We start from the raw sequence: 56943 nt of genomic DNA, 5'->3' as shown, positions 1-56943 counted from the left end.
GCCTGGGCCTTGAAGATGGACCCCATCGAGCTGCGGCTTAAAAACGAGCCCGATCATGACGAAGGCAAGAATTTGCCTTTCTCTTCGCGGCATCTGCACGAATGTCTGGAGCAAGGCGCTGAGCGTTTCGGCTGGCACCGTCGCCAGGCCGAAGTCGGCGCGATGCGTCAGGGCGACGAAGTACTGGGCTGGGGCATGGCGGCCTGTACGTGGCCTGCGATGCGCATGCCTAGCGAAGTCCGCGTGACGTTACACGCTGACGGCACGGCGCGAATACTCTGCGCCACACAGGATATCGGCACGGGCACATACACCATCCTTGCCCAGCTACTCAGTGCCGAGACCGGCATCCCTCTTGATCGTATTGAAGTGGGGTTGGGCGATACGAGATTGCCACCCGGTCCCGTGTCTGGCGGTTCCGCGGCCACGGCGTCTATTGTGCCGGCAGCGCTTTCGGCCACCCGTAAAGCCGTGCGGGCCGCCATCAAACTGGCCACTAAAAAGGACGCACCGTACGCAGGGAAATCTGCTGACGATCTGGTCATGCGTGACGGACGTCTCGCGCTAAAGCACGATCAGAACGACCCCGGTGTCCCTGTGACAGAGATATTGACAGCTTCCGGCGTAGTCAGTGTCGCGGGCGAGGGGCAGGCCGATACCGGCGCGGACGCGAAGAAAAAATACTCCATCGCCACATACGGGGCTCACTTCGTCGAAGTCGCTTGGCATGCCGCGACGGCACGCCTGCGCGTCAAGCGGGTTGTGACCGTCATCGATGGCGGTCGAATCCTGAATCCTCGCACTGGTCGTAATCAGATCGAGGGCGCGATCATCATGGGCATAGGCATGGCGATGCTTGAGCAAACCCATTACGACCATCGCTCTGGTGCGCCGGTAAACAGCAACCTCGCGGATTACCTGGTCGCCACGCATGCCGACGCACCGCAGATCGACGTGTCATTTCTCGACTACCCGGATGTCGTCTGGAACGAGGTTGGTGCACGCGGTATCGGCGAAATTGGCTTAGCCGGGTTTGCCGCGGCCGTGATGAACGCCGTCTATCACGCAACGGGCGTACGCGTCAGAGAATTGCCCGTGAAGATCGAAGACTTGATAGGGGCCGCAGTCCAGGCGTAGAGTGTCATTCGACCGTTATATCTCGATAGCCTGTTTTGTCGTCACGTTTGCCGGGAGAGGGAAGTTCGGCAACTACTGGGAGAGGGGCAATGCGTAGGTTGAATAAAAAGGTCTCTACATGGCTGGCATGTGGACTGGTGGCGCTGTTGGGAGGCTGCGCCTCGACGGGAGGCGACAAACACGCCACCCTTGATATGCCGGGGTTATCGCAGTCAGTCGAAATACTGCGAGATAAATACGGTGTCTCGCATATCTATGCGCAGAATCAAAACGATCTCTTCTTTGCGCAAGGATTCAGCGCGGCACGCGACCGGCTGTGGCAGCTCGACCTCTGGCGCCGTCAAGGTGAAGGCAAGATGGCCGAGCAGTTCGGCCCGCGCTTTATCGAACAGGACCGTGCAGCGCGACTGTTTTTGTATCGTGGTGACTTGCAGACCGAGTTCGCCAGTTATCACCCCGACGGTCAGGCGATCCTGACCGCGTTCGCGCAAGGGATCAACGCCTATGTCGATTGGGTGAAAGCCAACCCCGATCAAATGCCGCCAGAGTTCAAGCTCACAGGCACCGAGCCCGGCTACTGGAGCCCCGAAACTTCGTTGATCCGTCTCTACGGCCTGACCCGGAACCTGACCGCGGAGGTGAAGCTGGCTCAGCAAATCGCGGCGCTGGGTGTGAACAATGTGCAGGCGCTTGGGGTCTATGAGCCGCCCATTGCGTTGCAAGTGCCCGCCGGTTTGAACGTGGCCCAGATCAGCGACGCCGTACTGGCAAACTACAAGCTCGCCCGCGATGGGCAGAAGTTCGAGGCATCGGATTTCCCGCGCAGCCCCTTGGCTGCGGAAGAACGCGAAATCCTGGCCAATACACTGTCCGCGAATCTGATGGCATCGCTGGATCCGGATTTCGATGCCATGGCCCCGCGATATGAAAGCAATAACTGGACGATCTCCGGGCAGCGCACCGCGTCTGGACGGCCTATCCTGGCGGGCGATCCCCATCGATCCATCGCCATGCCTTCATTGCGCTACATGGTCCATTTGAATGCCCCCGGTTGGAATGTGATCGGCGCTGGCGAGCCCGCGCTGCCCGGCGTATCGATGGGCCATAATGAACGCATCGCGTTCGGCTTGACGATTTTCGCGTTCGCGGACGAAGAAGACCTCTACGTTTACGAAACCAATCCCGCCAATCCCAACCAGTATCGCTATCGCGGCGGCTGGGAGGATATGCGTACACTTAACGAAACCATCGACGTGCGCGGTCAGCAACCCGTCACGCGTCAATTGAAGTTCACCCGTCACGGTCCGGTGATCCATGAGGATGCCGCAACTCATAAAGCGTATGCGCTACGCGCTGCCTATCTCGAGTATCCGGGGACTGCGGCTTATCTCGCCAGCCTGCGCTTGAATCAAGCCCAGAACTGGGATGAATTCGTCGCCGGTATGGAACGCCACTACACGCCTAGCGAAAACATGGTCTATGCCGACGTGGATGGCAACATCGGCTGGTTCGGTGGCAGTATTGCCCCGATTCGCCCGCGCGCGGACTGGTCGGGAATGCTGCCGGTGCCGGGCAATGGTGAATTCGAATGGAGCGGGTTCCTCGATCCCAAGGCGCTGCCCAGGGCATTCAATCCACCGGAAGGCTATATCGCCACGGCCAATGAATACAACCTGCCGGCCGACTATCCCTACAAGGATATTTCGAACCGCACCTGGGCCGAACCGTATCGCGTGCAGCGTATCCGCGAAGTTCTGGCCGATGCGCAAGGCCTGGACCTCGAGACCTCGCAAAAGCTGCAGTTCGATAACCTCTCCATCCCCGCGCGCACGCTCACGGGCTATGCCAAATCGCTTAACTCCACCGACCCGTTGGTGGGCGAGGGGCTGCGTCTGCTGAAAGACTGGGACGCACGCACCGAGGTCGATTCCGAGGCCGCTACCGTGTATGAGTTCTGGCTGCCGGAGGTGGTCAAGCGTGTCACCGAGCTATACGTGCCCGCGCAAGGGCACAAGGCCTATGGGGAACTGAAGACCATCAAGGTGTTGGAGAAGCTCGCCACGCCGGATGCGGCCTTTGGTCCGCGCCCCGAACAAGGTCGCGATGCCCTGTTGTTGGCTGCGTTGGGCGACGGTATGCAGAAGCTGACCGCGATGTTGGGCAACGACTCGAGCAAGTGGGAATGGGGCCGTCTGCACCATATTCAGTTCGAGCATAGCTTGGCAAAGATGCTGCCGCCGGACACGGCCAAGGCCTGGAGCACGCCACGTTACGCGGTCAGCGGCGACAATGACACCGTTCACCGCGCAACGTTCCGCAAGTCGGATTTCCGTCAGATCAGCGGCGCGTCCTACCGTCAGGTGATCGACGTGGGCAATTGGGATAATTCGCGTATTCAAAATACCCCGGGCCAATCAGCCGACCCGCGTAGTCCGTACTACCAGAACCTCTTGGAAGGCTGGGCAACTGGCAAGTACGTGCCGATGGCCTATAGCCGCGAAAAGGTCGAGAGCGAGTTGGGAGATAGCCTCGTGCTACGCCCTGGCGCGGCCCGGCAATAAGCGTGTGTAGGGCCTCGCCCTCGCGCGCGTGCCGTGGCAAACCGGTGTCGAGAGCTGTCATCTCTCGGCATCGGCGCACTCAGATGCGCCCGGAGGCTGGTGTTCACCTCGACGCGTCGCCCAGGCGGCGCGTTTTTCGTTGGTCTCTAGATCCATCATGCAAAGGCGGCCGTTCATGCCTGCGTGCGGCGACCCGATTATCATCGCGTTTTCCCAACAAGTTAACGTCACGATGCAACAGTCCCATCTCTCTCCGGTTCCTCTGCCTAAATCGCATCGGCTGCTCAATCATGGCCCCACGGTGCTGGTGTCGGCGTCGCATGAGGGCGTATCCAACGTGATGGCGGCGGCATGGGCGTGCGCGCTGGATCTCGATCCTCCGAAGTTAACCGTGGTGATCGACAAGGCCACCGCCACGCGGCCATTGATCGAGCAAAGCGGTCGTTTCGTCATTCAGATTCCCACGGTGGCCTTATTGTCTGCAACCAGTGCGGTGGGCTCGCGTAGTCTGATTTCTGATCCCAACAAGCTGCAACATTGCGGGATAAGCCTGTTCGATATCGACGGGCGTGATATGCCGTTTGTGCAAGGGTGTGCCGCTTGGCTTGAATGCAAGCTGATCCCGGAGCCGCACAACCAGCAGGTCTACGATTTATTCATCGGGGAGATCGTGGGCGCCTGGTCGGATACCCGGGTGTTTCGTGACGGCCACTGGGCTTTCGAATCGGCGGATTCCTCGCTACGCAGCCTGCACTACGTGGCCGGCGGGCACTATTACGCCATCGGCGAGGCGCTCCCTGTCCAGAAAGACCTGTCCTAGCCGCAGTGCAGAATCGCTCACGAATGTTACTTCTTGCGGATTCTCGGAGTCAGCCATTCCGCACGACCTCGGGTATGATCAAACTATCGTTTCAACCCCACTCAGGAGTATTTCATGACGACACCCGATGCAGGAAAGAAAGCTGAAGAGTTGATCGACGAGGGCGCGGCCAGGGCCAAAGAGGTCGTGAGCACCGTGTCCCAAAAAGCCGCCTCCACCCGCGCGAAAGCCGAGGAAGCGCTGAGCGACGGGCAAGATATTGTCGAGAACGCGTTGGTCTGCGCCAAGGACATGGTGCGAGCCAATCCGATCGCCAGTCTGGCGGTGGTCGCCGCGGTAGCGTACTTATGCGGGCGCCTGCGTTCCTGACATCGATCGGGACACGGTGATCGAAAGGTGGCCTGCTAATTCGGCAAGCCGCCTTTTTTATGGCCGCTTACCGCCGCGGACGATCCGGCGGCATTACGCTTTGATGGTGCAGCGCGAGCGTTTGCCGGTCTTCGATGCTTGATAGCGCCAGCGCCACCACCATCCCAATGATCGCGCCCAGCATCGTATCCACGACACGCTCTGGCGCGAGCGTCGTGATCGCGGCGTTTGGTGCGGCCAAGTGGGTCATCAATAAGGCCATCGGCGTCACCAGCGCCTGAGCCAGCCCATAGTTAAATCCGATGACGACTTCCGTGCAGAACTGAAACATCATCAGCGCTGCGATCAGAATCCAGATCGAAGGATCCTGCTCGAGCAAGAGCCACGCGATCAGCGCGCCGAACACGGTGCCCACCATCCGTTGCAGCGCGCGGTGCATGCTGATGTGCAGATGTCTGCCTTGCATGACGGCCACCGTGCCCATAGCCGCCCACGCGGGAAATTGCAGCCCCAGATGGTCCGCGATGAACACCACTGCCAGCGCCGCCAATGCCATGCGCAGCGTCATACGCCACAGATGACTCATGGGCACATCGGGTTCCACTGGCAGGCCAGGGCGGTCATTGGGCGTATGGCGCAGCCGCTCGCTCAGTATGCACACGAGCCATGCAAACGCCACGGCAATAGCGGTCGCCGCGGTACGCTGTGCGACCTGTTCGAGCGTCAGCGTGTCAGTCATCGACGCGCCTACCGCAAATATGAAAATCAACGGGCCCGGCGCGCCGAACTTGCCTTTGAAACAGATAAAGAGATAGGCGCCGCAACTCACTGCCAGCAACATTAATTGCGCGCTGTGCGACCAGCCCGCCCATGCTGTCGCCGACATTGCCGCGACGGCCACGGTTTGCCAACACGCGCATTGCAGCACGATCGCAATGCGGCTGCGCGTAGGGGCAAATCGCCCGAACAAGGCGACCAGCGCCCCTAACGACGCAAAGCCCATCAAATGCGACCAGGGCGAAAGCTGAAACGCCGCCAACGCAATGCCCGCGGCGATCGCGGCCTGCAGGCCGGCGAGGGCCGAGTTGCGCAGCGAGGCTTGCTTGCCAAGACGCACGCTTTCGGCGATGCGGGAGGCATGCAGCAGTTGTCGCGCCGCGTCGCGTCGCGACGGTGCAGAGGGAGTCGATATCGGTGGTTTATCTTGCATGGAATCGATGATCGACCTGACAACGACTGTGCTAAACGCACGCGGGCACAGACGCCGCGTCAAAGTGTTAGCCGAACCGAAAGGCCGATAGCTGTGTTTCTAGAACCACTTCAGAATACACCTTGGATCCGCGGTCTGTCCCCGCAGCGCCTGCGACCACCATCAGCGGCATCAGATGTTCTTCCTGCCCGGCGGGATGGCAATGGTAGGCGTGGGGCGCCTGGCTCCAATCGCACAATGCGCGGGTACGCTGTTCCGGCTCGGCCTGCACCGCTTGCGTCAGCCACGCATCGAAAGCTTGCGACGGGCCCGTATATCGCGGGTCGCCATAGCCGCGCATGTTATGAAAACTCATGCCGCTGCCCACGATCAATACGCCTTCGTCGCGCAGCGTAGCCAGTGCTTCACCCGCGCGAATGTGCGCGGCAGGGTCCAGATCGCGACGCAGCGACAGTTGCACAACGGGGATATCCGCATTTGGGAACATCAGCTTCAGCGGTATGAACATGCCGTGGTCAAAGCCGCGTTCGGCATTTTGCTCAGCCTCCAAGCCGGCTGCCGACAGGAGTACCGCGATGCGCTCCGCCAGTGCAGGCGATCCCGCAGCGGGATACTGCAGCTCGTAGGTGGACGGGGGGAAACCGGAGTAGTCGTAAATCAGGTCGGGGTGCGCCCCGGCCGTCACGCTGAAATCCTTGGTGCGCCAGTGTCCTGATACCAACACAATCGCGCTGGGGCGCGCGGGCAGCGTAGCGGCAATTCCCCGCAAATACGCGGCCATACGGTCCCACGTATTGGGAGGGTTCCAGTCCATGAAGAAGCAGGGCCCGGCGCCATGCGGGATGAACAGTGTGGGTTGCGCGGTGCGCCCGGGCGCAAGGGTCGGGGTGGTCATGATGAATCGCTGATCGGTTAATGTGATATCACTATATATTTACCCTTTCGAAGAAGGAATATGCCTTTTCGGAACAAGACTTCCAATCCTTGGTGTTAACTGATGCTCGACCGATTCACCAGCATGCGGGTATTTATCCACGCTGCCGAGCAGGGCAGTCTGTCTGCAGCCGCTCGCGCTCTGGCAATGTCGCCCGCGATGGCGACCAAGCATCTGGATGCGCTGGAGGCACGTCTCGGCGTCAGGCTCATGCACCGCAGCACCCGCCGGCTGACGCTGACCGACGTGGGGGTCGACTATCTCGAAACGTGCCGGCACATTGTCCAGGCGCTGGAGGAGGCCGAGCTCGGCGTCTCTGCTCAGCGCACCGAGGCCGTTGGCAAGTTACGCATGAATGTGCCGCTGTCCTTCGGCTTGCGGTTCATCGCGCCGCGTCTGCCGGCGTTTAGTCAGCGCTATCCCCAGGTCGAAGTGGAACTGGGTTTGAGCGATGCGCAACAGGATCTGCGCGAAGGTGGTTGGGACCTGGCTATTCGTATTGGTCATCTGGCCGACAGTTCATTGAAGGCGCGGCGGCTCGGCGATTGTCCGATGCGCGTGTGCGCTGCGCCGGAGTACCTGGCACGGCATGGCACGCCCAAGCGCGCCAGCGATTTGTCGGGGCACAACTGTCTGAGCTATACCTTGTCGTCCGCGCAAGGACGTGGCACTTGGTCTTTTGGGCGGCAGGGCGAGCTACGTGTGCCGGTAAAGGGCACGCTGGTTGCAAACAACGGCGACGCACTGCTGGCCGCCGCGATCGGCGGGCTGGGCATTATCTATCAGCCTGATTTCATCGTCGCGGATGCACTGGCCGAGGGCAAGCTGGTGCCGCTCGATCTCGATCAACCGCCGTTGGATCTGGGTGGTCTGTATGTTCTCTTTCCGCACGATCGCCGCGCACCCGTGAAAGTGCGCGCCATGATCGATTATCTGGTGGAGATTTTCACGCATGGCACGAGCCGTTGACGGCGGGCAGGCGATGCTATGTCAGAGGCAGAGAGACCAGTAAACTGCGGCTTTAAATACTGGATTGGAGCTCGTGATGAAACGGCTGGGTATCGCGGCAAGCCTTTTGCTGCTTGGGGGATGTAGGACGGGCGACAAACAAGCGCCAGCGTCAGTCGGGATGGCCAACCCCGCGTCGGTGTACTGTGCTGAGCAGGGCGGCAAGCTGTCCATCGAGAATCGACCGGCCGGCCAAGTTGGCATCTGCACGCTACCCGACGGTACACAAATGGAAGAGTGGGCTCTTTATCGCCGCGATCATCCGCAGAAATAACGCCGCTCGCACGGGCTTGCGCGCTCGAACGCAGCCGCAGCGCGCAACAGTTCGGCATCCTGACGGAATCGACCGACCAGTTGCAGGCCAACCGGCAAACCGTCGCTCGCCGTGCCGCAGGGCACGCTGATCGCCGGGTGTCCGGTCATGTTGAACACCATCGTCCACGGAAACCAATTCGCCCGCAAATCCTCGTACGGTTTACCATCGATGTCGATAGGCTGAAACAGATCCTGATCTATCGGCAGCGCGGTGCGCGAAAGCGTGGGCGTGACCAGAAAATCCGCACGTTGCAACAGGCCTTGCACGTGATGAAACAGCGCCGATCGCGCGAACATGGCTCGCTGATAGTCCACGCTGCTAAACGCCTGCGCCGATTCCACCTGACGGCGGAATGTCTCGCTAAATAGTGCGGGCTCGCGCGTCACCATATCGATGAACCGTGTTCGCCACACCGTGTGATTCACCGTGCGCCAGACGGGCTCGATATTAAAGGCCGTGGCGTCAAAGGATTCAAGCTGCGCGCCCAGCGCTTGCAGGCGCTGTAATGCCGCGTCGAAGGCGCGTTGGACATCGGCGGCAATCGGGCGTCCTGGCGGCACGGCGCAATACAGCACGCGTTTGCCTTTCAAGTCGTCCGCCGTGCGTACCGCGTCGACATAGTCGGGTTGGTTCACCCCGATGGACCACGGATCGATGGGGTCTTCACCGGCCATGACCTGCAACATCATCGCGGTGTCTTCCACCGTGCGTGTCGTGGGCGTCACGTAAGTCTGGTTGCCGTACACATCCTGGGCCTGGCTATGCGGAATTACACCCAGGCTTTGTTTTAGTCCGACAACGCCATTGCACGCTGCTGGAATACGGGTCGAACCGCCGCCATCGGATGCCACGGCCAACGGCGTGATCATTTGCGCGGTCGCCACCGCCGCGCCGCCACTGGAGCCGCCGCTTGTGCGCTCTGCGCTCCAGGCGTTACGGGTCTGACCGAATAGCGGACTGCGCGTCAGTGACTGGCAACCGAATTCAGGCGTGGTCGTTTTACCGATCAAAATCGCCCCGGCCGCACGCAGCCGCGCCACACTGACCGCGTCATGATCGGGAATGTTGTCTTTGTAGGCCAACGTGCCGAACGTCGTGCGGACATCGGCGGTGTTCACCAGATCCTTGACCGTGAACGGGATGCCATGCAGCGGCCCCAGCTCGCGGCCCGACATCACATCGGCTTCGGCGTGACGCGCCTGCTGCATGGCGCGTTCGCCACAGATCGTGATGAAGCAGTTGAACTCGGGTTGCAGCCGATGCGCCCGCTCGAGCGCAGCGCTGACGATTTCGACGGGGGATAGCGATTTACGCTGGATGGCGCGAGCTAATTGCGCGGCGGTCATCGCGCAGATCGAATCGTTCGTGGTGGATATCGTCATGTTCAATCCATCTTGATGCCGGATTCTTCGACCACGGGGCGCACGGCTTCGCGCTCTTGCACGATGCGTTGCGAGACGGCTTTGGCCGGCATGGGCGAGACCACCAGTCCATTGTCCAGCAAGCGTTGACGCAGAGTGGGGTCTTCAGACGCCTGGATAAAAGCCTTTTCCAGCGCGGCGACGGTCGCATCGGGTGTGGCGGCCGGCACATAGATACCGTACCAACTGGTCGCGGTGCGATAGTCGGGGATGCCTTGTTCGGCAATGGTCGGCACGTCGGGCAACGTGGACAAGCGTTTGGTGCCGCTGATGCCCAGGAACTTGATCTTGCCGCCCTGATACAGCGGCATCATGCTTGCCACAGCATCCCAGCCGATCGAGACCTCTTGGCTTGCCACATCGATCAGCATGGGGGCGGCACCCCGATATGCGACGGGCTCGATGCGCAAACCGTGATTTTTATTCAAGGACAGGGCGCCCAGGTGCCCGGAACTGCCCAAGGTCGCGAGCCCCAGCGTTGTGGGCTTCGGCTGCCGTTTGGCCCATTCCACATATTCGACGATATTGTTGTAGGGCGCGTCGGCCGCCGCCACCACGGCAGTGGGGATCTCGACTAATGCCGCCACGGGCCGCAAATCGCGGTCCGCGTCGTAATTCAGATTCTGATACGTCAGCGGCAACAGGGTGAAGAGCGGAGATCCACCCAGGTACATGGTCAGGCCGTCCGGGGCAGCGGTTTTCACGGCGTTCAGCGCGATACGCCCCGAGGCGCCCGGCTTGTTATCCACCAGCACTTTTTCGAAACCCTGATCCTGCAGCGCCTGCGCGTAAAGTCGCGCGGTGGTGTCGGCCGCACCGCCCGGGGCGAATCCCACGGTGATGGTCGGCACGCCTGCAATAGCCGCAGCCGATTGCGCATGGCCCGAGGCGCTTGCGATGGCACAGGCTATGGCAGCGCCAGTCAAGATAGTGCGTGTGAGGTGGGAAATAGACATTGAAGTATCCTGAGTGTGGACCGAGAAGTCCGACCCGCAGCGGCCACCGTGGCCCATCGCTCGTCGGCGAATAGCGTCCATATTAATGGACGCCAGGGCAGGTCAAGCGCAGAACCAGACGAGCACGCGCGCTGATATAGCGGCGTTCAACCTGGCATAGAGGAGTCGAACCCCTGCGGAGGAACGTTCAACTCCTGACGCAGAGGAGTTCAATCCAGAAAGGCGAGTACGCCTTCGGCAGCCGTGACGCCGCTAGCCAGGCAGGCAGTCAGCAAGTAACCGCCCGTTGGCGCTTCCCAGTCCAACATCTCGCCTGCGCAGAATACGCCCGACAGGGCGGACAGCATGAGTACATCGGCGGTGGCTTCGAGCTTGACGCCACCGGCGCTGCTGATCGCTTCGTCAATGGGCCGCGTGCGCGTCAGCTGCAATGGCAACGCCTTGATGCGGCGCGCCAGCAGCGCCATGTCAGCCCAGGCAGCGGCCTCGGCGCACTCGCGCAGCAACAGGCTTTTTGCGCCCTTCAGCCCTAATCGGCTTTGCAAATGGCTGGATATCGAGCGTGCGCCGCGTGAGTGGGTGACCTGTTGCAGCACCTTCTCGATAGAAAAGTCCGGCAGGAGGTCCACCCAAACACGGGCTTGTCCCTGTGCGTCTATGGCATCGCGCAAGGGGGCGGAAAGGGCGTAGACCAGGCTGCCCTCGACGCCGGATTCGGTCAAGACAAACTCACCACGCCGCCAAGGGCCCGGCGCGCCGGCGACGTCCAGCGCCATCGCCACGGATTTCAACGGCTGGCCGGCGCCGCGCTGACGTAGATGCTCGCTCCAGTTCACCTCGAATCCGCAGTTTGCCGGCCGCAGTGGCGCGACATCCACGCCTTGTTGTTGCAGACGAGGCACCCAGGCCCCATCAGAACCCAGTCGTGCCCAGCTCGCGCCGCCCAGGGCGAGTATGGCTGCGTCCGCACAGACTTTCAGCTCGCCCTGCGGCGTGTCGAAACGCAGTGTCGCCGGGCTAGCGGACTCGTCATCGGCCCAACCGATCCAGCGGTGTCGCATATGAAACCGCACGCCGGCTGCGCGCAGACGCGAGATCCAAGCGCGTAACAGCGGAGCGGCCTTCATTTCACGCGGGAACACGCGCCCCGAGGTTCCGATGAAGGTGTCGATCCCCAATCCATGTGCCCAGCCACGTACTGCTTGAGCGTCCATGCGCCGCAGCCAGTCTGCCACCTTGGCTTGCCGTTCCCCAAACCGGCTTTCGAAAGCCTCAGCGGCTTCGCTATGCGTCAAGTTCAGCCCGCCACGGCCCGCCAGCAAAAATTTGCGTCCCACTGACGGCATACGGTCGTAAATGTCAGCGAGCACGCCATGACGTGCAAGCGTTTCGGCAGCCATCAGGCCAGCGGGGCCGCCGCCGATAATGGCGACACGGACGGAGGGCTGAGCGGGGGCGAGTGAGTCAGACATAAAGGCGAGGATGGAATATGCCTACCGACCCTAGGGCAGGGGCGTGGCCGGAGGCACATGATTTTCGCATGGCCGAGCCGTAAGATTTACTCTGTGGGCTTTGCCGCCAGACGCGACTGACGCGCGAGCAAGGTGTCGAGCTGGTTCGCGAACGATTTGCGGTCGGCCTGACTGAATGCCGAGAATCCGCCCGTGTCGATGCCGTTGGCGCGCAACTCTTCCATCATGTCGCGCATCGTCAGGCGTTCGCTGATCGTCTCTGGCGTATAGCGTTCACCGCGCGGATTGAGCGCCATGGCGCCTTTTTGCAGAACCTCGGCGGCCAGGGGGATATCTCCGGTAATGACCAGATCGCCCGCCGCAGCGTGTTGGACGATGTATGCGTCAGCCACATCGAAACCGCGCGGCACCTGCACCGCACGTATCAGCGCCGAGGGCGGCGTACGCAGCATCTGGTTCGCCACCAGCGTCAACGGAATCTGCCAGCGCTGCGCGGCGCGATACAGGATGTCCTTAATCACGGCCGGGCAGGCGTCGGCGTCAACCCAGATGTGCATGGTCAGGCGTCCAACGCCTTTTGCAGCAGTTCAGCCACCAGCTCGTTGGTTGAAATGCCACGCTCCTGCGCCAGTGCGCGCACGCGGTCGCATTGCGCCTGTGTCAGTTTCAACGGAAACGGCACCAGACCGGCGGCCTGATCTTGTTTGCGTTGCTCACGGCGATCGATCGCGCCACCGGCATTCAGTCGTCCGGACGCGCCGGACTGCTTTAACTGACCGGCCAGCTTAAAGGCCTTGTTTCTTTCAAGTTCGAATTTGTTCATGGGGGTCTCTGGTGCAATACGTGATCATAAGCGGAAAGGGATTGCCCCGCTTGGCCACGAGCCCTGACACGCGTGACGGCCCCGTTAAGAAAACTAAAGCGCGTTGTTTGTTTTTAAAAATGGCGGCGGCTGCCCACATCCCCGACACTGTGACGATCACGAATCAAGCGGAGGTGTGCGTGGCGCGGACGTGCCCATTAATCTCACTGGCGGGCCTGACATTGCCGGCGGTTTCGCCGTTGTTGTTGGCGCAGGTCGCCGCCGACGTGGGCTTTGATGCCGTGGGCGTCAATCTGCTGCGCGTGTGGTATACCGCGTCCGCGCAAGCCGGGCCGTTTACGCAAGAAGTGGCGCGACTGGGTGACGCATTGACCGCAAGCGGTCTGACTCTGATACACGGCGGGCACCTATTGCTCGGTGCATTGGACAGGCCAAGCGCCAAGTCGGTCCTGGCGGCAATGCGTGAGTTGAGAGCCCAATATGTTGTCCTCATTGCAGCGCCTCATGCGCCGCGGGCAATCATCGACGAAGACTTCGCGTTCGTAGCCGCCGAAGCCGCGGATCTGCCCATGCTGGTCGAATTCGCGCCGTACACGGGTTGGCGCACGTTGGCCGATGCGATGCAATTCATCGATGCTCACCAATCGGTGCCGTTGCGGTTGCTGGTCGATGTCCTGCATTTGATGCGTTCGGAGAGCCTTTCGCTATGGACACGCGAACGAGACTGGCCGGTAGGTCTTGTACAAGTCTGTGATGCGCCAATCGCGCTGCCCACACAAGAATCCCTGCAGTTGGAGGCACGTGGCCAACGCTTAGATGTGGGCGAGGGTTCTCTGCCGCTGCAAGAAATTTTTGCGCGCGTGCCACGCCATGTGCCCATTGAAGTCGAAGCTCCCTGCCTGGCCTTACGCAACTTGACCCCACACGCCCGGGCCCGGCGCAGTCTGGCGTGCCTACTTCCCTTTCTGGCCGAGCAGGGCTATCGCCCGCGTGCCGCGCCAGATAGTCCTTCCGATCAATCAAAGGAGAGCATAAGATGAAGTTCGATATCAGCAAACGTCTGCCCGAAGTCGATGAGGCCATAGCCAAAACCGACAACCCCAGGCACCTGGCGATCCTGAACAACTATGTGCGGCATGCGCATCTGGAGGTGATGGGTCTGTGGCATGGCATCGTCGCGCCGGACATGATGGTGCCGCATCCCGTGTACCGCTTTCATTCGCAGGCCGGTCTGCGCGTCATCGACGGCATGCAAGCCGTGCAGAATGAGTACGCCAGCTATGCCGAGCAAGGCAGTTCAGTCATCTATCACACCGAGGGCCAAATCGCGGTCAAAGACGATGGGTTTCTGACGGAATATGTGTCGCATCGGTTCTGGCCCGGTTGGATACTGCGTAATGCCGGCGACGATATCGACGACCCCGATGCCACCTATCTCGTGAGCAATACGCAAGCTATGTGGTGGCCCTACGATGAATTGGGGCGCGTGAAAGAGGAACGCGTCTACCGCGGTGCCGACCGCAGCATACGCAAATGCGACCCGGCCGAAGTCATCACCGCCGCGGAAGCACGCGAAAAACTCTTGCCCCTGACACCACCTGTTTGGGTTATCGGCCAACCCAAACCCGATTGGCAGCCCGGCCAGATCGTTCCCTATGCCACATCGCTCGAAGAAGCGCATGCCATGGCGCTGTATCGCTGAACGCCGCGGGAGGAGACAATGAAAATCAAACGTTTTGCTAATGTCATTCTGGGCACGGTCATCGCTGGCGTGGCTTGCTATGCAAGCCCGACCTTTAGCGCGCAGACGCTGCGATACGCCCATGGCAACCCGCCCGCCGCGCCGTCGGTCAAGGCGGCCGAGCGCTATAAGGAGCTGGTAGAGCAATACTCCAATGGCACGTTGAAAGTCCGCGTGTTCCCCAACTCGCTATTAGCCAATCAAGAAATCTCTGCCGGTCTGCAAGACGGGCTGGCCGATGTCGGGCTGCTGCTCACCTCGTATCATCCCTCCGAATATCCGAAGTTCTCCATGGTCGCGGATCTATCGATGATGGCGACCAGCAGCGATAAGGGATGGAAAGTCGGACTCTATGCGTTCGTCGGCGCGCTTATGGATTATGTGTTCTTCGACTGTCCTCAGTGCCACACCGAGTTCGCGCAGCATAACCAGGTCTATCTGGGTGGGTTCTCGTCGACGCCCTATGGGTTGGCCTGTACAAAACCCGTCGTGACACTCGGCGAAATCAAGGGTCTGTCGATCCGCGCCGTAGGCGCAAGCTGGGCCAGGTGGACAGAGTTCGTCGGCGCCAGGCCCATTACGATGCCGGGTTCCGAAATGCTTCAGGCGCTCGCGCAAGGTGTCGTGGGGTGCGTAGAGACCAATCTCGTCGATCTGATCAATTGGGGTCTGTATGACGTGACCACGGACTTCACCACGGATGTACCAGGAGGCGCCTTCGCGCAAGTCGCGGGCATGCAGGTCAATGCCAATGTGTGGAAGCGGCTCACGCCCCAAGAGCGCACGGCCTTGATGCGAGGTTCGGCTGCTCAGGCCGCCGGGACACTGGCGCTTTACATCGCTCAGGAAGAGGCCGCTATCGCCCGTATCAAGAAGGACGGACGAATGAAGCTGCACAAGCCTGCCGAGGACTTGATGGCCAGGACCCGGGAGTTCGTGGTCCAGGATCGCAACACAATCGTCGCCTATTACGAGAAAAATTTCGGCGTCAAAGACGGAGCCGCCGAAGTCGACAAGCTGGTTCAGAAGTTCGACAAGTGGCTCAATCTGATGCAGAACGTGGAGACCGGCCAGCAGGCGGAATCCCTTTATTGGGATCATCTCTATAGCAAGCTGGATGCGGCGTCATACGGCCTCTGATACGAGCGGCGTGCGAAGAGCGCGGCGTCGCGCTCTTCGTCTTCCAGAGGATTGTCCATGACTCGCGCATCCATCACCAAAATCTTTGATCGTGTCATCGAAGTCACCACCTTGGCGGGCGGTATCGCCGTGGTGCTGATGATGATCCACATCACCGCGGATATCGTCCTGCGGTTCTTCTCGTCGGCCCCGCCCGGAACCATCAGTATCGTGTCGTACTACTACATGCTGATCGTGACCTTTATCTCGTTGGCATTCGCCGAGCGCCGCAATGCGCATATCGCCGTCGATATCGTCTATGACCATCTGCCTCGGGCGTTGCAAGCCTGCTGCCGCGTCGTGAGTCGGCTGCTGTGTATCGCGATCTTCGGCCTGATGACGGTGAAGTCCTGGGATATCGCGATGGAAAAACTCAGAATCGGCTCGCGGTTCATCCAGGGCAGTTCTGTCATCATTACCTGGCCGGGCTATTTCCTTCTGCCTTTGGGCTTAGGGCTGCTGTGTCTGACCTACGTAATGAAGCTGCTGCGTGTTTTGACCGAGGCCCCGCCGTCCGACCTCGAGGAGGAGATGGGTCATGAGTGAGGTACAGATCGGCCTTGGCGCGATATGCTCGCTGATGGTGTTGCTGGCCATGCGCGCTCCAATCGGGGCCTCGCTGATCGCCGTGTCGTTCGCAGGCATTTGGGCCATTGTGGGCTGGCGCAGCGCGTATGGCGCGATAGGCAATATTCCTTATGACTTTGCCGCGAGCTGGTCGATGAGTTCGATTCCGATGTTCCTGTTGATGGGTTATCTCGCCTATCACTGTCGGCTGACATCGGGCCTGTTCGAGGCGGCGCGCGTATGGACGTCGCGTATTCCCGGCGGACTTGCCGTGGGGGCGGTGTTCGGCTCGTCGGCATTTGCCGCGGTGTGCGGATCGTCGGTCGCATGTTCGGCCGCCATGGGCAAGATCGCCGTTCCAGAGATGACACGCGTGGGATATTCGCCCATGCTGTCCACCGGCACCGTGGCCGTGGCTGGCACTATTGGTGCGCTGATTCCGCCTTCGATTCTGCTCATCATCTATGGGGTCATGGCCGAAGTGTCGGTCATCAAGCTGTTCATGGGCGGGCTTGTCATCGGCATGCTTTCTGCGATCACGTATGTGGTGGTGATCTTGATACGCGTCTGGCTCAATCCGGCGCTCGCACCGAGGGATGCGACGGTCTATAGCTTGCGTGACAAACTGGCCGTGTTGCGCAAGACCTGGCCCATGCTCGTGATCTCCGCCAGCGTGTTCGGCGGCATGTTTTCGGGATTGTTTACGCCCACCGAGGCGGGCGCGGTCGGAGCTTTTCTGACCTTTCTCGTGGCCTTGCTCACGCGTGAACTCACTTGGCGCATCTTTCGCACCACGGTCATGGAAACGCTGCTGACCACTAGCGCGCTTATGATCATCGGCGTGGGCGCATCTCTGTTTGCGCGGCTATTGGTGATATCGGGTCTCGACGTCACCCTAGGCGATGCCATCACGTCACTGTATTCCAGCTCTTTTATGTTGATCGTGACCTTGGTGGTGATCTACCTGCTGTTAGGCATGTTTCTCGAGCCCATCGGCGCGATGATGCTGACGCTGCCCATCGTGCTGCCCATCGTCAAGACCGAAGGGATAAGCCTGATCTGGTTTGGCATCTTCCTGGCCAAACTTTTGGAAGTCGGCATGGTCACTCCGCCGATCGGGATGAACGTGTTCGTGATTAAGCGAGTGGTTGGCAACCTCATTTCATTGGGCGGCATATTTCGCGGCGTGTTGTGGTTTGTCGTGGCCGACCTGATCCTAATCTTCCTCATCTATTTTTTCCCGGCCCTCGTCACATGGTTGCCGGACACATTGAGCTAAGTCTAGATAACGGAGACACACATGGAACTGCAGGGACACATCGCCGTCGTCACAGGCGCGGCGCGCGGTATTGGTCTGGGCATCGCTCGGGCCCTCGCGCAACGCGGTGCGCATGTCATTGCGCTGGATCGTTTAACCGATGAATTGGAATCCGCGGCGACCGAACTGCGTGCGCTGGGCACCGTGGAGACTCGAACGCTCGATGTCTCTGACCTTGAGGCGATGGACGCCTTGATCGAGGATGTCCGCAATCGCCACGGCAAGATCGACATTCTGGTCAACAACGCCGGCATTTCGGTCAAAGGCGAGAACGGCCGGCGCATTCCGTTTCTGCAGTCCACCCGTCAAGCATGGGACCAAACCATGCTCATCAATCTGACGAGCGTGTATGAAATGTGCCGGCGTGTCGTGCCCGATATGGTGCAGCGCAAGTACGGCCGCATCATCAATATTGCTTCGCAAGCCGGCCGTACCCGGCCGGAATTCGCGGACACCGCCTACGCCGCGGCGAAGGCTGGTGTGATCGGCTTGACCCGTTCCATCGCGGAAGAAGTCTCGCAGTACGGCATCACCGCTAACTGCGTCGCGCCGGGTCGCATCGACACCCCTATGGTGCGCACGGCGGGCACCGAGGCAAATGCGTTATATGCCCAGCGCATTCCTGCGCGGCGCATTGGCACGACCTCGGAACTAGCGGCCGCCGTGACCTTTCTGGCTTCGCCAGAGGCGAGCTTTATCTCGGGAACGACGATCGATGTTAATGGCGGCTATTTCATGACTTGAGGGGAGCAATGATGTCTGAACCGACGAAAGAGCAACAACGCTTCGCGCAAGTTCACTTGCCCGTATCAGAAGCGTGGCTTGCGACCACATTCGAGGAGGCGGTCGAGCCCGGTCTCGAGATCATCGATACGCATCACCATTTATGGGACAAACCCCGGCCGCGTTATTTGCTGGACGAGTTTCTGGCTGACGCCAGTGGCGGACACCGTCTGATGGGCAGCGTCTATGTTGAAAGCCGAGCCATGTACCGACAGGACGTAGCGGATGGCGAAAAGCCCTTAGGCGAAACGGAGTTCGCCAACGGCATGGCGGCCATGGCGGCAAGCGGTGTCTATGGCCCCGCGCGTGTCTGCGATGGCATCGTGGGGTTTGTCGATCTGCGGTTGCCCAATGCGGCCGAACTATTGCAGCAACATGTGCGCATTGCCGGGCCGCGATTCAAGGGCGTACGAAACCTTTCGGCGTGGCACCCCGATCCGGAAGTCTCCGCGACCTCCATCGTCTATCCCAAGGACTTGCTTTCGAGCGCGGATTTCCGGCGCGGACTGGGCGCATTGACCGACATGGACCTCGTGTTCGATGCGTTCATGTTCCATACGCAGCTCAACGACCTGATTGATCTGGCGCGCGCCTTCCCACGCACGCGCATCGTTCTCGACCATTACGGCGCGCCCGTGGGCGTGGGGCCCTTTGTTAATCAACGCGAGGCTGTGTTCCGAGAATGGCGCGAAAGCATGCGGCGCCTGTCGGCTTTTCCCAATGTGTTCGTCAAGCTCGGCGGCTTTGCCATGAGGATCACGGGCTTCGGTTTCGACCGGCAGGATAAGGCACCCACCTCGGACGAACTCGCCACGGCATGGCAACCGTATTTCGATGAGGTGGTGAATCTGTTTGGTGTTGAGCGCTGCATGTTCGAGAGCAACTTTCCGGTCGATAAGGGCTCGTGCAGCTACACCGTGCTGTGGAATGCCTATAAGAAGATGAGCCTGCGCTTACCCGATGCGCAGCGACGCCAGCTTCTGTCCGGCACCGCGCGGCAGGTTTATCGCCTGCAGTGATATGGGCGGTTCATTTCACTTAAAGGACGTTAAGAAAATGCTTGCATTGCAAAAACAAGACGCGGCCGCCGGTGTGGCATTGGTGGACGTTGCCGAGCCGCCCGCGCCAGGTCAGGGCGAAGTATTGATCGAAGTCGTGGCCGCGGGCATCTGCGGGTCGGATCTGCACATTGACGACTGGGCGCAAGGCTACGAGTTTCTGACGCCGTTTCTCCCCGTGACGCTGGGCCACGAGTTCTCGGGCCGTGTCGTCGCCGCCGGGCCAGGGGTACACGAATCTGCCGTCGGAAAGCGGGTTGTGGTGCGTCCGTCGATCTCTTGTGGGGTCTGTATTGATTGCCGTGAAGGCGATCCGGATGAATGCCTGCACCGTCGTGCGCTCGGCTTGCATCGCCCTGGTGCTTTTGCGCCTCGGTTGCTCGCACCGTGGAACTATTGCCTGCCTTTGCCGGATTCCTTGGACTTGGAACTGGCCGCCTTGGTAGAACCGCTGACGATCAGCCAGCACGCCGTGGAGGATGGGGAAGTCAAGACCGGTGACCGCGTGCTGGTCTTTGGCCCGGGGACCATAGGGCAGGGCGCGGCGGCGCTGGCACGACTGGCGGGCGCGGCCGAGATCGTCGTGGTGGGCTATGGCGATAAAGAACGTTTCGAGGTCTTGGGTCGTATGGGATTCTCTCGCCTCATCGATCTGGCCGACCCCGGAGCGGCACAGCAGTTGGAGGAACTCGCGGGCGATGGTTTTGATGTGGTGATCGAGGCGGCCGGCGCGAACAGCGCGCTGGCGAGCGCCTTACGATTGACGCGCGTGCGTGGGAAAATCGTGGCTGTTGGCATCCATTCGCGCAATATCGATGTGGACGTGAATCTATTGGTGCGGAAACGATTGCAGCTACGCGGCTCTTATCGCGCGAGCCAGGCGATCTGGGAAAAATGCATCCGTATCTTGGCACAGAGCCCCAACGAGTTCGCGCCGATGATCACGCATCGTTTGCCCTTGAATGAGGCGCCCGAGGGCTTCCGTTTAGGCAAGCAGAAGACGGCTTCCAAAGTCATATTGCTTCCGGGCCTGGGAGCACAGTCATGACCTATCAGCCCGCGGATCTCGCGTTAGGGTGGTTGACTGTGGGTGGCGACGATCCGTTCGCTTGGCTGTCTGCAGCCGTGGCGGGCGGCTTTGGCCACATGGGGGTGAAGATCGCGCCGCGACCCGGCGAGCCCGCTCCCCGGCTGTTGGCCGATAGCGGATTCAGACGGGAGTTTGATACCGAACGCAGACGGCGCGGTGTACGGCTACTCAACATGGGCAGCATCTGGTTGGATGGTCAACATCCCGTCGAAACATACATCCCGGCGTTGGATCTCGGGGCCGAAATGGGTGCTTCATACGTGGTCGGGATTAGTACGGACCCGGACCCGGTGCGTCGCATGGTGGATTTGAAAGCCTTGACGGCGCTGGCATCCGACCGGGGTATGCGCTTGACGATAGAGTTCTTCGCGTACTCCGCGATCAGCAGCTTTACGGATGCGTTGGACGCGCTGGCGGACCTCGCGCCCGGTCAGGCCGGCGTATTGTTTGACGCGCTGCACTTTCATCGATCGGGGGGGATCCCGTCAGACATCACCGAGGACAGGGCAATGTGTGTGGACTATTTGCAGTTATGTGATGGGCCGCAACTCCTGCCGGCTGGGATGACACTTAGCGAGGAAGGACGTGCGGCACGAATGTTCGCGGGCGAAGGCGACATCGCGCTGCGCGACATCATGGCGCGCTTATCTCGTTGCTCTGTCATCGAGGTAGAGATCCCTCATCCACTATTGCGCACATTGTCTGCCGATGAGTGTGGCCGCGAGGTCATGACTAGGACTCTGCACTTTCTGAACGGCAGTGATCCCAACGACCGCGCTAGACGATAATCTCGCCCGTCGCCGTGTGTTGATTGAGCAATAGTTCGATAAAGCGGCGGGCATAGCCGGGCAGATTATCGAAACGATGGGCGCAGATGACCAGCTTGCGTTCTGCCCATGGTTCTTCCAGGGGTAGAGTCTGCAAGCCCAGCTGCCGTTGGTAATTCTCCGCCAGCGCCTGCGGGATGATAGCGACACCGACATTGTGCGACACGAGCTTTGCGATGGTGTCGAAACTGTTGACCTCCACGCGCGTGGTGAGGCGCATGCCGTGATGACGGGCCACGTCTTTTAAAAACGCCGTCATCGCACTGCTTGGACCCAAGGACACCATGTCCACATTGCTGAGACTAGTCAGGCGTATCCCTTGCGCGCGGGCCAATGGATGAGAGGGCGACGCCAGCAGCACCAGCCGTTGCGTCTGATACGGGATCGTCTCCAATGACTCCACATGGACGTTATCGGCCACGATGCCGATGTCGGCCAACCCTTCGGACAATTGTTGAATGATCTGCACGCTCAGTTCTTCGCGCAGCTGAATATTGACGTTGGGATGATCGAGCAGGAAACAGGTGATCAAATCTGGCGGCAAGTCGGTGATTGCCGACGTGTTCAACAGCACGCGGAAAATCCCCTTATTCCCACTCGCGTACTCGCGCATGTTGGCCGAGAGCGATTCCGACTGATGCAAAATCTCGCTGGCGTAGCGCAAAAATGATTGACCAGCCTGTGTCAGCTCCACGCCGTTGGGCTTGCGCTCGAACAGCTTTACGCCTAGCGAATTCTCTAAATTCCGAAGTCGTATCGAGGCTGCCGGCGGCGACAGAAACACTCGCATGGCGCCGCGTGTGACGTTGCGTTCGTCTGCGACCGCCGAAAATAGCTTCATGTCGACAAAATCGTAGTTCAGTGTCATAAGCGCGCGTATTGGACCTGAAAGCGTGAGACATGTACCGTCGTTGGAACCGACTGTTTAGCGTGATCGGTACGAAGCTGCCAATGCGTGTAAACCCCCTGACCTTAACGGGTATCGGTGCGCGCGGAAAGCCGTATTAACATAATTAAAAAGCGCGCTTTGCTTTTAAAAATGGCGCAGTTTTCGCCGATCGCGCAGACTGTCGCTCATGACGTATGCGGAGAGCAATGTGATCACGGATCGGCCCATTGTGTCCCTGGCGGGCCTGACCCTGCCCGCGCTGCCGCCCGCGCTGTTAGTCAGCGCGGCTGCCCAGGCGGGATACGATGCGGTGGGCGTGAATCTCACCCAACTATGGCGGACCGTCTCAGGCGATCCGCGTTGGTTCGCTGCCGAAGTCGATAGTCTGGCCGATGCCTTGAGCCAGCACGGCTTGCGTCTGACGCATGGAGGCCATCTGCTGATGGGTGCCTTGGACCGGCACGGCGTCGGACACATCATGAACGCCATGCGACAGCTGGACGCCGAGCATCTGGTATTGGTCGCCGCGCCGCAACGGGATTCCTCGCAGATCGAAGCCGACTTCGTGTTCGTGTGTGAGCAGATGGACGATATCCCAGTGCTGGTCGAGTTTGCGCCATACACGGGTTGGAAAAGCCTTGACGACGCGATGGCGTTTATCGAACGTCATCCCACGGTCGAGCTTGGCTTGGTCGTCGACGTCTTGCATCTGGTGCGCTCCGGTAGTCTCGACAGATGGCTGGCCAGGGACGCATGGCCGGTGGGCCTTGTGCAAATCTGCGACGCGCCGCTGCGTTCGCCGCAGCCCGACGCGCTGCAAATGGAGGCACGCGGTAATCGCCTGGATGTGGGCGAAGGCTCGCTGCCCTTGGCCGAGATCTTTCGCGCGTTACCGCGTCACGTGCCTATTGAGGTTGAAGCACCTTGTCTGGCGCTGCGTAACCTGACGCCCGTCGCGCGTGCTGAACGCAGCCTTCGCCATCTAGAAATTTTCTTACGGTCACAAGGATATCGAACCCGGGTAGTGCCGTCTTAAGCCCGGACCATTCGCACCACCCGAAGTAGGTATATCGATCGTTCGGACCGCGGGCGACTCGACAGTGGCGTCGCGTGCTGCGTGTCGCAGCCGCTATCTAACAACACTATAAAACGAGGCAATGGAAAATGAGAAAAGCATGGTGTGCTGTCTTAGGAGGCCTGACAGTTGCGATATCGACGCCGTCCTGGGCGGATTGGCCCGAGCGAGACGTGAATTTGACCGTGATGTACGGGGTAGGCGGAAACACCGATCTGGTCGCGCGCAGCGTGGCGGCCAAACTCGAAAAGATATGGGGGAAAACCGTCGTCGTGCATAATCGCGCAGGAGGGCAGGGCACCGTCGCGATGGACTGGCTCAGGCGGCAGGCGCCCGATGGCTATCAGCTTGGCATGGTGACAGGCTCGTCGATTGCGCTCGCGCCCCATCTGAACAAAGCCGAGTATCGTCCGGATGATTTCACGTTCCTGGGCAGTTTCGGTTCTGTACGCCTGGGTGTCGCGGTGCATGCGAGTTCTGGCATCGACTCCATGCAGGCACTCATCGATGAGGCGAAGAAGCGCGAAGTCTTTTTAGGCTCGGGCGCCGTGCTCAACAGCTTGCTGCTGTTGGACATGAACAAAAAATTCGGCACCAAGTTCGTCAACGTGCCCTATAAATCCGGGTCCGAGGTGCAGACGGCTTTGATGGGCAAGCATGTCGATGTGATCGTCGGCAACCCCACGGATATTCTGCAGCATTTGGGTTCGGGTATGCGCTTACTCAGTGTGGCGGGCGTTCGCCCCTGGCCGGAAACGCCGGACGTCCCGACCCTCACGCAGCTCAAACTCAGTACGGTGGACGTGGTGTCCTGGTTAGGCTTGGCGGGACCCAAGGGCTTGCCGCAGGAGGTGCGTCAAAAAGTCGAAAGCGCATTGGTGGAGCTCGCCGCCGACCCGGAATTCCAGAAGCGGATGGATGCCCTGGGTACCGATGCGTTCCAGGCCAGTGGCGCGGACACAGCGGCCTATATGGCAAGCCGCCACTCGCAATGGCGCAACGGCTTGGTGGCGGCGGGACTGCTGGAGGACACACCGGTCGCGCAGGCCGCCGTGCCCAAATAAGGCAGCCCGGCTCGTGACGCGCTAGCGCAGGTCGTCCGGCAGCAACGGCTCGATCGCCGCCCACAACGCATCGGGCGACTCGGCCAGCCCGTCGGCGGCCCAGGCGGTGACATCCTCGTCCTGACCCAGATAGCCATACGCCGCCGCTACAGCAGGCATCCCCGCCGCATGCGCGGCTTGTATATCGCGCAGATCATCGCCGACATACACGCAGCGGTTCGTGGGAAAGCCCGCTTGCTGTGCTGCGTGCTGCAAGGGTAGGGGGTGCGGTTTCGCGTGCGCCGTCGTATCGCCGCATACGACGGTGGCGCTGTGTTCGTTCAACCCCAGGAATTCCACAATCGGCAGCGTCAGGTGCGTCACCTTATTGGTGACGATGCCCCAAGCCAGCCCGCGCTCGCGTATGCCGGCCAGCAATTCCGCGATACCCGGAAACAGCCGACTATGCTGCGTCGACCCGGCGGCGTAATCGGCCAGGAATTGGAGACGAGCCGCTTCATAATCCGGGTGGTCCGGCAAAAATCCCAGCGCGACGCGTAACAGCCCACGCGCGCCTTGCGACGCTACGGGACGCAGTTCTTCGTACGGCAGCGGCTCCATGCCACGGCGCGTGCGCTGGCGGTTTGCCGCGGCGACGAGGTCCGGGGCGGTGTCGGCTAGCGTGCCGTCGAAATCAAAAAGTATCAGGGCGCTCATTCGGGTTTGCGGGTCGCCATCAGGTAGTTGACCGACGTATCGGCGGACAGGCTGTACACCTTGGTCAAGGGGTTGTATTCCATTCCGCGCATGCTGACGCCTTGCAAACCGGCTTGGCGTACTGACGCAGCGAGCTCGCTCGGTTTGATAAATTGATCGTGGCTATGCGTGCCACGCGGCAGCAGGCCGAGGATGTACTCCGCGCCCAGGATCGCGAAGAGAAACGACTTTACGTTGCGATTCAGCGTGGAAAAGAAGACCCATCCGCCCGGTTTTACCAACTGCGCGCAGGCGCGCACCACGGAGCCGGGGTCGGGGACGTGCTCGAGCATTTCCATGCAGGTCACTACATCGTACTGACCCGGCTGCTCGACGGCGAGGTCTTCGACTGCGACGGCACGGTATTCGACCTTCACACCAGATTCCAGGCCATGCAAGCGCGCGATTTTCAGCGAACGCTCGGCCAGGTCTATGCCGGTGACCTTGGCGCCAGCCACGGCCATACTTTCGGACAAAATGCCGCCGCCGCAGCCCACGTCCAGAACGGTGCGGCCAGCGAGCGCGCCGGCGACTTCCTGGATCCAGTTCAAACGCAGCGGGTTGATTGCGTGCAGCGGCTTGAACTCGCTCTCGGGGTCCCACCAGCGAGCGGCCAGGGCGGCGAATTTATCCAATTCGGCTTGGTTGGCGTTAACGGCGGGGCGAGTGGTAGCGGGTGCGGAGTCGGTCATGGGCATCAACCATTAGGGCGCGCGTTCACGCCAGGGTGGTCCAGCCGCCAACATACCGCGGCCGGAATGAAAAAAAGGGCCTCGCAAGCGAGGCCCTTCATTGTAGCGGTTAGCGCGTCAATGATTAGTTGCGGCTACCGACAATCTCGATTTCCACGCGACGGTTCTGGGCACGGCCTTCACGCGTCTTGTTCGAGGCGATGGGCTGTGCTTCGCCCTTGCCTTCGGTGTAGATGCGGTTCGGGTCGATGCCACGGCTCACGAGGTAGGCCTTAACCGAAGCGGCGCGGCGCTCGGACAGACCCATGTTGTAGGCTTCCGTACCGATCGAGTCGGTGTGGCCCACAGCGATGATGGTTTCGAGGTTGATGGCTTGAGCTTGCTGGGCAACTTGATCCAGCAACTGACGGCCTTCCGGCTTCAGGGTGGACTTGTCGAAGTCGAAGAACGTGTCAGCGTTGAACACGACCTTGCTTGCCATCGGAGCCGGCTTGGCAACCGGAGCTTGGGCAACAGGTACGCCATCGCAGCCCGGGATGCCGGTGGCCGGCGTCCAGAAGGCATCGCGCCAGCACAGTTCGTTCGTACCGTTCATCCACACGTCGCCAAACGGATTACGCCAGTTGTCCACCGTTTGCGCGGATGCAGCACCGGCAGCCGTAACGGCGGCGAAGGCGAGCGCCAGAGCGAATTTGGAGGGTTTGTTCATGTTTCTCCTCGTTGAGCTTGAAGCTGGATAAGTGACTCGCAGCGAATCCCCGCCGCATATCAGGAAACGGGGTCAGTATAGCAATGCTCGGAAAGGGTTCAAAGAATCGCTACTGAGTCTCCTGCGTGCTGGAAACAATCTTAAGGCATTTGATCCGCTTTGGCTCCCCTGACGAGGGGCATATGGCCCGGATATAGGCTTTTAATTGGTCTTGCGCGTCTACGATGTTGGTTTCGCGCAACAGGGCGCGGTAATAACTAGATGTAACGGAGGCTGCCGGGATATCCCCTGCCTAAAACCGCCTTGGAGCCCCGGATGATAGAATTTCCCGTTTACCCAACCGGGTTCTCTTACTCGAACAGTCGCTATATATATGGATTCCTTCGCCAAGGAGACGCTTCCGGTATCGCTGGAAGAAGAGATGCGCCGCAGTTACCTTGATTACGCCATGAGCGTGATCGTGGGGCGTGCGCTGCCAGATGTGCGCGACGGCCTCAAGCCAGTGCACCGACGCGTGCTCTACGCGATGCATGAACTCAACAACGATTGGAACCGCGCATATAAGAAGTCCGCGCGTATCGTTGGTGACGTGATCGGTAAATACCACCCACACGGAGACCAATCGGTCTACGACACCATCGTGCGGATGGCGCAGGATTTCTCCATGCGCTACATGCTCGTGGACGGGCAAGGTAACTTCGGTTCCATCGACGGCGATAGCGCCGCGGCGATGCGTTATACCGAAGTGCGCCTGGCCAAGATCGCGCACGAGTTGCTGGCCGATATCGACCAAGAAACCGTCGATTTCGGGCCTAACTATGATGGTAGCGAGCAAGAACCGCTCCTGCTGCCGTCGCGCCTGCCTAACTTGCTCGTCAACGGCAGCTCGGGCATCGCCGTGGGCATGGCGACGAACATCCCGCCCCACAACCTCGCAGAGGTCGTGGAAGGGTGCCTGTATTGCCTGCGCAATCCCGAATGCACCGTCGATGAACTGATCGAGGTCATCCCGGCGCCCGATTTCCCGACGGGCGGCATCATCTATGGCATGTCCGGCGTGCGTGAGGGCTACCGCACCGGTCGCGGCCGTATCGTGATGCGCGCCAAGGTCCATTTCGAAGACATGGAAAAGGGCAACCGTCAGGCCATTGTGGTTGACGCCATTCCCTACCAGGTCAATAAAAAGACGCTGCAAGAGCGTATCGCCGAACTGGTCAACGAAAAGAAGATCGAAGGCATCGCCGATATCCGCGACGAGTCCGACAAAGACGGTATGCGTCTGGTCATCGAGCTCAAGCGCGGTGAAGTGCCCGAGGTCATTCTTAATAACCTCTATAAGAATACGCAGCTGCAAGACACCTTTGGGATGAACCTGGTGGCGCTGGTCGACGGCCAGCCGCGCCTGCTCAACCTGAAGCAGTTGATCAGCTACTTCCTGCAGCATCGCCGCGAAGTGGTGACGCGCCGCACTGTATTCCAGTTGCGCAAGGCCCGCGAACGCGGCCATGTGCTCGAGGGTCTGGCTGTCGCGTTGGCGAACATCGATGACTTCATCGCAATCATCAAGGCAGCCCCGACGCCGCCAGTAGCGCGTCAGGAGTTGATGTCGCGCTCGTGGGATTCGTCGCTGGTGCGCGAAATGCTCTCGCGTGCGGACATGGATGCGGCGGGTGGACGCGCGGCGTTCCGTCCGGACGATCTGCCCGACAGTTTCGGCCTGCTTGCCGATGGCAAGTATCGCTTGAGCGAGACGCAAGCGCAGGAAATCCTGAACATGCGTCTGCAACGCCTGACGGGTCTGGAGCAGGACAAGATCGTTGGCGAATACAAAGACGTCATGGCTACCATCGCCGATCTGTTGGACATTCTGGCCAAGCCCGAGCGCATCACGACGATCATCAGCGACGAACTGCAAGCCATCAAGGCCGAGTTTTCCACCTCGGCCAAGGACACGCGCCGTTCGGAAATCGAACTGAATGCGACCGAGCTCGATACCGAGGATCTGATCACCCCGACCGACATGGTCGTGACCTTGTCGCACACGGGCTATATCAAGAGCCAACCCTTGTCCGAATACCGTTCGCAGAAGCGCGGTGGCCGTGGCAAACAAGCCACCGCGATGAAAGAGAACGATTGGATCGATCAGCTCTTTATCGCCAACACGCACGACTATCTGTTGTGCTTCTCCGACCGTGGTCGTGTGTACTGGCTCAAGGTCTGGGAAGTCCCGCAAGGCACGCGCAATTCGCGCGGCAAGCCGATCGTCAATATGTTCCCGCTGGTCGATGGCGAGAAGATCACGGTCGTGCTGCCGGTCAAGGAGTTCAGCGAAGATCGATTCGTCTTCATGGCGACCTCGCGCGGTACGGTCAAGAAGACTCCGCTGTCCGATTTCTCGAACCCGCGTAAGGCCGGCATCATTGCAGTCGGCCTGGACGAGGGCGATTATCTGATCGGTGCGGATCTGACCGACGGCAAACATGACGTGATGTTGTTCTCCGATGCCGGCAAGGCCGTGCGCTTTGACGAGAACGATGTGCGTCCGATGGGCCGCAACGCGCGTGGCGTGCGTGGCATGACGCTGGAAGACGGTCAGCAAGTCATCGCATTGCTGGTGGCGGGCGACGAGTCGCAGAGCGTGTTGACCGCGACCGAGAATGGCTACGGCAAGCGCACGCCGATTACCGAGTACACGCGCCATGGTCGGGGCACCAAGGGCATGATCGCGATTCAGACCTCCTCGCGTAACGGCAAGGTGGTGGGCGCGGTGCTGGTGATGCCTTCGGACGAAATCATGCTAATCACCACGGGCGGTGTGCTGGTGCGCACGCGTGTGGGCGAGATCCGCGAGATGGGCCGCGCCACGCAAGGCGTCACGCTCATCAGCGTGGACGATGGCAGCACCTTGTCTGGTGTGCGTCGCGTGGTCGAAAGCGATGCCGACGACGAAGTCGAAGATGCGGATGCGCAAGCCGATGCGTCTGCCGAGGCTGGCGCGTCGGATGATTCGAGTGAACCTACGGAGCAATAATGGCTCGTCCCTGGAACTTTTCGGCCGGCCCATCGGCCTTGCCTGAGGCGGTGCTGCAGCAAGCTGCAGCCGAGATGCTGGACTGGAACGGCAGCGGCATGTCCGTGATGGAGATGAGCCATCGCGGCAAGCACTTCGTGCAGATCTGCGATACGGCCGAATCCGATCTGCGCGAACTGCTGGGCGTACCCCCGGACTACGCCGTGATGTTCATGCAGGGCGGCGGCCTCGGTGAAAACGCCATTGTGCCCATGAACTTGATTGGTCGCCGGGGCTATGCCGCCGCCGATTTCGTGGTGACTGGGCACTGGTCCACGCGTTCCCATAAAGAGGCCGGTCGTTATGGTGACGCGCAAATCGCCGCCACCAGTGGCGTGGCGACGGTCATCGACGGTCGCGAGCAGGCGCCGTTCTCCTGGGTGCCTCCCGTGGATTCGTGGAACGTGCGGCCCGAGGCGGCTTATCTGCACCTGTGCAGCAACGAAACCATTCACGGCGTGGAGTTCATGGATTGGCCGGACATGGCCGCGCTGGGCGCGCCCGATGTGCCGCTGGTCGTCGATGCTTCCTCGCATTTCTTGTCGCGTCCGATGGATGTGACGCGTGCCGGTTTGATGTTCGCGGGCGCGCAGAAAAATGCCGGCCCGGCTGGCGTGACCATGGTTGTCGCGCGCCGCGATCTGCTGGGCAAGGCCTTGCCCATTTGCCCGTCGGCCTTCGATTACGCCAACGTGGCGGCCGAACACTCGCGCTATAACACCCCGCCCGCGTACGCGATTTATATCGCCGGTCTGGTGTTCAAGTGGATCAAGGCCCAAGGCGGCGTGGCCGCAATGGAATCCGCCAATCGCGCCAAGGCCGATCTGCTTTACGGTTATCTGGACAGCACGGCGTTCTATCGCAATCCGGTGCAGGCGTCTGTGCGTTCCCGCATGAATGTGCCCTTCGTATTGCGCGATGAATCCTTGAACGATGCCTTCCTGCAGGGCGCGGAGGCTGCGGGTTTGATGCAGCTCAAGGGTCATAAGAGCGTCGGTGGCATGCGCGCTTCGATTTACAACGCTATGCCCCTCGAAGGGGTGCAAGCCCTGGTTGACTATCTGCGAGAGTTCGAACGCCGTTATGGATAATTCCCTGCAAGCGAAGCTGCGCCCGTTGCGCGAGCTGATCGATACGATAGATGCTCAGATTCTGGAGCTCTTGTGTCAGCGCGCCCGGGCAGCGCAGGATGTTGGTGAAGTCAAGCATGCGGCCAACGCCGACGGCCCGGTGTTGCGGCCGGAACGCGAGGCCGACATCATTCGCCGCCTGCAGCAGCTCAATCGCGGGCCGTTCCCGCGCGACGCCATTGCGTCGGTGTGGACGGAGATCATCTCCGCTTGCCGTGGACTAGAGCGTGGCATGACCGTGGCGTTTCTCGGCCCGCGCGGTTCTTTTTCCGAACAAGCCGCGTATGAGCATTTCGGCCGCTCCGTGCAGCCGCTGCCGTGCCCGTCGTTTGACGAGGTGTTTCGCGCGGTCGAGGCCGGTCAGGCGGATGTGGGCATGGTCCCCGTGGAAAATTCCACCGAAGGCGCGGTCAACCGTACGCTGGATCTGCTGCTCAATACGCCTACCAAGATCCTGGGCGAACGTTCCCTGGATATCCGTCATTGCCTCATGACCCAGTCAGGCACGATGGAAGGCATCACAGCCGTGGCGGCGCACCCGCAGGCGTTGGCGCAATGCCAGGGCTGGTTGAATCGCAACTATCCCGGCCTGGAACGCATTGCCGAATCCAGCAATTCCGAAGCGGCACGCGTGGCCAGCGAGAATCCCACCATCGCCGCGATCGCGGGCGAAACGGCGGCTCCCGCATGGAACCTGCAGATCGTCTCGGCCGGTATCCAGGACGATCCGAACAACCGCACGCGTTTCCTGGCGATCGGGGATTTCCAGCCGCTGCCCAGCGGCAAGGACAAGACCAGCCTCATCATGGCGGTGCCCAATCGCGCGGGTGCGGTCTACGACATGCTCGCGCCCATGGCGGCCAACGGTGTGTCGATGACCCGCTTCGAGTCGCGTCCCGCCCGTACTGGCCAGTGGGAATATTATTTCTACATCGATGTACAGGGGCATCGCGACGACCCGCAAGTGGCGCGCGCGTTGGCCGACCTGCAGTCGCAAGCGGCGTTTCTCAAGATACTGGGTTCGTATCCGGCACAGTAATACGCGGCGCGGTGCAGGTCACCGCGCCGATTGCCATCCCGGTGTCATTCCCGTCGTCGATCCTTATTGCTTCACCCCGTCTTTTGGACCCGCAGCGCCTGAGCTGCCATTCGCCGTCACTATTTCGTCTCGCGCACTTCCATGAACTCCGCACAAAAGTCGTTGACCGCTCCCGCCCACGTTAGCGCCATTGCTCCCTATCAGGCAGGTAAGCCCATTGAGGAACTGGCTCGCGAATTTGGGCTGAATCCGGCCGACATCGTCAAGCTCGCGTCCAACGAGAACCCCTTGGGCATGCCGGCCTCCGCGCAAGCTGCCTTGGCCGCCGCCAGCGCATCGCTGGCACGCTATCCGGATCCTAACGGCTTCGACCTGAAGGCGGCGCTGGCCAAGCGTTACGATGTGCCCGCATCGTGGATCACGCTGGGCAACGGTTCGAACGACATTCTGGAAATCGCGGCGCTGGCGTTATTGGAGCCGGGCGTTTCGGCGGTCTATGCGCAGCATGCCTTCACGGTATACCGCTTGGCCACACAAGCACGCGGCGCGCGTCATATCCAAGTGCCGGCGCGCGACTACGGCCACGATCTGAACGCCATGTTCGAGGCCATCGCCGACGACACGCGTTTGCTGTTCATCGCGAATCCGAACAATCCGACTGGCACCTTCGTCCCCGGCACCGAAATTGACGCCTTCCTCGCGCGTGTTCATGCCGCGCATGGCGACCGGGTCACGGTGGTCTTGGACGAGGCCTATAACGAGTACCTCGATCCCGAGCTGCGCTTCGATAGCGTGGCGTTGGTGCGCAAGTATCCTAATCTGATTGTGTCGCGCACGTTCTCCAAGGCCTATGGTCTGGCGGGTCTGCGCGTTGGGTTTGCGATTGCGCAGCCCGTCTTGACCGATCTGCTCAACCGCGTGCGTCAGCCGTTTAATGTGAACAGCCTTGCCCAGGCCGCCGCCATCGCCGCCCTGGCCGATACCGAGTACCTGGAACGCGCCTACGCGGTCAACAAGGCGGGCAAGCAGCAGCTTTCGCAAGCCTTTGAAAAGCTCTCGCTGCGCTATGTGCCCAGCTACGGCAATTTCGTGCTGGTGCATGTGGGTGACGCTGCGCGCATCAACCTGGAATTGCTCAAGCGCGGCGTGATCGTGCGTCCCGTGGCGGGTGACGGATTGCCCGAGTGGCTGCGTGTGTCGGTCGGTTTGCCCGAAGAAAATGAACGCTTCATCGCGGCACTGACTGAGATTTTGTCGGCATGATGACGCAAGGGGGCCGTGGCCCCATGATTTCCGTGCTGGCCGTGGTCGGCGTGGGCCTGATCGGCGGTTCGGTTGCCCGTGCATTGCGCGAGGCAGGGCAGGTCGGGCGCGTGCTCGGTGTGGGCCGCAATGCGCAGACCCTGGCGGAGGCGCAATCGCTGGGCTTAATCGACGAGGCGGCCACGCCCGAACAGGCAGCCGCCCAGGCGGACGTGATTTTGCTGGCTACGCCCGTATCGAGTATCGCGCCCATGCTGGCGAAGATGCGACCGCATTTGCGTGCTGACACCGTGGTCACTGATGCGGGCAGTACTAAATGCGAGGTGGTTCAAGCCGCCCGCGAGGCGCTGGGCGAGCGCGTGGCGCAGTTCGTGCCCGGGCATCCCATCGCCGGCGCGGAGCGCAGCGGCCCTTCCGCAGCGGATGCCGCGTTGTATCACGATCGCACGGTGATTCTCACGCCCATGCCTGAAAACGCGCCGGCAGACGTTGAGCGTGTGCGTGCGCTCTGGCAGGGTTGCGGGGCTCGCGTGATTGATATGGACGCGGATGCGCACGATCGCGTGCTGGGTTCGGTCAGTCATATGCCGCACTTGCTCTCGGCGGCCTATATGGCTCAGGTCGCGCAAGCCAAAGACGCCGAGCTGCGTCTGGCGATCGCGGGCTCGGGTTTTCGCGATTTCACGCGGATCGCGGCGGGTTCGCCCGAAATGTGGCGCGATATCTTTTTGTCGAATCGCGACGCGCTGCAATCGGAGCTCGCGGCCGTGCGCGACATCTTGGATCAGTTTGAAAGCGCCATGATGCAAGGCGATGGTCAGGCGCTGGAGGCGCTATTGGCGCAAGCGGCCGACGCACGCCGCAATTGGCGCAAGGAGTGAGTTTCATGAGCGCACAGGCATATCTGGATCTACCTCGCGCGCATCGCGCCAGTGGGGAAGTGGCGTTGCCCGGTTCCAAGAGTATTTCGAATCGTGTGTTGCTACTGGCCGCGCTGGCGGCTGGGCAGACAGAGGTCTCGGGATTGCTCGATTCCGATGACACCCGCGTCATGCTCGACGCATTGCGCCAGCTGGGCGTGAACGTCACCGAACACGGCCAAGGCCGCGTCACGGTGGTCGGAGCGGGGCGCTTTCCCGTCAAAGACGCGCAGCTCTTTTTGGGCAACGCCGGTACTGCGTTTCGTCCGTTGACCGCGGCGCTTGCCTTGATGAGCGGCCACTACCGCCTGAGCGGTGTGCCGCGTATGCACGAGCGTCCCATCGGGGATCTGGTCGATGCGTTGCGTCAGTGGGGCGCCGAGGTCGAGTATCTCGGGCAAGAGGGCTACCCCCCGTTGCAAATTGGCGTCGGTACGCTGCGCGCTGATACGGCCGCCCGAGTGCAGGGATCGGTGTCCAGCCAATTTCTGACTGCCTTGCTGCTTGCCGCGCCGATTTTGACCCAGTCGAGCGATCGGCCCGTCGTCATCGAGGTTGTCGGCGAACTTATCTCCAAACCCTATATTGAAATCACCCTGAACCTGATGGCGCGTTACGGCGTGCAGGTGCGACGCGATGGCTGGCAGCGATTTACGGTGGAGGCTGGCGCCTCGTATCGCAGCCCCGGCGCGATCGCCGTCGAGGGGGATGCTTCGTCGGCGTCCTATTTTCTGGCGTTGGGCGCGATTGGTGGCGGCCCGGTGCGGGTCACGGGCGTGGGCGAGCAAAGCATTCAGGGCGACGTCGCCTTTGCGCAAACGTTGCAGGCAATGGGTGCGCAGATTACGTATGGCCCCGATTGGATCGAATCACGCGGTGTCTGTGTCGATCGCGGCGAACGGCTCAAAGCTTTCGATACCGATTTCAATCTGATTCCGGATGCTGCCATGACGGCGGCCGCGCTGGCGCTATTTGCCGATGGCAAGTGCCGCTTGCGTAACATCGGTAGCTGGCGAGTCAAGGAAACCGACCGGATTCACGCCATGCACACCGAGCTGGAAAAACTGGGTGCGACGGTGGCGTCCGGCCCCGATTGGCTCGAAATCACGCCGCCGGCTGACAACGCCTGGCGCGACGCCCATATCGGCACATGGGATGATCACCGCATGGCGATGTGTTTTTCGCTGGCTGCGTTTGGGCCGGCTGCCGTGCGGATTATGGAACCGGGCTGCGTTCGCAAGACGTTCCCCGAATATTTTGATGTGTACGCCGGGCTAGTCACTGGCGCCAATGCGAACTGATATGACTGATCTATCTGTCACCCCGGGCGAGGGACTGGCTCCCGTGATTGCCATCGACGGTCCGACGGCCTCGGGCAAAGGCACCATTGCGCACCGGGTCGCGCAAGCGCTGGGATGGACCACACTCGATAGCGGTGCCTTGTACCGCTTGACCGCACTGATGGTGCTGAATCGGGGCGTGTCGGCCGATGACGAGGCCGCGGTGGCCGATCTGGCGCGCCACCTCGATGTCCGCTTCGATGGCGAACGAATTCTATTAGAGGGTGAGGACGTCAGCGGTACGATTCGTCAGGAGCAGGTGGGCAACATGGCTTCCCGCATCGCCGCGTACCCCGCCGTGCGCCAAGCTTTGCTCGACCGTCAGCGCGCCTTCCGGACCTGGCCGGGCCTGGTGGCCGATGGCCGGGACATGGGCACGGTGGTGTTTCCGGACGCCGGCCTGAAGGTCTTTTTGATCGCCGACGTAGAAGCGCGCGCGCAGAGACGTTGTAAGCAGTTGATCGACAAGGGAATTCCTGCTAATCTTGACGACCTTCTGCGTGACATGCGCGAGCGCGATGCGCGCGATATGCAACGCAGCGTAGCGCCTCTAGCGCCTGCGGCTGATGCGAAAGTGCTGGATTCGTCGGCTCTGACGATCGAGCAGACTGTAGCGGCCGTGCTGGATCTCTGGAAGGCGCTTTGACAGTTTGTCGCCCTGTTGGCGACGGGCGGCGGCAGACATCCGGTCTATAGCCGTTGGCAGCCAGCAGGTTTATTCACTCCACTGTCGCGGACAAACCGCTTCGGTGTGTTTTTAATGGCCATTTTGGCCCCATGGATTTCAACTCAATGTCTTCCGTTTCCACTCCCGCCACCGGCGGCGAAAGCTTCGCCGACCTCTTCGCAGAAAGCCTCAAGAGCCAGGACATGAAGTCCGGCGAAGTCATCAGCGCTGAAGTCGTGCGCGTTGATCACAACTTCGTCGTCGTCAATGCCGGCCTGAAGTCCGAAGCGCTGATCCCCCTGGAAGAATTCCTGAACGACCAGGGCGAGCTGGAAGTGCAACCCGGCGACTTCGTCTCGGTGGCAATCGATTCCCTGGAAAACGGCTACGGCGACACCATCCTGTCGCGTGACCGCGCCAAGCGCCTGTCGGCCTGGCTGCAGCTGGAAACGGCCCTCGAAAACGGCGAGCTGGTTACCGGCACCATTACCGGCAAGGTCAAGGGCGGCCTGACCGTCATGACCAACGGCATCCGCGCGTTCTTGCCCGGTTCGCTGGTCGATCTGCGTCCCGTCAAGGACACGACCCCGTACGAAGGCAAGACCCTCGAATTCAAGGTCATCAAGCTCGATCGCAAGCGCAACAACGTCGTGTTGTCGCGCCGCCAAGTGCTGGAAGCCAGCATGGGTGAAGAGCGTCAAAAACTGCTCGAAACGCTGCACGAAGGTGCCGTGGTCAAGGGCGTGGTCAAGAACATCACCGACTACGGTGCGTTCGTTGACCTGGGCGGCATCGATGGCCTGCTCCACATCACCGACATGGCATGGCGCCGCGTGCGTCACCCGTCCGAAGTCCTGCAAGTGGGTCAGGAAGTCGAAGCCAAGGTCCTCAAGTTCGACCAAGAAAAGAGCCGCGTGTCGCTGGGCGTCAAGCAGCTGGGCGAAGATCCGTGGGTGGGTCTGGCTCGCCGCTACCCGCAAGGCACCCGTCTGTTCGGCAAGGTGACGAACCTGACCGACTACGGCGCGTTCGTCGAAGTCGAAGCCGGCATCGAAGGCCTGGTGCACGTCTCCGAAATGGACTGGACCAACAAGAACGTCGATCCGCGCAAGGTCGTGACCCTGGGCGAAGAAGTCGAAGTCATGGTCCTGGAAATCGACGAAGACCGTCGTCGTATCTCCCTGGGTATGAAGCAGTGCCGTCAAAACCCGTGGGAAGAGTTCGCCACCAACTTCAAGCGTGGTGACAAGGTCCGCGGCGCCATCAAATCGATCACCGATTTCGGCGTGTTCGTCGGTCTGCCTGGCGGTATCGATGGCCTGGTTCACTTGTCCGACCTGTCGTGGGCCGAGACCGGCGAAGAAGCCGTTCGCAACTTCAAGAAGGGCGACGAAATCGAAGCCGTGGTTCTGGGCATCGACACCGACAAGGAACGCATCTCGCTGGGTATCAAGCAGCTCGAAGGCGATCCGTTCAACAACTTCGTTGCTACCTACGACAAGGGTGCCGTGGTTCCGGGCGTGATCAAGTCGGTCGAAGCCAAGGGCGCCGTGGTGACCCTGTCGGTGGACGTCGAAGGCTACCTGCGTGCTTCCGAAATCTCGTCGGGCCGTGTCGAAGACGCGACCACCGTGCTGAAGGAAGGCCAGAACGTCGAAGCCATGATCGTCAACGTCGACCGCAAGACGCGTTCGATCCAACTGTCGATCAAGGCCCGCGACAACGCCGAAACCGCCGACACGCTGCAACGCATGTCCGAAGCCAGCGCTTCGTCGGGCACGACCAACCTGGGCGCGCTGCTCAAGGCCAAGCTGGACCAACAGCGTAACGACGGCTGATAGTGACCAAGTCGGAGCTGATCGCCGCTTTGGCGGCCCGCTATCCCCAGCTGGCCGCCCGCGACACCGATTACGCGGTCAAGACCATACTGGATGCCATGGCCCAGGCTTTAGCCTCGGGTCAGCGCATCGAGATTCGTGGATTTGGCAGCTTTTCGCTGTCGCGGCGCTCACCCCGCATCGGACGCAACCCCAAGTCGGGCGAACAAGTGCTGGTGCCTGGTAAACAGGTGCCGCATTTCAAGGCCGGCAAGGAGCTGCGCGAGCGGGTGGATCTGGCGGCTGATACACAAAGCGCGGTGTCGTCTGATGATATTTCAGATGACTCGATGCCTACCCTGATGGGCATGCACGCCATGTAATCAGGGCTGTATCGGCTGTCCCGATAGAGGTATCTGACCCCCTGGGTGTCTCAACGACATCCAGGGGGTCTTGTTTTATGGAGCGCACAGCAGGGCGCTTGCGCGGAGTTGGGCCGCTTCCGCTTACAATCGAGTGTCTCGAATTCTCTGGAGCATGCGCCATGCGCTACCTAATCTGGGCACTGCGATTGCTCGTCTTTGTTGTGGTACTGATGTTCGCCCTGAAGAACACCGGCCCGGTCGAGGTCAACTTCTATGGCGATCATGTGCTGCAGGACGTGCCGCTGATCGTAGTGATGCTGGTGACTTTTGTCGTGGGCACGATATTTGGGCTGTTGCTGACCGTGCCGGCCGCACTACGCCGGCGTCGCGAAGCCATGCGCCTGCGTCGCGAGGTCGAACGCCTGCAGGCTGCCGCCGCGGGTACGACCCCTGAGATTGCGCCGGAAGCGATCGCGCCGATGTCGCCGCTTTGAGTCGCGCCATTTTTACCGCTACGAACTTGAGCATATTGCGTGGACTTTGAACCTTGGTGGTTGATATTTGTACCGGTGCTGTTTGCACTGGGGTGGTTGGCAGCGCGCTTTGATTTCCGGCAGATGCTGCGCGAAACGCGCACGCTGCCCGATTCGTATTTCAAGGGCCTGAACTTTCTGCTTAACGAGGAGCCCGATCGCGCCATTGACGCGTTCGTCGAAGTGGCGAAGTTGGATCCGGAAACCACGGAGTTGCACTTCGCGCTGGGCAGCCTGTTTCGTCGGCGTGGTGAGATGGAGCGCGCCATTCGCGTGCATCAGAGCCTGTTGAGCCGTTCCGATCTGCCCGAGGCCGAACGCGAACACGCGCAGCATGAGCTGGCACACGACTTTCTGAAGGCGGGCATGCTCGATCGCGCCGAGAGCGCCTTCGAGCAGTTGAAAGACACCCGTTATGCACTGCCCGCGTTGCGTTCGTTGATTCGTATCTACGAGTCCGAACACGATTGGCCGCGCGCGATCGAGGCTGTCAAAACCCTACAGGGACTGGTCGATGAGCCGGTCCCGCAAATCGTGCATTACTACTGCGAGCAGGCACAGGCGGCGTTGACGGCCAATCCCTTCGATGCGGAAACGGCGCATGCCGCGCTGGATGCGGCAGATCATGCGGCAAAGCTTCTAAAGCAAGCCGATACGTCGGGCAAGCCCGCCCGTGTACGCAGCGCCATGCTGCGCGCCCGGCTGGCTCAGCTAGAAGCCGATGCCAAGCGCGAGCGCCTGTATCTGGAATCCATCCTGGCCGACGCGCCCGAATTCGCCGGTCAGGTGGCCGAGCAGTTGCTGGCGAATTATCGTCAAGCAGGGCAGGCCGCCCAAGGCCTTGAATTGCTGCGCAATCAGTACGACCGTTATCCCTCGCTGGATTTGTTCAACGTCGTATTTCGCGAGCTGCGCGTGCAGCAGGGCGCGACGCCGGCGTGGGCGTTCGCGCGGGCAGCGCTACGGCATCATCCGTCTCTTCTGGGTCTGGATCGTCTGTTGGAGGCGGAACTCAGCAGCGCCGACGCGCAGCAGCCGGGCGACGAGCAAGGTCCCGTGCCCGGTGCCGATCTCAGTCTGTTGCGCAGCCTGATACACAAACATACCCAGCGTCTCGATCGCTATGCGTGCCGCAACTGCGGCTTCCAGGCGCGGCGCTATTATTGGCAATGTCCGGGGTGCAACGGCTGGGAAACCTATGCACCGCGTCGTTTGGAAGAGCTTGAATGAACGCACTCCCCCTGGATGCGATGGCCCGATCTCGCGTGCTCGTCGTCGGTGACGTGATGCTGGATCGCTATTGGTTCGGCGAAGTCGAACGTATTTCTCCCGAGGCGCCCGTGCCCGTGGTGCGCGTGGCGCGCCGCGAGGACCGTTTGGGCGGCGCCGCCAACGTGGCGCGCAATGTCGTGGCGTTAGGCGGGCATGCCACCCTGATCGGCCTGGTAGGGACCGACGAGGCGGGGGAAAGCATCAGCCGTCTGGCCACCGAGGCAGGCATACAAGCCGATCTGGTGGCCGATGCCGAGAATCCCACCACGTTGAAGCTGCGTGTCCTGGGCCGCCAGCAACAACTGCTGCGCGTGGATTTCGAGCAAGCGCCGGAACCGGCAACGCTGGACGATTTGGACACGCGGGTCGCCCAGCAATTGGCGCAACACGATGTGTTGGTGCTTTCCGACTATGCCAAAGGCGCGCTATCGCGCGTCCAGTCCATGATTGCGATGGCACGGAAAGCAGGTGTGCCTGTGCTGGTGGATCCCAAGGGCGACGATTACACGCGCTATCGTGGCGCGACCTTGGTAACCCCGAACCGGGCCGAGATGCAAGAGGCCGTGGGCCGTTGGACCACGGAGTCGCAGCTCACTGAACGCGCGCAGAAGCTGCGCGAGGAACTGGACCTCGAAGCGCTGCTGGTTACGCGCTCCGAGCAAGGCATGACATTATTTACGGCGGCCGGTCGCTCACATGTCGATGCGCAGGCGCACGAAGTTTTCGATGTGTCGGGCGCGGGCGATACCGTGTTGGCAACGCTTGCGACCATGCGTGCCATCGGACAGCCGTGGAACGATGCGATGCGCTGGGCGAACCGCGCCGGTGGCATCGTCGTGGGCAAACTGGGCACATCGATTGTGACCGCCGCAGAATTAGCAGGAGTATCCCAATGATCGTCGTGACAGGCGCCGCCGGCTTTATCGGCAATAATCTCGTGCGTGGCCTGAACCGCCGCGGCATTACCGACATCATCGCCGTCGATGATCTGACCGAGGGCGACAAGTTCCGCAATCTGGTCGATTTGCAGATCGCCGACTATCTCGATAAGGACGAATTCCGTCGCCGGGTGCTGGCGCGCGAGCTGCCGCCTTTGCGTGCGGTACTGCATCAGGGCGCGTGTTCGGACACCACCGAGCGCAATGGCCGTTACATGATGGATAACAACTATCGTGTGACGCTCGAGCTCTTCGAATATTGCCAGGCGTACCGTGTGCCGTTTCTGTATGCCTCGTCGGCCGCGGTGTACGGCGGCTCGTCCGTGTATGTCGAGGACCCTGCGAATGAGCGGCCGCTGAACGTCTATGGTTACTCCAAACTGCTGTTCGATCAGGTGCTGCGCCAGCGCATGTCGAGGCTGACAGCCCAAGTGGTGGGCCTGCGGTATTTCAACGTCTATGGGCCGCATGAACAGCACAAGGGCCGCATGGCCTCCGTGGCTTTTCACAACATGAATCAGTTCCTCGCCGAGGGGCATGTGCGTTTATTCGCCGGCTGGGATGGTTATCCCGACGGCGGTCAAAGCCGCGACTTTATCTCGGTGGACGATGTGGTCGCGGTGAATCTGCATTTTCTGGATCATCCCGAGACTTCCGGGATTTTCAACTGCGGTACCGGCCGGGCGCAACCGTTTAACGATGTGGCGATGGCTGTGGTTAACGCGCTGCGTGCAGAGCAGGGCGAGCCGGCCTTGTCGCTCGAGGAACTGGTCAAGCAAGGCTTGCTGCGCTATATCCCGTTCCCGGATGATTTGAAAGGCCGTTATCAAAGCTACACCCGTGCCGATGACACGCAGTTGCGCGCGGCCGGCTTTACCGCGCCCATGCGCGACGTGCAGACGGGCGTGACGGAGTACGTGAAATACTGGCGTGCCCGCCAGGGCTGAAGCGATCTCTAGGGTGTTTCCCTGAGTGATCATTTCGTTCACTCGGGCACCCTGACGCTGATGCGTGCTGGCATCATGGCTCTCCACGGGCGGATCAATCGATCCGCCTTCATTTTTACGGAGAGGCTACGCCATGATGTCGAAACCCCCAGCGCCGCACTCATCTCATGATCACCTCGTGTCAAACAGACGCTTTGGCGTGCGTTGGCCGTTGGTGGGCCGCGGACGCCCGGTGCGCCCGTCCAGGTCGGTTTCGCTTTTGCGAATCGTCAGCATTATGACCCGTGTGCTGAGCCTGTGCTGGTTGTGCGCAGCGGCCACGCTGGCCCACGCGCTTGACGCGAACACGGCCACGGCGGCGCAGTTAGAGACCCTTAACGGCGTGGGCCCACGGACCGCGCAAATGATTGTCCAAGAGCGCGAACGAGCCGGCCCCTATGAATCGCTGGAAGATCTGTCGGATCGCGTTCGCGGGATAGGACGCAAGCGCCTGGCGCGCTTGCGCGACGCCGGGCTGACCGCAGGCGGTGGCATGGGCGCAGCCAGGGTGATCACCCCTAGCTCGATCGCGTCCCCGCATTTTGCGCCCGCGCTGCCGCCAGTGACGCCTGTACCAGCGGGCACGCCATTGCCCGCGCCAGTGACGACTGGGCGATAGCGATATAGCGCTCATTGCCTGTGGCTGGCGACTGTTCCGATTGCCGCCCGCTAAGCCCCCAGGGTCCACCGGCAGGAATCCCTGCCATCAACCCGACTTTTATCCCTCTGGTCAGGAAAGCGCAGGTATGATGGATTTATGGCTACTTCCTCCTATCCCACCATCGAACAAACCGTCGGCAATACGCCTCTGGTCCGTCTGCAACGCATTCCTGGCGCGGTGGCGCAGTCACGGGGCAATGTCATCCTCGCCAAGCTAGAGGGCAACAACCCCGCCGGCTCGGTGAAGGATCGCCCGGCGCTGTCCATGATCCTGCACGCCGAAGAGCGCGGCGAAATCGCGCCGGGCGACACCCTGATCGAGGCCACCAGCGGCAACACCGGCATCGCGCTGGCGATGACCGCCGCGATGCGGGGCTATCGCATGATTCTAATCATGCCGGATAACCTTTCCGTGGAGCGCCGCGCCGCGATGGCCGCTTACGGCGCCGAGTTGATCCTGACGCCGGCCAGTAAGGGCGGCATGGAATACGCGCGTGATCTCGCCATGTCCATGCAGGCGGAAGGCAAGGGCAAGGTACTCGATCAATTCGCGAATCCGGATAACCCACGTGCCCATATCGAGGGCACCGGCCCGGAGATCTGGACGCAAACGGCCGGGCGTGTCACCCATTTCGTCAGTGCGATGGGTACGACCGGCACCATCATGGGCGTGTCCACCTATTTGAAATCGTGCAACGCCGCGGTGCAGGTCATCGGCGCGCAGCCCGCCGAGGGTTCGCAGATTCCGGGGATCCGTAAATGGCCCGAGGCCTATCTCCCCGCCATTTTCGACCGCAACTTGGTGGACGCCTACGAGTCCATCGAACAAAGCGAGGCCGAATCCATGGCCCGGCGACTGGCCGCGGAAGAAGGCATCTTCGGCGGCATTTCGTCGGCCGGTGCGTTGGTAGCGGCGCTACGGGTGTGCGAGCGCGTCGAGAACGCCACCATCGTCTTTATCGTCTGCGATCGCGGCGACCGGTACCTATCGACCGGCGTGTTTAACGAGGCATCCTAGCTTCGAGCTCGCTGGCCAGATCGCTGACGGCGGTGGCGTAGAAGTAGCTGCGGTTGTACTGCGTGAGCGCGTAGAAATTAGGGGTCGCCGTGCGATATTGCACGGTGCCGCGCGCTTCTTCGACCAGATCCACTACGCCGAGCGGGCGTTCCTGCCAGCTGGCGGGGCCGGTACTGGGCGACAACCTTGCCCCAGCCGCCTGCAGGCTTTGCCAGGTCTGCGTGGGCGTGAGGCCACCGGTGGCCAGTGCCGAAGGGTCTGCGGGCAACTGCACGGGGACGAACACCGGCAGTCCGCGCTGCCAGCCGTGTTCCACCAAGAAGTTCCCTACTGACATGACGGCATCATCGACACTCTGGGTCAGCGCGATCCGCCCGTCCTGGTCTCCATCTACCGCGTAACGCATGATGCTACCCGGCATGAATTGCGGCATGCCGATGGCACCGGCAAAGGATCCCGTCGCCTCCATACTGAGGTTACCGTTTAACGCCAATACGAGAAAGTCGGCAAGCTGGCCGCGGAACATTTCTGCACGCTCGGGCCGGTTGGGGTCGGGGTAATCGAATGCCAGGGTTCTAAGCGCATCCAGGACGCGGAAGTTGCCCATATTGCGCCCGTACAGCGTTTCCACCCCTATGATCGATACGATGATGGACGCAGGCACGCCGTAGCGCTGAGCGGCCTGGTTCAATAGCGCCTGATTTTCTTGCCAGAACTCCAGGCCCCATTTGATGCGCTTGGGCTCGACAAAACGCGAGCGGTATGTGTTCCAGCTGCGCCAGATTTTCTTGCCAGGGGGAGCGGGCGCGATCAGGCGCGCCACGGTCGGGTTGTATTGAGCCGAGGACAGCGCCTGCACAATGGGTTCCAGCGGCAGATTTCGTTCATTAGCCAACTGCTGTGCAAAGGAAAGGATCTCGGGGCGCATATCCGCCGGGAGCGTCGGCACAGCCGGTACGTCGGGAGTGGGAGCGGCAGGGCCGATGCGCGTGGGCGTCAGCGTACTGGACGGTTGCGCGCTCAGCCTGGTCTGCATCGGATTGTTAGGCGCCGTATTGGCGCAGCCCGCCAGCACCAACGACACTAGCCCGAACTGTACGAATCGCCGACAGATAAACATACGCCTCCTTTGCAAACTAGCCTACGCGACCCGTCAGCATACCTAAGATGGCGCGCGGGTGTGGTGCTAGGAGGCGGATTTGTTTTACTTCAAGGCGTAAGTGACGGGTGGGTCTCAGGCAAATGGAGCAATCTGACCGCCGACGTCTTTCACGGCCTGGCGGATCGTTTTGGCGATGTCGATGGCGCCCGGCGTGTCGCTGTGCAGGAGAATCGAATCGACGGGCATGTCGAGATCCGTGCCGTCGATGGCTCGCACTTTACCCTCAACAACCGCGCGCTGTACCCGGGCGCGGATCTGCGCGGGATCCTTGATCAACGATCCCGGCGTTTTTCGTCCGACCAGCAAGCCTTCGGGCGTGTACGCCCGGTCGGCCAGGAAAGAAGCGACGATGTCGAGGTTCAGCCGCTGTGCCACCTTATACGCGGCGGTATTCGGCAGCGCGACAAATTTGAGGTCGGGATCAAAGGTCTTGAGCGCCCGCAGCACTGCCGTCGCCACACCCTCGTCCACGAAGGACAGATTTCCAAGCGCACCGTGGAAGTTGGCATGTGTCAGACGCATGCCCGTACTCTCTGCAATTGCGCGCAGGGCGCCCAGCTGATAGATCGTCATCAGCTCAAGCTCTTTGCTGGTATAGGCAATATGCCGGCGCCCGAAACCTTGGCGATCAGGGTAGCCGACATGCGCCCCGATGCAGACGCGATTTTGTTTTGCCAGCGTAGCCGTTTCATGCATGGTCATGAAGTCGCCGGCATGAAACCCGCAAGCCACGTTGGCGGAAGTGATCAGCGACAAAATCGTGGCATCGTCAGCCATGACATAGCTTCCAAATCCCTCGCCGAGGTCCGAGTTGATATCGATGGTTTTCATCAGAATCGTTTAATTGAAGCGTTGACGTGTCAGTTCGCAGCGCAGCGCGAGATCATCGAGGAGTTGTGGATATCGCGACCATTGCGTGGCGGCGTATTCCATGTCGCAAAGCGCAAAGCGCAGGCAGGCGTTTGGCGGCAGTTGTGCGAATACCGGCAAATCCGCGCGGATCACCACGCCGAGCACGGGATAGCCACCGCTGGTGTTGCCGTCGCAGAGCTGCACGATGGGTTGGCCTGACGGAGGTAGTTGGACAACACCCGGAACGATGCCATGCGAGCGCATCTCGCGGCGCATACGAGTCTGCAGCACGGGGCCTTCCAATCGGCAGCCAACGCGATTGCTCTGTGCCGAAACGATCCAGGTAGCATCCAGGAATTGCTGCTGAGCAACATCCGTCAGGTCTGTCCATTGCGCCGCGGGCAGCACGTGTATGACTGGGACGGAATCCTCGCCCGGCGGCTCGGGTTCGCGGCCATCGCTATAGTAGGCATACGGGACATTCGGGCGCATGGGCAATCCGAAACCCGGATTGCGGCGCGATAACGGGGGGGTGGGATGTAAGGGCAGCACGTCGCCTTTTTTTAGCGCACGCCCTAGTAAGCCGCCAAATTCGCCTTTCAGATCGGTGGAGGCAGAGTCCAGCACGGATGGCACGGCAATGCCGCCACGAACCGCGATATAGCTGCGCACCCCCTGATGTGTTGCACCCAGGCGCAACTGTTGACCCGCTCGAACGCTGAGTGCCCACCAGTTTGGCACTCGGCTCCCGTCCAGCGTCGCGTCCACGCGGGCTCCCGTCAGCGCAATTTCTGTATCGCTCTGGAAAGTGACACTCGCTGCCCCCATCGTGATCTCTAGCGCCGCCGCGTTTACATCGTTTCCGAGCAGGATATTGGCGATGGATAGCGCAAATGGATCCATTGCTCCGCTCTGACCGACACCGAGATGCCGCCAGGAATAACGCCCTAGATCCTGGACGGAACTTTGAAAGCCGGGTTGATCCACTTCAATCATGCACGCACCGCCTGGACCTCGAATCGCACCCTGTCGCCTGGCGCAAAAAGCGCGGGAGTGGCTCGGGTATGGTCAAAACAATTCAATGCTGTCGTGCCGATGATGTGCCATCCCGAGGGAGATGTACGCGACAGAACGCCCGCCTGGGCGCCGCCGATAATGACCGATCCCGCATTGACGCGGGGCCGGGGGGTGTCGCGACGTGGCACCGCCAGGCGTGGGTCCAGTCCTCCCAGGTAGGCAAAGCCGGGTTGACTGCCCAGCGCATACACCACATAGGTAGACTCGGCATGCAGCCCGATGTAGTCTTCGCGCGTCAGTCCACAATGCTCGGCGACATAGTTCAGGTCCATCCCCTCGGGACCACCATAAACGACGGGCACAACAATCTCCCGCCCATTATCCCTATGGGTGTCGGCGGATTTCCACACTTCGCGAATACGCGCCTCGCAAGCCGCGAAATCCCGCTGAGGCTCCCGGTAGATCACCAGCAGATTGTTCATTCCAGGGACGACCTCAAGCACATCGTCGTGTGACGACAATGCCGCGGCCATTCCCCATACCCGGCGTTGTAACTCCAGATCCGTGGGGCCTGGGAGCGTGCCCAGCTCGCACAGAATGGCGGTCTCTCCCTGACGGGAGCAAACCGGTTCTATATTGAAAGCATGAGTCATTGCGCAAAGGCGTCCGGCAGGTTGGGCGTGCGCAGGTGCCAGTTGGTACGACGCTGGTATACCTCGCCGATATCGAGCACGAGTTCTTCGCTATAAGGGCGCCCGATGATTTGCAATGAAATCGGCAAACCGGCTGGCGTGGCGCCGTTAGGCAAGGCCAGGGCGGCCAGATTGAAGAAATTCGCGAAGCGCGTGTAGTACGCCGGTGTCGTCTTCTGATCGACTTCGTGTATCGGCAAGGGGGGCGTGGCCGTGGTCGGCGTCAGCAGGGCGTCCACATGGTCGAACACTGAAACCAGTTCGCGCTGCATGCGCTCACGACGACGCAGCGCATTCAGATAGTCCGCCGCACGGGTGTCGCGGCCGTTAATCAAACGGGCGCGCACGTCCTCGTCCAAAGGCTGGGCGGGATCATCCAGTAACTCGCCATAAAAGCTATAACCCTCGGCGTTCATAATCAGGCTATTGAACTCGGCCACCTCGGCAAAACCGTAAGGCAGCTCGATGTCCACAATCTCGGCCCCAGCGTCACGCAGAACCTCCAGCGACGCGTCATACGCTTGCAGTACGTCGGGCGTTGCCGGCGTACGCTCGTGTTGCGGCAGACGCGCCAGACGCAAGCCATCGAGGTTGGTTCGAGGGCGTTGCGCGTTTTCGGCAACTGTGGCCGGCGCGGGACCGTCCCGTTCCTTTAACACGTGATACAGCAGACGCGCATCAGCCGCACAGCGCGCCATGGGGCCCGGAGTATCCAGCGTCGTGCTTAACGGCAAAACGCCTTCGATGCTGATACGTCCTTCGCAGACTTTGAGGCTCGTAAGATTGCACCACGACCCCGGCAGCCGTACCGAACCTCCCGTATCGGTGCCGATTGCCCAGGGCGCCAAACCCGCCGCCACGGCTACGCCCGAGCCACTGCTCGAGCCGCCCGGTGTACGAGGCACGTCCAGATCCCAGGGGTTCAGTGGCGTTCCCAGACGCGTGTTCGTTCCCCATCCGCCGGTCGCGAACTCCACCGTGTGGGTTTTGCCCAGGATAATCATTCCTTGCTCGCGCAGCCGTTGGACGATCCTGGCAGTGACGGTGCTGCGGCGCTCGCGGAATGCCTCGGATCCGCCCGTGGTGATCTGACCTTCGATCTCGATCAGATCCTTGATGGCGATCGGTATGCCGTGCAACGGGCCGAGCACGTAGCCGGCGCGGCGGGCGAGATCGGCGCTTTGCGCTGCTTGCCGCGCCTCGTCGGCGTAGGTCGCCACGAACGCATGCATGCGGATGTCGAGTGCCGCGATCCGATCCAGATATAGTTCGACCAAGGCAACGGAACTAAGACTGCCCGAGGCCAGGCGGGCCGCGAGTTCTTGCACGTTCATGAATGCGTTCACAGCGGTCATCACTCGACTCCTGAGATCAGAACTGAGCCAGATTGGCTTTGACGATATCGGAAGTGCCCAGAATATCCGGATATTTCTCGCCGGCATCGACACGCTGCAGCGTCAGCTTTTCTCCAGTTTGCAGACCGATCGCCTTGTTGGCCGCGAACTCGATGAGTTCCGGGCGCAATACGAGCACACCGTTCTCGTCAGCGAGAATCGCATCGCCCGGCGATACCGCCACACCGCCGCAGGACACGGGAATGCAGAATTCGCCGCCCAGGCCCAAGGTTTTGACGGTGATGGTGGTCAGGCCACGTGACCACACGGGCAAGCCATAGCGGCGCAATTCCTCGATATCGGTGACCACGCCGTCAACAATAATGCCAACCACGCCGGCCGCGCGAGCCGCGTAGGCGAGCGCCCCGCCCAGGCTTGCGTGGCGCTGGTCGCCGCAGCGGTCAATCACCAGAATATCGCCGGGGCGCGCTTGCCCCACAGCGTAGTGAGCCATCGCGCCATCCGGGCCGGGATAGCGCACCGTCACCGCCGTGCCAGCAATGCGCTTGGGCGGCAGCATCGCGCGGATGCCGCAATCCATGAAACCGGTGTGGAGAAAATGTCCGATGGTGGCCGGCTCAGCGCGGCTGAGCAATTCGATGCGCTCGGGCGCGATTGGTTCGGGCAGGGATTTCAGCAGGTACATGAGAACGGTCTCCAGGATCAAAGGTAAGGGCATATGGCCGGGTGGGCTTCTAGGGATTAGCCATACGCAGGGCTCGCGTGGTTATCGGTACCAGAGTGCGACGTCTGGCCATACGATCAGAATTCCCACCAGGGCGAGCAGCGCCAACAGATAAGGCGACACGCCGACGAACACGTCCATCAACGAGCCCCGCCCGCGCGTGGCCTGCACCACATAGCAGTTCATGCCTACGGGTGGCGTGATCAGGCCGGCTTCCGTGACCAGAATCACCATGATGCCGAACCACACCGGGTCGAAGCCGAGCTTGACCATGATGGGCGCGAGCACGGGCACCGTCAGCACTGTCAAGGACAAGCCCTCCAGGAAACAGCCCAGGATCAGGTAGATCAGCACCACCAGCAGCACGATTGCGTAAGTGCTGAGGTCCAGGCCAAGCACGAAGGCCTCCAGCATGCGGGAAAAGCCAATCATGCCCAGCGCGAAGTTCAACAACGCTGCAAAGATAATGATGATCATCAGGATGGCATTGGTCTTCGCCGTCGCAAACAGCGCCGCGTTAAGCGTCTTGAACGACATCTTGCCGCGAACGATCCCTAACAGCAGTGTCGCAATCACGCCCAGGGCGGCCGCTTCTGTCGGCGTGGCGATACCCGCGTAGATCGACCCTACCACGACCAGGAACAATCCCAAGGGCGGCAGCAGTTTGGGCAAGGTAGCGATACGCATGTTCCAATCTGTCTCGATCTTATTGCCGCTCCACTCCGGGCGCAGTATGCACAACACGGTGGTCACCAGCATGAATAGCGCGGTCAAAATCAAGCCTGGGACGATGCCCGCCAGATACAGTTCCGGGATCGATGTATTGGTGATGCTGCCGTAGACGATCAGGTTGATCGACGGCGGTATCAAAATCCCCAGCGTACCGCCGGCGGCAATACTGCCCAGGAACAATCGTTCGTTGTAGCCGTGCTGTTTGATCTGCGGGATGGCAATCGAGCCAATCGTGGCCGCGGTCGCGAGGCTGGAGCCAGATGTCGCGGCAAAGATCGCGCTGGTCGCGACGTTCGTCTGCATCAGGCGGCCAGGCATCCTGTTTAGCCAAGGCGCCACCGCGTCATACATTTCCCCAGCGACCCCGCTGCGCACGAAAATCTCGCCCAGCATGATGAACAAGGGCACGGAGATCAGGACATAGTTCTGCGCTTGCGCCCAGGCCGTCAGGCCTAACGAATCCACGATCGAGGCCGGCGCAATCAGGCCGACAGCCAGCGCGCCCAGGCCGATCACGGAAAAAATCGGCAGCCCCGCGAAAAACAGGATAAAGGCACCGATGATGAAACACAGACCAATCATCATAGTGTGTACTCCCCGGCCTGTTCGGTTTCTTCGATCAGATCGATCGTCTCGTCATACTTGCCGCGTAGTACGAGGCAGGTACTTTCCACAAACACCAATATGGCCGAAATCAGGAAAAGCACGACCCCCGCCAGATACAGGAATTGTGGGATCCACATCGGCACGCGCAAAGGCGTGTTGGACACCGCATCGAACTCCCAGGAGTCGAATGCCAGAATCCACACTTGCCATGCCAGCACGGCGATCAGGATGGCGCTGACGAAGACAGCCAGAACGTCCAGCCATGCCTTGGCCGGTTTGGGCAAGGTCATGTGGACGACGTTCACTCGGATATGGGCGCCCTCGAAAAAGGCGTAGGACAACGCCCAACTGGTGGCCAATGCGAGCGCATAGCCGCCGAGCTCGTCGATGCCGACCAGCGCGACGTTGAAAATCTTGCGGACAATGACGTCCACGCTGACCAGCACGGCGGTGGCCAACAGGACGTACACGCCGATCAGTGCGAGTTGGCGAGACAGGTTCTCGCATCGCAGTCTGGCATGGGTAATGAAAGACATACTGACTCCGGTTCCGTCCGCCGCCGACCCGATGGATAACCGCGGCGGACAGTTTCAACTGAGAATTACTGCGCGGGGATCTTCATGTCCATGACCTTGCCGACGCTCTCGTTCCAAGCCTTGGCGCAGTCATTGCCGCAAGCCTTGCCATACTGCGGCAGAACATTGTTCTGCACCACTTCACGGACCTTGGCCAGGTCTTGCTGGGTGGGCTCGACCAGATTCATGTTGCCCTTGGTCACGCCGGCCGTACCGACCATCGTGCAGCGCGCATCAGCGGTGTTGCACCAGATCCCTTCGTTGACGTTCTTGGTCTGGATGGTGTCGCTGATATCGCGGTAGTAGTAATCCATGGCCTTGGTCAACCATTCACGCTGCTTGGCGTCCAGCTTGTTCAGCGCTTTGGTATTGACGACCTGAATCGTGGGCGCCCAGCCCGCGATCAGCGTGAACATCGTGTCCGAGACTTCATACAGCTTGGCGGTGTTGCCCGACATGGTGCCGGTGATCACGCAGTCGATCACGCCGCGTTGCAGCGCGGGCACGAGTTCTCCAAACGCCATCGTGACAGGTGCCGCGCCGAGCCCTTTGACCAGCTCGGCCAGCGTGCTGGAGCTGACGCGAATCTTCTTGCCTTTGAGGTCATCGACCGACTTGATATCGCCACGGCAGAAAAAGGTTTGCGCGCCAGACATACCCGAACCTAGCAGATTCACGCGATAGCGCTTTTGCAGGGCAGCTTCCGCGGTAGGCTGGTACGCCGCGAGGACCTTTTTGATGGCATCGGTCGAGGTCGCAACGCCGGCCAGGTCGAAGCCGTCCAGCGTCGGCACATCGCCGGAGTTGTAGTTCGCCACCAGATTAGCCATATCGAAGGTGCCTTGCGAAATCAACTGCATGGCATCCGACGGCTGCACATTGACATCGGTGACGCTGTTGAGCGTCGCGGTGACTTTGCCATCGCTCAATTCCTTGACGGTTTCCGTCCAGAACGGCTTGACGACAAACACCCACTCCGAGGTGCCGACCGGAGGACCGAGCACGCGCATGGAAAACGGCTTCATCTCTTTGGCAAGGGAGAGCAGCTCCGCTTTGGCATCGGTTTGTGCCTGCACCGCCGCAGTGGTCAAAGAGGCCAGCGCGAGCGCGACAGCCGAGGCGATTTTCTTTATCTGTTTCATTGCGATTCCTGAGAAAGACAGCCGCTTACGCGCGGCATTACGATGGATCCAACTGAACAACAGGTGAGCACTGCGGCTCGTGAAACTACATCAAGCGCAATTGCTCGACGGGAATGTCGCTGACGAGCATGTGGCCCGGCGAGTGCGTAATCAGAATCGGTGGTTTCGCGTGTAGCGCGGCCGCCTGAGGCGTGACGCCGCAAGCCCAGAACACCGGCACCTCACCAGGTTTGATTTCGGTGGGTTCGCCTTCTTCAGGGTTGTCGATGTCCCGGATGCCGATCGCCGCTGGGTCGCCGATGTGGACCGGTGCGCCGTGAGCCCCCGGCAGGCGTTCACAAACCTGATACGCGATCTTGGCTTCTTCAGGGGTGTAAGGCCGCATCGATACCACCATCGGCCCTTGAAAAGGTCCAACCGGCGTGGTCTGGATCGAGGTGTGATACATCGGGACGATCTTGCCTTCATCGACATGGCGCACGCGCAAGCCCGCCCGTTCCAACGCATACTCAAATGACAGCGAGCATCCCAGCACAAAGCCAACGAATTCGTCCTGCCACAGCGCGGAAATATCGTCGAGCTCCTCTACCAATACACCGTCGCGCCAGACGCGATAGCGTGGCAAGTCGGTGCGCAGATCGATGTCCTCGCCTAACATTGGCACGGCCGGGTCACCGGGCTGCGTCATGCCGATCAGAGGGCAGGGCGTGGGGTTAGCCTGACAGAAGCGATAAAAATCCTCGGCCCAGCTTTTAGGCAGAATGGCCAGGTTGCCTTGACCGAAGCCCGGCGCCATGCCACTGGTGTTGCCATTGAAGAGGCCCCGCCGCGCCTGGTCGCGCACGCCGCCAGGCGTAGCAGCCCAGGCAGGCAGATCCACAACATTATTGAGTAAAGTCGTCACGAATAATTCCTGAAAACAGGTTGAGCGATCCCATGGAAAGCGGTCAGAACAATGGCTTGCGTAGCGTTTGTGCCTGCTCAATGGCCAACGTGTGCGCTTGAGCCAGTGTCACGCAGTCGAAACAGATGGCCTCGCCGGGCATTCGCTGAGCCAGGCGAGGCAAGTCCACGGCGATCACGTTGGCGATACGCGGATAACCGCCGCTCGTGCCTCGATCCGCCATCAAAATGATGGGCATGCCGTCGGTGGGGACCTGTATCGTGCCGAACGTGACGGTCTCCGACAGCATCTCCTTGGGGGTGGACAAGTTCAGCGGCGGTCCCGATAGCCGATAACCCATGCGGTCCGATTGCGGGGTAATGACATATTCGCCTTCGAGCAAGCTTTGGCGCGAGGCCTCCGTGAACTGGGACCATTCCCGGCCGGGTATGACACGGATCGGTGCATCGTCCCGCGCAATGAGTGCATTGCTGAAGACGGGCGCAATGCCCGCACGGGCAGCCTTGCCCGGCGCTTTGAGCGCTACGCAATCGTTCTTGCGTAGCGGCTTGCCGTCGAAACCGCCCAAGCCGGCGCGGATGTTCGTGCTCGAACTCCCCATCACCAGCGGGATGTCGTATCCGCCATGTACCGCGAGGTAGGCGCGTACACCGGACCGTCGGGGGCCAAAAGACAAGGTGGCGCCGGCTGGCAGGTCCACCGCGCGATCCATCGAGATCGGTGCGCCATCCACCATAGGGCTCAGGTCAGCACCGCTGATTGCGATCGTCGTGGAGACATCGAATCGCAAGGTCGGTCCCATCAGTGTGATCTCTAGCGTGGCCATGTGCGGAGCATTGCCGACCAACAGGTTCGCCGTCCGATGCGCGCGCTCATCCATCGCGCCGTTGACCGGAACACCATAGCGCTGATAGCCGCTGCGTCCCAGGTCTTGAAAGAGAGAGTGCATGCCTGGCTTGATGACGTGGATGCTCATGGCTGGGCCTCCTGCGCTTCTAGCGCGATGAACTCTTCCCGTGTGATCGGCTTGAAGCGGATGCGGTCTCCCGCATTGAGCAGGCAAGGGATTTCCCGGTGCGCAGAGAACATGCTGAGAGGTGTGCGCCCGATCAGACTCCAGCCGCCAGGGATCACCGACGGATAAATGACGGTCTGCCGGTTGGCCAGCCCAATCGAACCGCGCGGCACGGCTGTGCGTGGCGTGGTACGGCGGCCGATTTGCAGGCGTTTGTCGAACATGCCGATATAGGGGTGTCCGGGGGCGAAACCCAGCATCAGGACACTGACCGACGAGCCGCTGTGAATCGCGATCACTTCGTCCTGGGTCAGTTTGCATTGACGCGCAACGTCCTCGAGATCCTCGCCATACTCCCCGCCATAACACACGGGAATAACGACTTCGCGAGTGGCAGTGCCTCCGGTTATTCGTACCTCTCCTATTACCGCCTCGACTTGTCGTGCGAGGATATCCCAGGCGTGGGCAGACGGGCGGTTGAGAACCAGCGTGGCGGGGTCGTAATGCACGCCAACCCCGGCCATGGAGGGAACGATATCGCTTACACCGGGCAAGCGAGCCTCGATCAGCAGGCGCGCGAGTTCGCAGGCCGCTGCATTCGAGCGCGCAACATCCCGTTCATCGAAGACCACGACCAGACAGCGATCTCCGCAGGGCTGCACGCTCCACGCCGGCATCTGCTCATCGACTTCGATGGCTGTGTTTAAGCATCCGGCTTGATTCGCCAGTGTTGTCACAAGTATTCCCCTTGTCCGTTATTTATTTACTTACGGATTTTTAATGTGCACTCGTGTGAAAACGGATTCTATAGCGTTAACGGGGCATTACCTCATTGGTTTGAACTCATCTTTCTGTGATGCACGGTGGTGGTGCAAAAGTGGCTACATCAACTATCTATCTGCGCCATAAAGAGGCGTCCGCTGGGCTTGGCTTCGCTCAGGCTGTCGACGATACGCAACGCAGCCCAGATAGTGGCTTGATTCGACGTGATGACTGGGACATTTAGCGCGTCCTCCAAGGCTTGCACACATTCGACAGCACGCCACGCGGTGCAAGAACAAAACAACGCTTGTGCCTCGCGATCAAAATGATGACGGGCGAATTCGATGATCTGCGCGGGATCTTGATCGTTGATTGCTCGATGCCCCTGAGCCGCGGCGCGTACATCGCCATGCACGCCTTTGACGTCCAGGCCCTGCGCCGCGTAGTAGACCGCCAATTGTTCATTGGTCCATTGCGGATATGGCGTCATGACCGATATCGATTGAATGTCCAAGGCAGCAAAGGCCTGCGAAACCGCCGTGCTGGTCGTGATGCAGGGCACGCCCGTGCGCGCTTCAATCGATGCCTTGACCTGCGTATCCCATTCGTTGCCACGGTAAAAGCTGCCGGACGTGCAGGCGTACGCGATAACGTCGACGTTGGCGGTGGCCAATAGCGCTGCCTTTTCCTCCAGATCGCGATTCATCACATCCAGATGGGCGGCCGTCATGGTGCCATCCGGAATATAAAGCCGCTCACTGTGTACCGTGACACGATCGGATAACAGACGCTGAAAGTCCGCTTCCACTGAAGTATTGGTCGAGGGAATCAAAACGCCGATGCGCTTGGGAACCATATGCTGCCTTCGTTTCGCGATGCAGTGAGGGGAGGCTTTGGTAAACTCGTTTACCGTTCTTCCATTTATCCTATATGGCACACGCAGCGTGGGGGTAATCAAAATTTCCGAGGGCGCTTCGGTCAATTTCTATCATGAAGATTTCCCTAACCCAGCTTGAGACGTTCTATTGGGTTGCCCGCCTCAAGAGCTTTCACGCCGCATCCCGACAGCTGCATCTCACTCAGCCAACGGTATCGACGCGCATACACGAGCTGGAAAGCCTGATCGGGTATCGGCTGTTTGAGCGCGACGCCAAAGGAGCCGCCTTGACTCCCAAGGGCGCGTCCTTCTTGAATAAAGCAAACAAGCTGCTCGATCTGGCCGACGACGTGATGAACGACGACGTCGTGCCCATGCGAGGCTTGCTGAGACTCGGTTCGAACGAGTCTGCCGCCTTGTCTGGGCTGGCGGCGTTCTTGCAGGCCTTGAGCGAGGAATATTCGACGCTGCAAGTAGAACTCAGCGTGGATGTGGGCTCTATCTTGCGAGGAAAGCTCTGTGCGGGCGGGCTCGACTTCGCCATTTCCACTGACCCGGGATCGCATCCGCACATCCGTGACGTGCTTCTCGGCGCCTCGGAAATGATCTGGGTGGCCGCCAGAGGCAAGGTCGGTCGCGGGGCGATTCTGACTGCCAAAGATATCGCCGGCATGCCGGTGCTGACCGTGCCCGCGCCCTCCGCATTGCATGCGTTAAATATGTCGTGGTTCGCTGGTGCCCGCGTCTCGCCGCCCC

Annotated in this window: 57 protein-coding genes (2 of these 57 only partly in view); 33 read left to right on the top strand and 24 right to left on the bottom strand. The window is 60.8% G+C overall.

From position 1 onward, the window contains the following. The 4 genes from GOQ25_RS12635 to GOQ25_RS12620 all read left to right on the top strand — a co-directional run. A protein-coding gene (locus GOQ25_RS12635) for a xanthine dehydrogenase family protein molybdopterin-binding subunit (RefSeq protein WP_160350808.1) crosses the window boundary here: on the top strand, positions 1-1137 show its 3' portion. 1077 nt of this gene lie to the left of the window's left edge; the window shows 1137 of its 2214 coding nt (coding positions 1078-2214); its start codon lies beyond the left edge, outside the window; it ends in the stop codon at positions 1135-1137. Positions 1138-1226: 89 nt separating this feature from the next. After that, a complete protein-coding gene (locus tag GOQ25_RS12630; RefSeq protein ID WP_160350807.1) occupies positions 1227-3698 on the top strand; it encodes a penicillin acylase family protein in 2472 nt (823 codons plus the stop codon). Between the two features lie 232 nt (positions 3699-3930). Continuing rightward, positions 3931-4518, top strand: coding sequence for a flavin reductase family protein (locus tag GOQ25_RS12625; protein ID WP_160350846.1), 588 nt, complete (start codon positions 3931-3933; stop codon positions 4516-4518). Between the two features lie 114 nt (positions 4519-4632). Continuing rightward, positions 4633-4887, top strand: coding sequence for a hypothetical protein (locus GOQ25_RS12620; protein WP_160350806.1), 255 nt, complete (start codon positions 4633-4635; stop codon positions 4885-4887). A 67-nt stretch (positions 4888-4954) separates the two neighbouring features. Here the strand turns inward: GOQ25_RS12620 and GOQ25_RS12615 are convergent, their stop codons facing one another. Next, entirely contained in the window at positions 4955-6097 is a 1143-nt protein-coding gene (locus GOQ25_RS12615; protein WP_160350805.1) for an FUSC family protein, read from the bottom strand. A gap of 67 nt (positions 6098-6164) precedes the next feature. Beyond that, positions 6165-6992 carry a class III extradiol ring-cleavage dioxygenase gene (locus GOQ25_RS12610; protein WP_160350804.1) on the bottom strand — a complete coding sequence of 276 codons (828 nt, stop codon included), beginning with the start codon at positions 6990-6992 and terminating at the stop codon, positions 6165-6167. Between the two features lie 102 nt (positions 6993-7094). Here GOQ25_RS12610 and GOQ25_RS12605 point away from each other — a divergent pair, with 102 nt between their 5' ends. Together GOQ25_RS12605 and GOQ25_RS12600 are read left to right on the top strand one after the other, a co-directional pair. Continuing rightward, positions 7095-8000: a LysR family transcriptional regulator gene (locus GOQ25_RS12605; protein ID WP_160350803.1), complete on the top strand. Its 906-nt coding sequence runs from the start codon at positions 7095-7097 to the stop codon at positions 7998-8000. Between the two features lie 76 nt (positions 8001-8076). Then, a complete protein-coding gene (locus GOQ25_RS12600) occupies positions 8077-8313 on the top strand; it encodes a DUF333 domain-containing protein (protein WP_160350802.1) in 237 nt (78 codons plus the stop codon). On the opposite strand, the gene GOQ25_RS12595 is transcribed toward GOQ25_RS12600, so the two are convergent. The 5 genes from GOQ25_RS12595 to GOQ25_RS12575 form a co-directional block, all read right to left on the bottom strand. Then, positions 8298-9737, bottom strand: a complete 1440-nt coding sequence (locus tag GOQ25_RS12595) for an amidase (protein WP_160350801.1) — start codon at positions 9735-9737, stop codon at positions 8298-8300. The two genes, GOQ25_RS12600 and GOQ25_RS12595, sit on opposite strands and share 16 nt — an antisense overlap. A gap of 2 nt (positions 9738-9739) precedes the next feature. Further along, positions 9740-10732, bottom strand: a complete 993-nt coding sequence (locus GOQ25_RS12590; protein WP_160350800.1) for a tripartite tricarboxylate transporter substrate binding protein — start codon at positions 10730-10732, stop codon at positions 9740-9742. A gap of 209 nt (positions 10733-10941) precedes the next feature. Next, positions 10942-12204 (bottom strand): TIGR03862 family flavoprotein, encoded by a 1263-nt coding sequence (locus GOQ25_RS12585; protein ID WP_160350799.1) that lies wholly within the window; start codon positions 12202-12204, stop codon positions 10942-10944. 86 nt (positions 12205-12290) lie between these two features. Beyond that, positions 12291-12761, bottom strand: a complete 471-nt coding sequence (locus tag GOQ25_RS12580) for a YaiI/YqxD family protein (protein WP_160350798.1) — start codon at positions 12759-12761, stop codon at positions 12291-12293. A 2-nt stretch (positions 12762-12763) separates the two neighbouring features. After that, complete coding sequence (locus GOQ25_RS12575) at positions 12764-13027, bottom strand: hypothetical protein (RefSeq protein WP_160350797.1); 264 nt, start codon at positions 13025-13027, stop codon at positions 12764-12766. A gap of 50 nt (positions 13028-13077) precedes the next feature. Here GOQ25_RS12575 and GOQ25_RS12570 point away from each other — a divergent pair, with 50 nt between their 5' ends. From GOQ25_RS12570 to GOQ25_RS12530, 9 genes are read left to right on the top strand one after another with little or no spacing between them, the layout of a single operon-like run. After that, on the top strand, positions 13078-14067 hold the full coding sequence (locus GOQ25_RS12570; RefSeq protein WP_160350796.1) for a sugar phosphate isomerase/epimerase: 990 nt from the start codon (positions 13078-13080) through the stop codon (positions 14065-14067). Then, entirely contained in the window at positions 14064-14729 is a 666-nt protein-coding gene (locus tag GOQ25_RS12565) for a hypothetical protein (protein ID WP_160350795.1), read from the top strand. The genes GOQ25_RS12570 and GOQ25_RS12565 overlap by 4 nt, the downstream gene beginning before the upstream one ends. Before the next feature lie 18 nt (positions 14730-14747). Continuing rightward, a complete protein-coding gene (locus GOQ25_RS12560) occupies positions 14748-15908 on the top strand; it encodes a C4-dicarboxylate TRAP transporter substrate-binding protein (protein WP_160350794.1) in 1161 nt (386 codons plus the stop codon). Between the two features lie 57 nt (positions 15909-15965). Beyond that, positions 15966-16493, top strand: a complete 528-nt coding sequence (locus GOQ25_RS12555; protein ID WP_160350793.1) for a TRAP transporter small permease — start codon at positions 15966-15968, stop codon at positions 16491-16493. Then, entirely contained in the window at positions 16486-17793 is a 1308-nt protein-coding gene (locus GOQ25_RS12550; RefSeq protein ID WP_160350792.1) for a TRAP transporter large permease, read from the top strand. The genes GOQ25_RS12555 and GOQ25_RS12550 overlap by 8 nt, the downstream gene beginning before the upstream one ends. A gap of 21 nt (positions 17794-17814) precedes the next feature. Next, entirely contained in the window at positions 17815-18576 is a 762-nt protein-coding gene (locus tag GOQ25_RS12545; RefSeq protein ID WP_160350791.1) for an SDR family NAD(P)-dependent oxidoreductase, read from the top strand. Positions 18577-18584: 8 nt separating this feature from the next. After that, positions 18585-19634: an amidohydrolase gene (locus GOQ25_RS12540; RefSeq protein WP_236844557.1), complete on the top strand. Its 1050-nt coding sequence runs from the start codon at positions 18585-18587 to the stop codon at positions 19632-19634. Between the two features lie 37 nt (positions 19635-19671). Further along, positions 19672-20721 carry a zinc-binding dehydrogenase gene (locus GOQ25_RS12535; protein ID WP_160350790.1) on the top strand — a complete coding sequence of 350 codons (1050 nt, stop codon included), beginning with the start codon at positions 19672-19674 and terminating at the stop codon, positions 20719-20721. Further along, complete coding sequence (locus GOQ25_RS12530) at positions 20718-21551, top strand: sugar phosphate isomerase/epimerase (RefSeq protein ID WP_160350789.1); 834 nt, start codon at positions 20718-20720, stop codon at positions 21549-21551. The genes GOQ25_RS12535 and GOQ25_RS12530 overlap by 4 nt, the downstream gene beginning before the upstream one ends. Here GOQ25_RS12530 and GOQ25_RS12525 read toward each other — a convergent pair. Next, the gene (locus GOQ25_RS12525; RefSeq protein ID WP_160350788.1) at positions 21541-22458 is read right to left on the bottom strand and encodes a LysR family transcriptional regulator; all 918 of its coding nucleotides are present in this window, start codon (positions 22456-22458) and stop codon (positions 21541-21543) included. The genes GOQ25_RS12530 and GOQ25_RS12525 overlap by 11 nt on opposite strands. Positions 22459-22666: 208 nt before the next feature. On the opposite strand from GOQ25_RS12525, the gene GOQ25_RS12520 reads away from it, so the two are divergent. Further along, positions 22667-23515 carry a sugar phosphate isomerase/epimerase gene (locus tag GOQ25_RS12520; RefSeq protein ID WP_160350787.1) on the top strand — a complete coding sequence of 283 codons (849 nt, stop codon included), beginning with the start codon at positions 22667-22669 and terminating at the stop codon, positions 23513-23515. Positions 23516-23727: 212 nt separating this feature from the next. Next, positions 23728-24618 (top strand): tripartite tricarboxylate transporter substrate binding protein, encoded by an 891-nt coding sequence (locus GOQ25_RS12515; protein WP_160350786.1) that lies wholly within the window; start codon positions 23728-23730, stop codon positions 24616-24618. 21 nt (positions 24619-24639) lie between these two features. On the opposite strand, the gene GOQ25_RS12510 is transcribed toward GOQ25_RS12515, so the two are convergent. The 3 genes from GOQ25_RS12510 to ompA form a co-directional block, all read right to left on the bottom strand. Next, positions 24640-25314 carry an HAD-IA family hydrolase gene (locus tag GOQ25_RS12510; RefSeq protein ID WP_160350785.1) on the bottom strand — a complete coding sequence of 225 codons (675 nt, stop codon included), beginning with the start codon at positions 25312-25314 and terminating at the stop codon, positions 24640-24642. Beyond that, positions 25311-26045 (bottom strand): bifunctional 2-polyprenyl-6-hydroxyphenol methylase/3-demethylubiquinol 3-O-methyltransferase UbiG, encoded by a 735-nt coding sequence (gene ubiG / locus GOQ25_RS12505; protein ID WP_160350784.1) that lies wholly within the window; start codon positions 26043-26045, stop codon positions 25311-25313. Before ubiG ends, GOQ25_RS12510 begins: the two co-directional genes overlap by 4 nt. 124 nt (positions 26046-26169) lie before the next feature. After that, positions 26170-26754 (bottom strand): outer membrane protein OmpA, encoded by a 585-nt coding sequence (gene ompA, locus GOQ25_RS12500; RefSeq protein ID WP_160350783.1) that lies wholly within the window; start codon positions 26752-26754, stop codon positions 26170-26172. A 373-nt stretch (positions 26755-27127) separates the two neighbouring features. Here ompA and gyrA point away from each other — a divergent pair, with 373 nt between their 5' ends. From gyrA to cysM, 15 genes are all read left to right on the top strand, one after another. Next, entirely contained in the window at positions 27128-29785 is a 2658-nt protein-coding gene (gene gyrA, locus GOQ25_RS12495; RefSeq protein WP_160350782.1) for a DNA gyrase subunit A, read from the top strand. After that, entirely contained in the window at positions 29782-30915 is a 1134-nt protein-coding gene (serC, locus tag GOQ25_RS12490) for a 3-phosphoserine/phosphohydroxythreonine transaminase (protein WP_370519950.1), read from the top strand. Before gyrA ends, serC begins: the two co-directional genes overlap by 4 nt. Then, positions 30908-31993, top strand: a complete 1086-nt coding sequence (pheA, locus tag GOQ25_RS12485; protein ID WP_160350780.1) for a prephenate dehydratase — start codon at positions 30908-30910, stop codon at positions 31991-31993. Before serC ends, pheA begins: the two co-directional genes overlap by 8 nt. A gap of 141 nt (positions 31994-32134) precedes the next feature. Continuing rightward, positions 32135-33256 carry a histidinol-phosphate transaminase gene (hisC, locus tag GOQ25_RS12480; protein ID WP_160350779.1) on the top strand — a complete coding sequence of 374 codons (1122 nt, stop codon included), beginning with the start codon at positions 32135-32137 and terminating at the stop codon, positions 33254-33256. Then, complete coding sequence (locus GOQ25_RS12475; protein ID WP_160350778.1) at positions 33253-34137, top strand: prephenate dehydrogenase/arogenate dehydrogenase family protein; 885 nt, start codon at positions 33253-33255, stop codon at positions 34135-34137. The genes hisC and GOQ25_RS12475 overlap by 4 nt, the downstream gene beginning before the upstream one ends. Positions 34138-34142: 5 nt before the next feature. Next, a complete protein-coding gene (gene aroA, locus GOQ25_RS12470) occupies positions 34143-35477 on the top strand; it encodes a 3-phosphoshikimate 1-carboxyvinyltransferase (RefSeq protein WP_160350777.1) in 1335 nt (444 codons plus the stop codon). Position 35478: 1 nt separating this feature from the next. Continuing rightward, positions 35479-36162 (top strand): (d)CMP kinase, encoded by a 684-nt coding sequence (gene cmk / locus GOQ25_RS12465; RefSeq protein ID WP_160350776.1) that lies wholly within the window; start codon positions 35479-35481, stop codon positions 36160-36162. A gap of 146 nt (positions 36163-36308) precedes the next feature. Further along, positions 36309-38021 carry a 30S ribosomal protein S1 gene (gene rpsA / locus GOQ25_RS12460; RefSeq protein ID WP_160350775.1) on the top strand — a complete coding sequence of 571 codons (1713 nt, stop codon included), beginning with the start codon at positions 36309-36311 and terminating at the stop codon, positions 38019-38021. Positions 38022-38023: 2 nt separating this feature from the next. Beyond that, on the top strand, positions 38024-38383 hold the full coding sequence (locus GOQ25_RS12455) for an integration host factor subunit beta (RefSeq protein ID WP_160350774.1): 360 nt from the start codon (positions 38024-38026) through the stop codon (positions 38381-38383). A 161-nt stretch (positions 38384-38544) separates the two neighbouring features. Beyond that, on the top strand, positions 38545-38859 hold the full coding sequence (locus tag GOQ25_RS12450) for a lipopolysaccharide assembly protein LapA domain-containing protein (protein WP_160350773.1): 315 nt from the start codon (positions 38545-38547) through the stop codon (positions 38857-38859). 39 nt (positions 38860-38898) lie between these two features. Next, a complete protein-coding gene (gene lapB, locus GOQ25_RS12445; RefSeq protein ID WP_160350772.1) occupies positions 38899-40128 on the top strand; it encodes a lipopolysaccharide assembly protein LapB in 1230 nt (409 codons plus the stop codon). After that, entirely contained in the window at positions 40125-41066 is a 942-nt protein-coding gene (rfaE1, locus tag GOQ25_RS12440; protein WP_160350771.1) for a D-glycero-beta-D-manno-heptose-7-phosphate kinase, read from the top strand. The genes lapB and rfaE1 overlap by 4 nt, the downstream gene beginning before the upstream one ends. After that, positions 41063-42055, top strand: coding sequence for an ADP-glyceromanno-heptose 6-epimerase (gene rfaD / locus GOQ25_RS12435; protein ID WP_160350770.1), 993 nt, complete (start codon positions 41063-41065; stop codon positions 42053-42055). Before rfaE1 ends, rfaD begins: the two co-directional genes overlap by 4 nt. A 277-nt stretch (positions 42056-42332) precedes the next feature. Then, positions 42333-42713, top strand: a complete 381-nt coding sequence (locus tag GOQ25_RS12430; RefSeq protein WP_160350769.1) for a ComEA family DNA-binding protein — start codon at positions 42333-42335, stop codon at positions 42711-42713. Positions 42714-42851: 138 nt separating this feature from the next. Further along, positions 42852-43772 (top strand): cysteine synthase CysM, encoded by a 921-nt coding sequence (gene cysM / locus GOQ25_RS12425; protein WP_160350768.1) that lies wholly within the window; start codon positions 42852-42854, stop codon positions 43770-43772. Here cysM and mltB read toward each other — a convergent pair. The 13 genes from mltB to GOQ25_RS12360 all read right to left on the bottom strand — a co-directional run bounded on the left by mltB (position 43756) and on the right by GOQ25_RS12360 (position 56166). After that, the gene (gene mltB, locus GOQ25_RS12420) at positions 43756-44892 is read right to left on the bottom strand and encodes a lytic murein transglycosylase B (RefSeq protein WP_160350767.1); all 1137 of its coding nucleotides are present in this window, start codon (positions 44890-44892) and stop codon (positions 43756-43758) included. The two genes, cysM and mltB, sit on opposite strands and share 17 nt — an antisense overlap. A gap of 114 nt (positions 44893-45006) precedes the next feature. Further along, a complete protein-coding gene (locus GOQ25_RS12415; protein ID WP_160350766.1) occupies positions 45007-45765 on the bottom strand; it encodes a LamB/YcsF family protein in 759 nt (252 codons plus the stop codon). A 9-nt stretch (positions 45766-45774) separates the two neighbouring features. Next, positions 45775-46782, bottom strand: a complete 1008-nt coding sequence (locus GOQ25_RS12410; RefSeq protein ID WP_160350765.1) for a biotin-dependent carboxyltransferase family protein — start codon at positions 46780-46782, stop codon at positions 45775-45777. After that, positions 46779-47456, bottom strand: coding sequence for a 5-oxoprolinase subunit PxpB (gene pxpB / locus GOQ25_RS12405; RefSeq protein WP_160350764.1), 678 nt, complete (start codon positions 47454-47456; stop codon positions 46779-46781). Before pxpB (GOQ25_RS12405) ends, GOQ25_RS12410 begins: the two co-directional genes overlap by 4 nt. Beyond that, positions 47453-48850, bottom strand: a complete 1398-nt coding sequence (locus GOQ25_RS12400; protein WP_160350763.1) for an amidase — start codon at positions 48848-48850, stop codon at positions 47453-47455. Before GOQ25_RS12400 ends, pxpB (GOQ25_RS12405) begins: the two co-directional genes overlap by 4 nt. Positions 48851-48866: 16 nt before the next feature. Further along, positions 48867-49535, bottom strand: a complete 669-nt coding sequence (locus GOQ25_RS12395; protein ID WP_160350762.1) for an RraA family protein — start codon at positions 49533-49535, stop codon at positions 48867-48869. Positions 49536-49616: 81 nt separating this feature from the next. Next, on the bottom strand, positions 49617-50891 hold the full coding sequence (locus tag GOQ25_RS12390) for a TRAP transporter large permease (protein ID WP_202109425.1): 1275 nt from the start codon (positions 50889-50891) through the stop codon (positions 49617-49619). After that, a complete protein-coding gene (locus GOQ25_RS12385; protein WP_160350761.1) occupies positions 50888-51448 on the bottom strand; it encodes a TRAP transporter small permease subunit in 561 nt (186 codons plus the stop codon). The genes GOQ25_RS12390 and GOQ25_RS12385 overlap by 4 nt, the downstream gene beginning before the upstream one ends. Positions 51449-51513: 65 nt before the next feature. Then, a complete protein-coding gene (locus GOQ25_RS12380; protein ID WP_160350760.1) occupies positions 51514-52629 on the bottom strand; it encodes a TRAP transporter substrate-binding protein in 1116 nt (371 codons plus the stop codon). 85 nt (positions 52630-52714) lie between these two features. After that, a complete protein-coding gene (locus GOQ25_RS12375; RefSeq protein WP_160350843.1) occupies positions 52715-53509 on the bottom strand; it encodes a putative hydro-lyase in 795 nt (264 codons plus the stop codon). 67 nt (positions 53510-53576) lie between these two features. After that, a complete protein-coding gene (locus GOQ25_RS12370; protein ID WP_160350759.1) occupies positions 53577-54509 on the bottom strand; it encodes a biotin-dependent carboxyltransferase family protein in 933 nt (310 codons plus the stop codon). Continuing rightward, on the bottom strand, positions 54506-55285 hold the full coding sequence (gene pxpB / locus GOQ25_RS12365) for a 5-oxoprolinase subunit PxpB (RefSeq protein WP_370519946.1): 780 nt from the start codon (positions 55283-55285) through the stop codon (positions 54506-54508). The genes GOQ25_RS12370 and pxpB (GOQ25_RS12365) overlap by 4 nt, the downstream gene beginning before the upstream one ends. 149 nt (positions 55286-55434) lie before the next feature. After that, entirely contained in the window at positions 55435-56166 is a 732-nt protein-coding gene (locus GOQ25_RS12360; protein ID WP_160350758.1) for an aspartate/glutamate racemase family protein, read from the bottom strand. Positions 56167-56300: 134 nt separating this feature from the next. Here GOQ25_RS12360 and GOQ25_RS12355 point away from each other — a divergent pair, with 134 nt between their 5' ends. Continuing rightward, on the top strand, positions 56301-56943 hold the 5' portion of the coding sequence (locus GOQ25_RS12355; protein ID WP_160350757.1) for a LysR family transcriptional regulator. Its footprint extends 269 nt past the window's final position; only the first 643 of its 912 coding nucleotides appear in the window; the start codon lies at positions 56301-56303; its stop codon lies beyond the right edge, outside the window.

The organism is Bordetella sp. 15P40C-2, assembly GCF_009763235.1.
Classification (GTDB): domain Bacteria; phylum Pseudomonadota; class Gammaproteobacteria; order Burkholderiales; family Burkholderiaceae_B; genus Bordetella_A.
Note: the sequence above shows the minus strand (reverse complement) of the source record. Positions and strands in the feature narration are given on the sequence as shown.

Coding starts and splice junctions, on each gene's coding strand:
- GOQ25_RS12630 (WP_160350807.1), top strand. CDS start 1,227: ATGCGTAGGTTGAATAAAAAGGTCTCTACATGGCTGGCATGTGGACTG.
- GOQ25_RS12625 (WP_160350846.1), top strand. CDS start 3,931: ATGCAACAGTCCCATCTCTCTCCGGTTCCTCTGCCTAAATCGCATCGG.
- GOQ25_RS12620 (WP_160350806.1), top strand. CDS start 4,633: ATGACGACACCCGATGCAGGAAAGAAAGCTGAAGAGTTGATCGACGAG.
- GOQ25_RS12615 (WP_160350805.1), bottom strand. CDS start 6,097: ATGCAAGATAAACCACCGATATCGACTCCCTCTGCACCGTCGCGACGC.
- GOQ25_RS12610 (WP_160350804.1), bottom strand. CDS start 6,992: ATGACCACCCCGACCCTTGCGCCCGGGCGCACCGCGCAACCCACACTG.
- GOQ25_RS12605 (WP_160350803.1), top strand. CDS start 7,095: ATGCTCGACCGATTCACCAGCATGCGGGTATTTATCCACGCTGCCGAG.
- GOQ25_RS12600 (WP_160350802.1), top strand. CDS start 8,077: ATGAAACGGCTGGGTATCGCGGCAAGCCTTTTGCTGCTTGGGGGATGT.
- GOQ25_RS12595 (WP_160350801.1), bottom strand. CDS start 9,737: ATGACGATATCCACCACGAACGATTCGATCTGCGCGATGACCGCCGCG.
- GOQ25_RS12590 (WP_160350800.1), bottom strand. CDS start 10,732: ATGTCTATTTCCCACCTCACACGCACTATCTTGACTGGCGCTGCCATA.
- GOQ25_RS12585 (WP_160350799.1), bottom strand. CDS start 12,204: ATGTCTGACTCACTCGCCCCCGCTCAGCCCTCCGTCCGTGTCGCCATT.
- GOQ25_RS12580 (WP_160350798.1), bottom strand. CDS start 12,761: ATGCACATCTGGGTTGACGCCGACGCCTGCCCGGCCGTGATTAAGGAC.
- GOQ25_RS12575 (WP_160350797.1), bottom strand. CDS start 13,027: ATGAACAAATTCGAACTTGAAAGAAACAAGGCCTTTAAGCTGGCCGGT.
- GOQ25_RS12565 (WP_160350795.1), top strand. CDS start 14,064: ATGAAGTTCGATATCAGCAAACGTCTGCCCGAAGTCGATGAGGCCATA.
- GOQ25_RS12560 (WP_160350794.1), top strand. CDS start 14,748: ATGAAAATCAAACGTTTTGCTAATGTCATTCTGGGCACGGTCATCGCT.
- GOQ25_RS12555 (WP_160350793.1), top strand. CDS start 15,966: ATGACTCGCGCATCCATCACCAAAATCTTTGATCGTGTCATCGAAGTC.
- GOQ25_RS12550 (WP_160350792.1), top strand. CDS start 16,486: ATGAGTGAGGTACAGATCGGCCTTGGCGCGATATGCTCGCTGATGGTG.
- GOQ25_RS12545 (WP_160350791.1), top strand. CDS start 17,815: ATGGAACTGCAGGGACACATCGCCGTCGTCACAGGCGCGGCGCGCGGT.
- GOQ25_RS12540 (WP_236844557.1), top strand. CDS start 18,585: ATGATGTCTGAACCGACGAAAGAGCAACAACGCTTCGCGCAAGTTCAC.
- GOQ25_RS12535 (WP_160350790.1), top strand. CDS start 19,672: ATGCTTGCATTGCAAAAACAAGACGCGGCCGCCGGTGTGGCATTGGTG.
- GOQ25_RS12530 (WP_160350789.1), top strand. CDS start 20,718: ATGACCTATCAGCCCGCGGATCTCGCGTTAGGGTGGTTGACTGTGGGT.
- GOQ25_RS12525 (WP_160350788.1), bottom strand. CDS start 22,458: ATGACACTGAACTACGATTTTGTCGACATGAAGCTATTTTCGGCGGTC.
- GOQ25_RS12520 (WP_160350787.1), top strand. CDS start 22,667: ATGACGTATGCGGAGAGCAATGTGATCACGGATCGGCCCATTGTGTCC.
- GOQ25_RS12510 (WP_160350785.1), bottom strand. CDS start 25,314: ATGAGCGCCCTGATACTTTTTGATTTCGACGGCACGCTAGCCGACACC.
- ubiG (WP_160350784.1), bottom strand. CDS start 26,045: ATGACCGACTCCGCACCCGCTACCACTCGCCCCGCCGTTAACGCCAAC.
- ompA (WP_160350783.1), bottom strand. CDS start 26,754: ATGAACAAACCCTCCAAATTCGCTCTGGCGCTCGCCTTCGCCGCCGTT.
- gyrA (WP_160350782.1), top strand. CDS start 27,128: ATGGATTCCTTCGCCAAGGAGACGCTTCCGGTATCGCTGGAAGAAGAG.
- pheA (WP_160350780.1), top strand. CDS start 30,908: ATGGATAATTCCCTGCAAGCGAAGCTGCGCCCGTTGCGCGAGCTGATC.
- hisC (WP_160350779.1), top strand. CDS start 32,135: ATGAACTCCGCACAAAAGTCGTTGACCGCTCCCGCCCACGTTAGCGCC.
- GOQ25_RS12475 (WP_160350778.1), top strand. CDS start 33,253: ATGATGACGCAAGGGGGCCGTGGCCCCATGATTTCCGTGCTGGCCGTG.
- aroA (WP_160350777.1), top strand. CDS start 34,143: ATGAGCGCACAGGCATATCTGGATCTACCTCGCGCGCATCGCGCCAGT.
- cmk (WP_160350776.1), top strand. CDS start 35,479: ATGACTGATCTATCTGTCACCCCGGGCGAGGGACTGGCTCCCGTGATT.
- rpsA (WP_160350775.1), top strand. CDS start 36,309: ATGTCTTCCGTTTCCACTCCCGCCACCGGCGGCGAAAGCTTCGCCGAC.
- GOQ25_RS12450 (WP_160350773.1), top strand. CDS start 38,545: ATGCGCTACCTAATCTGGGCACTGCGATTGCTCGTCTTTGTTGTGGTA.
- rfaE1 (WP_160350771.1), top strand. CDS start 40,125: ATGAACGCACTCCCCCTGGATGCGATGGCCCGATCTCGCGTGCTCGTC.
- rfaD (WP_160350770.1), top strand. CDS start 41,063: ATGATCGTCGTGACAGGCGCCGCCGGCTTTATCGGCAATAATCTCGTG.
- GOQ25_RS12430 (WP_160350769.1), top strand. CDS start 42,333: ATGACCCGTGTGCTGAGCCTGTGCTGGTTGTGCGCAGCGGCCACGCTG.
- cysM (WP_160350768.1), top strand. CDS start 42,852: ATGGCTACTTCCTCCTATCCCACCATCGAACAAACCGTCGGCAATACG.
- mltB (WP_160350767.1), bottom strand. CDS start 44,892: ATGTTTATCTGTCGGCGATTCGTACAGTTCGGGCTAGTGTCGTTGGTG.
- GOQ25_RS12415 (WP_160350766.1), bottom strand. CDS start 45,765: ATGAAAACCATCGATATCAACTCGGACCTCGGCGAGGGATTTGGAAGC.
- GOQ25_RS12410 (WP_160350765.1), bottom strand. CDS start 46,782: ATGATTGAAGTGGATCAACCCGGCTTTCAAAGTTCCGTCCAGGATCTA.
- pxpB (WP_160350764.1), bottom strand. CDS start 47,456: ATGACTCATGCTTTCAATATAGAACCGGTTTGCTCCCGTCAGGGAGAG.
- GOQ25_RS12400 (WP_160350763.1), bottom strand. CDS start 48,850: ATGACCGCTGTGAACGCATTCATGAACGTGCAAGAACTCGCGGCCCGC.
- GOQ25_RS12395 (WP_160350762.1), bottom strand. CDS start 49,535: ATGTACCTGCTGAAATCCCTGCCCGAACCAATCGCGCCCGAGCGCATC.
- GOQ25_RS12390 (WP_202109425.1), bottom strand. CDS start 50,891: ATGATGATTGGTCTGTGTTTCATCATCGGTGCCTTTATCCTGTTTTTC.
- GOQ25_RS12385 (WP_160350761.1), bottom strand. CDS start 51,448: ATGTCTTTCATTACCCATGCCAGACTGCGATGCGAGAACCTGTCTCGC.
- GOQ25_RS12380 (WP_160350760.1), bottom strand. CDS start 52,629: ATGAAACAGATAAAGAAAATCGCCTCGGCTGTCGCGCTCGCGCTGGCC.
- GOQ25_RS12370 (WP_160350759.1), bottom strand. CDS start 54,509: ATGAGCATCCACGTCATCAAGCCAGGCATGCACTCTCTCTTTCAAGAC.
- GOQ25_RS12360 (WP_160350758.1), bottom strand. CDS start 56,166: ATGGTTCCCAAGCGCATCGGCGTTTTGATTCCCTCGACCAATACTTCA.